The sequence below is a fragment of the Xenorhabdus lircayensis genome, from assembly GCF_016306625.1.
Classification (GTDB): domain Bacteria; phylum Pseudomonadota; class Gammaproteobacteria; order Enterobacterales; family Enterobacteriaceae; genus Xenorhabdus; species Xenorhabdus lircayensis.
On the sequence record NZ_JACOII010000011.1, the window covers coordinates 57,672 to 115,342 of the forward strand.

Genomic DNA, 57,671 nt, shown 5'->3' on the forward strand with positions numbered 1-57,671 from the left:
CGCTGTTGTTGAGATATCCATCCGCCAGTACAGGCCCGCCAATCCAAATCTCCCCCCTAAATCCACGGGGCATACGTTGTCCCCAACTATCTCTTATCGATATTTCCGCTTGACCCAGCGCCGCGCCGATAGGCGTGGTCGAGGCGATGGAGGTAACTGCATCGCTTATCGAATAAATGCAGCATCCGACTGTTGCTTCTGTCGGCCCATACTCATTAATGATTTTGCTGCCCAAAGGAAAGAAACCCAGTGCTTTGTTCACTAACACCGTGGGCAAGTTTTCGCCTCCTATGACAAAGGTCAGCGGCTCCCGTCTCTTGGGGGCGGGTTCAATCACCCCTTGCTCAATCAGCAAAGAAAGATGGGATGGCGTACATTTAATCCCCGTCAGTGATTCATCAGCGAGAAGGTTTCGCAGCAGTTCAGGATTATCACGGATGTCCTGTTCGTGAATTTGGATAAATCCACCCGACAAAACGGGAACCAAAATGGCGGTCTGCGTCAGGTCAAATCCAAAGGAGGTGAATAGCGGTGCGTTAAATGGTGCTTCAGCCGCATACGCCGCTTTTGCTGCCAACGCATAGTTTGCCAACGCAAAAGGAGAAATGGCGACGCCCTTTGGTTCTCCAGTCGAGCCGGAGGTATAGAGAATATAAGCAGGGTTGCAGGATACTTGTTTTGCCTGAACCGCAGGGTGAAAAACAACGCCAAGCTCGCCCTGAGTAATCTTTTCTTTCCCCTTTTCTTTCACCGATGAAACCCGCAACAGAGGTAAATTCAGTGCTTCAGCCAAATTCTGATCGGCCTCCGTGTAAATGCACAGAGAAGCCTGCGAATTACGGATGATAGTTAATAACCTCGCCATTGGCGTTGTGGTGGGGCAAACAGGAACGACGGTCACATTTTCAATAAGGCAGGTCAGATAAGCCAGCGTCGTTTCCGGGGAGCGTCGCCCCAGAATCAACACTGGGTTATGCTCAGAGCGCAGATTTTTCATATCACGCAACTGTGCACTGAATTGGCGGATCCACTGTAAGCCTTGACGGTAGGTGAAATTGCTGGCCTCTGCGTTTGACGTAAATAACCGGTTATCGGGATAACGCTCAAACGCCTCAAGTAAATGAACACCTATCGGCGCTGTAAGGCTGTCGTTCGGGGCATTAATGTCCCCGGCCGGCCCTATCACCTTGTGTTCTATCCACTCTTCTTTTACGGCGCTTTGATTCATCACTTCAGCGGCGGCGTCTATTGCATAATCAAGTACGCTTTGCAGAAATACGTGACACTGTTCGGGCGACCAAATCTTGCGAAAATCCGCTTCAAGCTCGAAACAGCCACTTTCAAAGCGGTCATGAATATGAATGGTGGCGAACAGCGATTCGACGGCCTGAATGTGATCAACCGCTATTTCGACATCGGAGACAACCTTCTGAAACTCACCTGTTTGATAGGAAACACCGAAAGCCGGAATAATCCGTTTCCAGTCTGGCGATGCTAATTCTCCCCAACGGGTAGCTGGCGCATAACGTGAATGCACTATCGCTTTTTGCAGATGGTTTTTCAGGATACGATAGCAATCCGCTACCGTCTGCCCTGCTTCACGGAACACGGGCACTAAGACAGGTGCTATCGCCATCGATATGGAGCGTTTCTCAATCTCGCTCCAGCGGTTTATGATCGGTGCCTGCAATAAAACACCATTGCCGTCTTCAATCACCATTTGCGTGTACGCAACCGCGGTGAAAAATAATCTAAAAATAGAGCCGCCGCTGTTTTTGAATTGGCATAACATGTCGTTTTGCGCTTCCGTCACAACGGCCTTTACCCGCAAGGATTGCGGTTCTAATCCGCGATAATCACCAATCGGATAACGGCTGGATATTTTACGGGCATTTGCTGATGCGGTGTCGCCAAAAAGATTCTGCCAATAGGCCGCATCCTTTTCGATGCGCTGAGAACGCTCGTAATTCTGTTCTTCCTCGGCATGCAAAGAGAATAAAAAGGACTCCACCTGTCCTGTATCTGCACCTTCCTGTTCCAATGCTTTGACCACATATCCCAGCAATATCGCCAATCCCATGCCATCCACCACGGCATGGTGCGCTTTCACAAACCATCCTGACTGCCCCTGCCGGAAACGCACCGCAAAAACCCGTATCGGTGTGAGTGATAAATCCTCCTTTACCAGCAATTGACGCTTCGCCCAGAGTTCAAAAGCCTGATGGGGATCGGGGTATCCGCTGAAATCTACTTTCACCACTTCTGTTTGGGGGATATCGTGCCGGACGCCATGCCACCTGATTTCCAGTGGATCGATGTTCAACGATTCAGTTTCCAACTGATCCGTATTCAAGTCCTTGTTAACAAATCCTATGCGGAAAACATCTTGCGTATCGTGGATAATTTCAGCAGCACGAACAAGCCGTTCCTGAGAAATTTCACCATTCAAACGTGCCACGCCCCCCAAATAAAACTGATAGCCAGACAGATAAAACGTGTCCATTTTTAAAACGGCCTGTTGTGACCGGTTCAATCCAAAAGTCGGTTTATTCATGGCTTGAGCTACCACTTTGATTGAAAAACAGATCCCGCATATTTTTAGCGATCACTTTCCGGTCAAGCTTTCCAGAGCTGGATCTTGGCAGCCGTTGAGCCTGCCAATAGCGCATGGGCAACATGTAGGCTGGCACTTGTACAGAGAGAAATTGCCGGATGTCCTGCTGATTAAGTTCTTCTTCTCCCGCCACAATTGCCGCAACCAGCCACTGCTCCTGTTCATCATCTTCAACGACACAAACAACAGCCTCGGTAATGACCGGATAATTGAGCAGGTGATGCTCTATCTCGCCCAATTCGAGCCGCAATCCACGTAGTTTGATTTGCGTATCCTTCCGGCCCTGACAGAAAAAACCCCTTTCTTTTTCATACCAGCCAAGATCGCCGGTCAGATAGACCCGCTCCTGAAGTTCTGGGTGGAACACAAACACCTGATCGGTCAAGTCCTGTCGGTTGTAATAGCCTTCTGCCAGACAATGCCCGCCAATGGCAATTTCGCCTTTTTCCGAATCCGCTTTTAATGCCAGATTCTCCGGATCCACTATGTATAACTGGCATCCGGTAAGAGCCTGTCCGATGGGAACGAGGCTCGACGAAGTTTCCATACGATCATAAAAACTGACACAATCATAAAAACTGACATCAATGGCCGCTTCTGTCGGGCCATATAAATTGGTCAACAGGCAACGAGAAGCGAATAGGTTCTGGAATTGAGCAACCAGACTGGCAAGCAGCGACTCTCCACTCACATATAGCCGACGCAGAGCCGGCAACAGCGGATTCGGCGCTATATGGCTGTCCTGAAGCTCTTGCAGTACCGGCTTTAACAAACTGGGGACAAAATGGACAACTGTAATGTTTTCGTTTACCAATGCCGCCACGATGCCTCTGGGAAAGGATTCCAATCCCGGTTGCAGTAGATAGTGACTCGCACCGTTCAAGGCAGGTAAAAAAAGCTCCCATAAAGACACATCAAAAGTCAGCGCCGTTCTCTGTAGGATAATGTCTGAATCCGTCATCTCACTGTGCGCCTGATGCCATTCCAGTCGGTTGATGAACGCGCCATGATTGACCAGCACCCCTTTGGGTGTGCCAGTGGTGCCGGAAGTGAAGATTAAGTACGCAGGATCGGTAGCCCGCAACTGAGGCACATTTAGCTGAGGCGCACTTAGCTGAGGCATATTGTGGCAGGCATTTTCTAAATGCGACGATGTGGATATTTCTTCCAGACGTTCACGGCAGATCAATTCCAGTTCGTCATGTGCCTGAGTAAACAAATTTACCTGCACCGCATTGCAAAAAGCGATACGACATTGCGCCGTCGTAAACATGGATGCCAAGCGGGCAACCGGGGTTTTCGTATCCACAGGAAAATAAACGCCGCCGGCCAGTAGCACCGCATAAGCTGCCACCAAAAATTCAGGACTGCGTTCAAACCCGATGGCAACGCAATCCCCCTGACGTACATTGCGATCATTAATCAGATAATGAGCCAGCCGTTGTGCTCTTGCGTATAATACACCCCAAGATAAAGTGCTGCCTTTTCCCCAGCGTATCGCTGGATGCTGGTTATCTCTCGCCGTGCTTTCGAAGTAGTCAGTAATAAATCGACTCGTTTTCATGACGCCGAAGTCCTCTGATTGCTGCTTTATTGTTCCAAAATTTCATGGCAGCCCGACGTCATAGGCGAGCGTCGGGCAATCGAATTCCGTCAGCCAGATAAAACATCTGGCTTTTAGATAGTGGGTATTGAATTAGTAGGTATTGGAATCTGTTTATGAGTGAGTTTGTGAAGGCGCTTATGAATGAGTCAGTGCGGCGTTGTAGCTGTACCGATTACAGACTTCCTTGCCGATCAGCATTTTTTGCAGTTCATTACTGCCTTCGACAACTTGCAGGATTTTTGCATCCCGATAGAGTCGGCTGATGCCATTGATTTCATCACAGCCGTGACCACCGTGGATTTGAACCGCTTTCGCTGCGGCGGCACCCGCTTCCTGTGATGCAAAAAACTTGGCTTGAAGGATCTGTTCAAGAGCATCTTCATCCTTGGCTTCTTTGGCTTTTGTCGCTGATAAGCAAATAAGTTGAGAGGCAAGCAGGCTACTGGACATTTCAGCCAAATAACCACGAATGATGCCTTGATCTGCAAGCAATGTACCGAAGGTGGCGCGAGAGTTGGCCCTCCGGGCTGATGCCACTAACGCCGCCTGCTGTATTCCCACCGCAGCCCAGGCCACACTGATGCGGCCGTAATCCAATGCGCTGTTAGAAATGAGGTTTTGTCCAAATCCGGGCTTCCCGACGATATTCGTCTTAGGGATCCAACAATCGTTGAAATCCAATACCGCCAGATAGGCACTCTTGAATCCCAGCATATTTTTCTTGGCAGTGATTTTTAATCCGGCCGTGTTTTTAGGAACCAACACAGCAGTATCCAATCCTTGGTATTTACCAAATACCAGAAAGAGATCCGCAATCTGAGCAAAAGTAATCCAGCTTTTTTGCCCATTCACGCTCAGATCATCCCCGCATTCTTCAAACCGGGTTGATAGATTTTTAGAATCACCACCAGCGGAAACTTCCGTTTGCGCGAACGCACCGATGATTTCGCCCTTCACCAACGGTGTCAGAAAACGTTGTTTTTGGTCTTGAGATCCCCACACTTCAATGGTTTTCAACGCCATTGAGTGTACATTCAGCAAACCGGTGAGCGAACCGCTTCCGGCACCAATAGCCATGTTCAGCAATCCGAATGTGGTAGCATCAAACCCCAGACCACCGTTTTCAGTTTTTGCTAATCCGCCCAACCAACCGTTATGCGCAAGCTTCTGTACAACGCTGGCAGGTGTTGCTTCGGACAAATCCCATTCATCCGCATAAGGCGCGACTTCTGTTGCTGAAAACCGCTCAAATTCCTGTAACCACTTTTGCTGCACAGGTGATAAAAAGCGATTAAACATTTGCCGCCACCTTTTTGTCTAAAAAGTTGCAGACAGCCTGAATACTAGAAAAATTAGCATTATCAAGATCGTCAATTTCAACCTTAATTTTAAAGTTTTTTTCCAGAAAGGAGATTAACTGAATAGCAGCCAGAGAATTAACCAAGCCTGTTTCGAATATATTGACTGAATAGTCTAAATTCTGCTTACCAGAAAGTTTACACAGATATTCAGATACTAATTTTTTACGCTCAGATACGTTCATTGAGACTTTCCTTTGAAGCTTAATTTCATTGGTCTTTTCTTTGCAAAATTCATCTGGGCGATTTAGCAATATTATGTTATTTCCATTTTTCAGGAATCTTTTTAACACAAAGACATAGCTACCGCATGGGAGTGTAATTGCCCAAAAACAAGAAAAAACAGAATATATAGCTGGGGTTAGTAATAATTAAATTCAGATTAATGATAATTAATATATTTTTCTATAATATTAAATATTACTTAAATTATTATTAGTAAGAAGACGACTATTGAAGCTTAAGAAAACGTTTCGAGGAATGATGTATCTTCACTGCAAGTTTTTACATTTTTAGTGGAAGCTATAAATAAAATTAAACTAATATATAAAATAATTTTTTAAGCTATAGTGAAAACTATAAATCATATTCCAAAATAATTCTTATTTAAGATGCTTTACTCTTTAATTTTTATTAAAAAAATTAATGTAACGCTTCTGTTCTATTGCTCTAAATTTAAACGCATGCACATTTATTTATAAAATGTACATTAGTTTATAATCAGACCATTAAAAAATAATATGATAGAAACCTCGCCTAACAGCGAGGATTTTTGATCGGAATTTTAATCGGTAGTGTAATGACTTCTGCCCAGCAGATAAAAGAGGAAAGGATTGCTAATTAAATACACCGGTAGACAAATACCTATCACCGCGATCGCAAATAATCGCCACAATGACCGCGCCAGGGTTTTCAGCTGCAATGCGCAATGCGCCAGAAACAGCCCCGCCAGAACTCACCCCACAAAAAATACCTTCCTTCTGCGCCAACAAACGCATTGTGGTTTCAGCTTCCTCCTGTGTGATATCTAAGATCTGATCCACCAGCTCTTTCTGATAAATACCGGGCATATAGGCCGGAGACCAGCGACGAATACCGGGAATTTGGCTATTTTCTGTGGGTTGCAACCCCGTGATTTGCACTTTATCTGACTGGGATTTCAGATAGCGACTCACGCCCGTAATCGTGCCTGTCGTTCCCATACTGGAAACAAAATGCGTAACCCGCCCCTGTGTTTGCTGCCAGATTTCTGGGCCAGTGGTATTAAAGTGCGTCAGCGAGTTATCCGTGTTATTAAATTGGTCGAGAACCTTTCCTTCTCCATTCTTCTCCATTTCTTGCGCCAAATCCCGTGCGCCTTCCATTCCCCGTTCTTTGCTGACCAAAATTAACTCAGCACCATAAGCCCGCATGGATGCCTGTCGCTCAAGACTCATATTTTCAGGCATCAATAATTTCAGCCGATACCCCTTTACCGCTGCGATCATGGCCAGTGCAATGCCGGTATTACCACTCGTTGCTTCGATCAGAGTGTCGCCCGGTGTGATTTCTCCACGCAATTCCGCTTGCTGGATCATCGAAAGCGCAGCTCTGTCTTTTACGGAACCCGCAGGGTTATTGCCTTCCAACTTTACCCAAATCTCCGCATCAACACTTTCTGTAATTCGTTGTAATTTTACCAGAGGTGTATTACCTATAAAGTCTTCCAAGCTTGCCACAGCATTACCTAATTCATATGAGAATGGGCAACCAAATAATCATATTCAGAAAACGGTAGCAAGATCTTAAGCAAAAAATCCCTCTTTCCCGTCATAACGGGAAAGAGGGATCAATAATAAAAGGGTGTTAAATCAGGCGGATTCAGCCAATCTCAATATTTTTAACGGCAAGTCTCCCGCATACAGGCGAGCGCCTGTACCGCCAATAAAATAATGATTTCCCCGGGTAGGAATCGATGAGTTATCCGGCCAAATAACGGACAGATATTCGTCTCCCCACCCTATCGGCTGAACAGACAACAGAGAAAAATGCCCGCGCGGGCTAACTTCCACGATTTGAACTGGCAAAGGACTGGAGGCTGTTTGCTGTGTACTGAGTGTCATATCCCATGGTCGAAAAAAGACATCAACATTCCCTTGATGCAGGGGCGTAATATCTAATGGGAAAATTTTCCCGCCAATCCAGAGCTGGGAACCTTTAATGTCACCATGCAGTTTATTAATTTCGCCCATGAACTCAAGCACAAAACGGCTCTCCGGCTCACTCCAGACCTGCTGCGGTGTGCCGACCTGTTCAATGCAACCTTGATTCATAAGTACCACCCTGTCAGCCACTTCCATTGCCTCTTCCTGATCATGAGTGACAAATACGCTGGTAAATTTTAATTCTTCATGAAGCTGGCGCAACCAACGACGCAATTCCATCCGTACCTGTGCATCCAGTGCGCCAAAAGGTTCATCCAACAAGAGGATCTGTGGCTCAACTGCCAATGCCCTTGCCAGTGCCACACGCTGTTTTTGCCCACCAGAAAGCTGAGATGGATAACGTTCTGCCAAATGGGATAACTGCACCATATCGAGCAATGCCATGACCTTACGACGCAATGCTTCACCATTGGGGCGCTGACGACGGGGAAGTACGGTCAGACCAAAAGCCACGTTATCAAATACTGTCATATGGCGAAACAAGGCATAGTGTTGGAATACAAACCCAACACGCCGATCTTTCGCATGTACCCGACTGACATTCTGGCCGTGAAATCTCAATTGACCTGCGCTCTGCTGCTCAAGCCCAGCAATGATCCTCAATAATGTCGTCTTGCCAGAACCCGACGGGCCAAGCAGAGCGATCATTTCACCGGATTCAATATTCAGTGAAATTTCATTCAGTATCTGAGATCGACCAAAAGATTTGCTGATTTTACTGATTTCAATACTCATATTCTGCTCCTGCCCTAGCCTTGCTGACGGCTTAAACGCCATTGCAACGCACTTTTGACAATCAGAGTAATAATCGCCATCACTGCTAATAAAGCCGCTGCCGTAAATGCGCCAACGGTGTTGTAATCTTGATACAACAACTCAACCTGCAAAGGCAGCGTATAGGTTTCCCCCCGAATCGCCCCCGATACCACAGACACGGCGCCAAACTCCCCAATCGCCCGTGCGTTGGTCAAAACAACACCATACAGCAGTGCCCAGCGAATATTGGGCAGTGTCACGTGCCAGAACATCTTCCAGCCAGAAGCGCCCAACAATATAGCGGCTTCATCTTCCTGACTGCCTTGGCTCAACATCACCGGCACCAATTCACGCACAACAAACGGACACGTCACGAATACCGTCACCAGCACCATGCCCGGCCATGAAAACATCAATTGAATGTCATAAGTTCCCAACCAGCTACCCAGCCAACCATTGGCACCGTAAAACAGCAGATAAAGCAGCCCCGCCACAACAGGCGAAACCGCAAACGGAATATCAATTAATGTCAGCAATAATTGCCGGCCGGGGAATTGGAAACGTGTCACCAACCATGCCGTCATCACGCCAAAAACCAGATTGATGGGTACGGTGATAAGTGCAATCATCACCGTCAACCAGATGGCATGCAGCATATCGGGGTCGAAGAGGTTCTGGGTAACGATGTCTAGCCCTTTGGAAAAGGCGGTCAAAAAAATCCACGCTATCGGGATCACTAATAACAGAACCGAAAAAAATATGCCTGTGCCAATCAGTAACCACTTTCCCCAGTTTATTGCGGGGCGTTGTACCACTGTGTATTCGGAAAATTCAGTCATCAATGTCCTCCTATCCGTTTACCAAAGCGGCTTTGCAATATATTGACGCTAAACAACAGTAATAACGATGCAGCAAGGATGACCGAAGCAATTGCGCTGGCAGCCGGATAATCAAACTCTTGCAGGCGAACAAAAATCATCAGGGAGACCACCTCAGTTTGCCAAGCCATATTGCCCGCAATGAAAATCACCGCACCAAATTCGCCCAAGCTGCGGGTGAAAGAGAGTACCGTTCCAGCAATCAATGCGGGTGAAACCTCAGGCAAAATAACCCGCTGGAAGGTTTGCCAACGGCTCGCTCCCAATGTCTGTGCTGCTTCCTCATATTCGGGGCCAAGTTCTTCAAGAACAGGCTGCACGGTGCGAACAACAAAAGGCAAACTGGTAAATGCCATTGCCACTGCAATGCCCAGCCAAGTATTAGCGACTTTGAGGTCAAAATTGCCGAGCCAGGCACCATACCATCCGGTGGCAGAAAACAGGGTCGCCAGCGTTAAACCCGCCACCGCCGTCGGTAAGGCAAATGGCAAATCCATCAAACCATCGAGTAAACTGCGCCCTGGAAACCGATAGCGCGTTAATATCCATGCCATCAACATGCCAAACACCATATTGAACAAACTGGCAACCGCCGCCGCCAATAATGTCACCTTATAAGCGGCGACAACTTGCGGGTTGACGATGACCTGCCAATATTGCGTCCATGTCATGCTGGAAAGCTGAACCACCAAAGCACTTAATGGTAATAACAGGATAAGGCAGGTATAAAATAGGCTACTGCCCAAACTCAGCCCAAATCCGGGCAAGACGCGTTTGCTGGATCCCCACATTATTTATGTCCTTCCATCAATAACTGATCAAGCATACCGCCAGTGTTGAAATGGGTTTTCATCACTTGAGGCCAGCTATCGAATTGTTCTTCGAAACGAAACAGTTTGGTTGCAGGAAAACGGGCTTGCTGTGATTTCATAACATCGCGATCAATCACACGATAATTGAAACTGACGATGATCTTCTGGCCAGCCGGACTATACAGGTAATCTAAATACGCTTTAGCCACAGCTTCAGTCCCATTTTTCTGGACATTTTTATCCACCCAAGTCACGGGGAACTCAGCCAGAATATCCACCGGAGGCACGATCACTTGGTAGTTATCTTCACCATACTGTTTACGAATGTTATTGATCTCAGATTCAAAACTAATCAAAACATCCCCTAACCCTCGTTCAATAAAGGAAGTCGTTGCTCCACGACCTCCGGTATCAAACACCTCTACATTCTGTAAGAAGCGTTGCATTAACTGGCGAATCTTCTCTGGGTCATACGGATTTTGCTGTTGAAAAGCCCCCCATGCCGCCAGATAGGTATAACGTCCATTACCTGAAGTTTTGGGGTTTGGGAAAATCAACTTCACGTCATTGCGCACCAAATCATCCCAATCATGGATACGTTTGGGATTATCTTTGCGTACCAGAAAGGCCATGGTCGAATAGTATGGGGAACTGTTATTCGGCAAACGCTGCTGCCAGTTGGCGGGAATTAGGTTGCCACTATCGTGTAGGATCTGAATATCCGTGACTTGGTTATAGGTGACTACATCCGCCCGCAGTCCATGTAAAATAGCCAGCGCCTGTTTAGATGAACCCGCATGAGATTGTTTGATGGTCAATTTATCCTGTGGATGCTGCCCATTCCACTGTTTCTCAAATTCGGCATTCAAGCTCGAAAATAGTTCTCGTCCAATGTCGTAAGAGCTATTCAGCAACTCGACAGCCAAGGCGTTGGTGCTATAAGCGTTGAGACTGACCAAAAGCGATATGGCAGCCAACCCGCTCAATAATTTATTTTTTATTGCCACTATTTTCATCCAACACCTTACTCATCACGCTATTTGACAACAATTTCTTCTATACCCAATAGATTTCAAGTTGCAGCACGGCGGCTAGGGAGCAAATCCCCAAGAGCATAGATAACTATGTGACTGAGGTGAGCGAACGTAGCCAGCAAAGCAGTAACTTGAAAGATGGAGGGTATACTGTATCCAGAATCTTTATAACAGGGTAGTTTACTATTCCCTGTTTTATATACCGAATTTTTATGAGAAATGATGAAACGCGATAAGATACGGGAAATATAAGAATATCAAGGCACGGGAGAAACGGGATGAACGCAATTCAAAAACGGCTATGCCCCAGTAAAATACCACTCTGTGCATGAGTCATGTTTCTTTCCTTTTATGGAAGGGATTAAAAATGAACGCTGCTCTCTGCAACAAAATATTCTTCTATTATATAAGGGGATAGAAAGAGAGTTTTTCCTTAGATAGAAACTCTCTTTGATATTTTATCAGGACTTCCAAATAATACGCGAAACTTTCCAATATTTCAGGGCATCATCAGAAGGCATTAATCCTTCAGGGCCGTCCCATATCCCGGTAAAGACATAGCTGACATGCTGACTTTGCGGAGCAGTACAGGTGACTGTGGGTTGCATGGTGAAATCATTGGATCGCTGGCATGCCCCAAATGCCTTATCATACAGATCGGCAAAACCTGTTCCTATTTTCGCCCCCCAAACCGTTTTAATTCCTTCATCCGATACTTCAATGCGACTAACTTTACCATTGACCAGACCATAAAATTCGATTTTCACCTGATCATTTTCCATTCCCTGAATTACGCTGGCTAACTTACCATTTTGCGTTTCCATGCCACTACGCAGACGATATTTTCCATCCAAACCTTGCTCAATCGCGGATTGCGTCATATCTGTCTGTTTATTGATTGCCCCTACCCCCTGTTCAGAGACACTCAAGGAACTGCCAAACCAGTTGAAAGGTGATAGGGAAGACCATGAAACCCCTGATGTTCCGGCACAGGCAGTTAACAACAATGAGCATCCCACCAAACTACTGACTGTAGCAACCCGCTGTTTAGCCAACAAATTGAATACAAAAAATTTATCCATCACTGTTTTTTTACCTTAGTCTCTATGGGCTGTAACTTGACATCTATCAGACCACACTCCCCAAAAAACATTCATTTGTGAATACAAAAACCGTTCATCAACAGAAATATTAAAAGCATATTAAGAACATATTAATAATGTAGCATTGTACATCTGTTTACAAAATAAACAGTATTATGAATTTCCTTTACAAAAGACATGAAATTATGGTGTTTAATGAACAATCTAATGATTATTTCGTCATGTATTACTCATTTTAGCCTTTCTCCCATAGAGAAAACACCACACCAAAAACTGATTTTGTCTGCCAATTTTCATGGCATACTGACTCACATTATTCCTCAGGAGAAAATGATAACTTTCCCTCGAAAATATCAGATTAATTATCAGCTGTCTTCTAGCTGGTGTTTATTAAAAGGAAAATCCGAATCCGCCACGCCTGAAATATATTATCTATTTAAAGATAATAATGAGGACATTCAAGTTAAGGTTATGTTTAACATTGATAATAAGCAACCTGTCATGCCAAAAGATTTTATTGTTATAAAAAATAAATTTATGAAGCAATGGATTTACTTCATAAAGAAATTAAAGGAAAAATAATGGCTGAATAGCATAGTACTGTTCAGCCTTTTTATATTTAATTATCGATTAATCTCTTGCTAAAAATAGCATTTTCCTGCCCCAAATAATCATATTCCATCTTTTCACACATACAAATCGTTGCATCATTTTCTTCTGGAACCAGAATCAAAATACTTGGACAGCCTCTTGCCAATAATTTCTTTTCCAGACGGGAAACCAAAGCATTGGCGATTCCCCTGCCCCTGAATTCAGGGTGAACGCCCAGATAATAAGCATGACCACGATGTCCATCATAGCCACCCATCACTGTACCAACCACTTCCCCAGCAACTTCAGCAACCAAAAATAAATCAGCATCATGGGTTAGCTTACGCTCAATATCTATTTCTGGATCATCAACAGAATTAATTAAATCACAGCGTTCCCAAAGTGTGATGACGGCTTCAAAGTCGTCTTGCCGAAATACCCGAATTTCCATAGTTAGTAAGCCTATTTCATAAGCAATTGAATCAATGTTAATTATCACTGCTTTTATTTTGGAATCAATATGAAAATGCGTTTACTGATACTAACAGGTATACTGCTAATATTCATAAACTAATCAAAATGTAAGCAGAAATGAATATACCTAATATATCTCAAGTTAAGGATTTTTTCCTCTCATTACAGGAGCAAATCTGCAAGCAACTTGAACAAATTGATGGCCACTCAACATTCATGGAAGACTGCTGGCAGCGGGAGGAAGGTGGCGGTGGGCGCAGTCGCGTGTTAACAGAAGGCAAGGTTTTTGAAAAAGCCGGCGTGAATTTCTCCCATATAGCGGGAACGTCGATGCCTGCATCTGCCACTGCCCACCGCCCAGAATTAGCTGGTTGCAGTTATCAAGCCATGGGGGTTTCTCTCGTCATTCATCCACTGAATCCCTATGTCCCAACGAGTCATGCGAATGTGCGTTTCTTTGTTGCCGAAAAAGAAGGAATTCCCCCTGTCTGGTGGTTTGGCGGTGGTTTTGATCTCACGCCTTATTATGGTTTCAAAGATGATGCCATTCACTGGCATACCGTTGCCAAAACTTTATGCCAACCGTTTGGCGATGACATTTATCCCAAATATAAAAAATGGTGTGATGATTACTTTTTTATAAAGCATCGGAATGAGCCGCGCGGTATTGGCGGGTTATTTTTCGACGATTTAAATACCCCTGATTTTGATACCTGTTTTAATTTCACACAGGCTGTCGGCAATGGTTTCTTATCTGCTTATTTACCGATTGTAGAACGAAGAAAAAATATCGCTTGGGGTGAGCGTGAAAGACAATTCCAATTATATCGTCGAAGCCGCTATGTTGAATTCAATCTAGTCTGGGATAGGGGAACTCTCTTTGGTCTGCAAAGCGGTGGCAGAACTGAATCAATATTAATGTCTATGCCACCATTGGTGCGCTGGGAATATGGTCATTCTCCAGAGCCTGATTCTCCAGAATCTGAGTTATATACCTCATTCCTGATAAAAAAAGATTGGGTGTGACAATTCAGCACAGGAATATAAGATAACTTTTGTATTCCTGTTTTATCTCCCCCTCCCTCACACATTTCAAACTACATTTTTAAATCTATTGAGTATTTATCAGAGCACTGATAAAAAACTCCGTTACTTTTCATTAACAAAACTCTGCCATAAATAGTCAGTACTTACCCTAATGACTCACTCAATAATTACAGTTAGTATTCAATCCGGGCCCGAAAAAACAAATACAACATCTAACAACAAAATAGGGTATTATCATGATCAATAATCAAACTAACAAATACAGCCTAATACCTCCATTTATCTTGGAGCATATTTCTGATGATTGTGATGAATGTACTAATCAATATGTATTAAAAACATTAGATCATGTTTATCACTTAATGAACGCGCCTATTGGGGACGATATTTCTCAACAGGAGGATGCAACAGAATCAGATGATAAATTAAATCGCACTATCTATGATGCCAAAAATAGAGAAGAATTCCCGGGAGAAAAGCTCTCTCGAAGTGAAGGCATGTCTGAGGATACAGATATTTTTGTTAATGAAGCTTATGATTATCTTGGAAAGACTCATGAGTTCTATAAAAAAGTTTTTGACCGTAATTCACTTGATAACGAAGGGATCAAGTTAGTTGCTACCGTACATTATGGTAAAAACTACCTGAATGCGTTTTGGTCTAGAAAACAAATGGTCTTCGGTGATGGAGATGGGAAATACTTCAATCGTTTTACCTCTGCTATCGATATTATCGCACATGAGTTAACTCATGGCGTCATTGAAAGCGAGGCAAGTCTTGATTATGTTTATCAATCTGGTGCACTCAATGAATCCATCGCAGATGTATTTGGCATTATGGTAAAACAGTATGTCAATAATCAAAAAGCAAATGAATCAAATTGGTTATTAGGGCAAGGTTTATTAGGACCTAAATTTAATCCAGATAACAAACCTGATGTCGCTTTACGTAGCTTTATTAATCCAGGGAAGGCTTTTTCCGGAGATAAACAAGTTGGTCATATGGATCAATATGAGGAACTTCCTTTTACCGTAGATAATGGAGGAGTTCATATATTTTCAGGTATTCCTAACAGAGCCTTTTATTTAGTGGCAACTGAGTTAGGGGGCTATACCTGGGAGAGAGCAGGAAAAATATGGTACGAAACTTTGCTAGATGATCGTTTAGAGTCAGATGCAGATTTTGATGATTTTGCCAAACTAACGATTCAGAATGCTGAAAAATTATTTGGTAAACAAATTTCAGAAATTGTTAGTAACTGCTGGGAAAAAGTTGGTGTTCTACCTCCAACAAGTAATTAAATTAACATTAATACAATATCAATCAATGTTCAAAACAGTAACCTCAAGATAAACCTAAAAATAAATAATAAAGGGTCATGGATAACCCTTTATTATATTTATACATTAATGTTATTAAGGCCAACAAAAAGTACTTTCCATTAGTAGCAAATACCACCATTTAGATTAATAATTAATTAAGGGCCCTAGAAATAAAAAATATACACAACATCTAAAAAGCGGGGTATTATTATGCGCAACTATCAAGCTAAATTAAATAAATCTGGTATCATTCCGCCTTCTCTATTGGAATATGTCGTTAAAATTTGTGGTCAAAGTGATAAAGCGTATATACTAAAAACATTAGATCATGTTTACAATCTAATGAATAGCCCTACTGAAATGGATAATTTAACGAATGAATACCAGCCAGGGTTTGATAATCAATTAAATCGAACTGTTTATGATGCTAAATATAAGGACCAATATCCAGGTAAAAAACTAATTTTAAGTGAAGAGATAACGACAAGCGATGATATAGCAGCCCATGAAGCCTATGATTATCTTGGAAAAACATATGAATTTTATAAGAAAATTTTTGGGCGTAACTCCATTGATAACCAAGGCCTTAAGTTAGTTGCTACCGTGCATTATCAGAATAACTATATGAATGCATTTTGGGATAATAATCAAATGGTTTTTGGTGATGGTTATGCTCCCTACTTTAACAGCTTCACCTCCTGCATTGATATTACCGCACACGAGCTAACCCATGGAGTCACTGAAAGTGAAGCAAAACTTGACTATGCCTACCAATCTGGTGCGCTGAATGAATCCGTCTCAGATGTATTCGGCATTATGGTAAAACAGTACGTGAATAACCAAAGGGCCAACGAATCTGATTGGTTGATAGGTCAAGGAATATTTGGCCCCGCACTTAACCCAGACAATGATCCTAATATTGCTTTACGCTCATTCAAAAACCCAGGATACGCGAATTTGAAAGATAACCAAGTCGGCCATATGAAACAGTATCAAGACTTGTCCGTTAGAGATGATCAAGGTGGAGTTCACAAATACTCAGGCATTCCCAATAAGGCATTCTATTTATTGGCAATAGAGTTGGGCGGTTATTCATGGGAGCAAGCGGGTAAAATCTGGTATGACACGTTATTGGACAAACGTTTATCTCATAAAGCCAGCTTTAATGATTTTGCAGCGTTATCCATTGACAATGCAGAGAAATTATTTGGTAAGAAAATTTCAGATATTGTGACTCATTCATGGAATCAAGTAGGAGTTTTACTTTAAGGATAGCAATACTTCTCTGATAATCAAAGGCTAAGGAAGGCCTTGATTATATTTATATATTTTCATGCTGCCACTATTATCAGAACTAAAGCTTTAACTTTTCCAAGTTTACCCTTCGTCAATACCCTCCCACCTCTCCCATCAATCTAGTTATTTTGATTATTAATATCACATCATAAAAAATTTACATTTTTAGTAGTGACTAACATGGTTAGTTTGACTAATATTTGGGTGAGGTAAAATATCCGTAAATACGACAACACATAAACAGGGCATTATTATGAGTGACAATAGAGCAAGCAAGCAAAATATAATCCCGCCTCACTTACTGGAATGCATTGCAAAAAATTGTGATGAAAGTGACAAAAAATACATATTGAAAACATTAGATCACGTTAATAAACTAATGAAAAAATCAGTAAAAAAAGACGCATTAGATTCCGAAGATAAGTCCATGAATTATGATAATAAAAAACTTACTGAACCAGAAAATAGCTAACCATTATCAGTAAAGTTAATTATTAGCGCTAGAGCTGTTACAAAAAATCAATCTAAGCAGCTGCTCTGGCGTTAATTACATGCTCTCTCAAAAAACCACTAATGATTTTTAAGATATTTCAACTAATTAAATCGACTATATTACTTAAACTTTTAAAATGAAATTTTCATATAATTTTTTATGATAGCCAAAATACTATCACCCATAAAAATTTAATATGGTGATTTTTTAAAAATAGAAATAAACACACTTCATTAATAAAGGGCTAAAAATAGCCCTTTATTTCATCGTTTTTAAATACTTAACGTTTTTTCAAATGCGCCATTAAACGTTTACGCTTACGAAGCTGGGTTGCCGTTAACGTATTTTTCTTGTCTGCATAAGGGTTAGCCCCTTCTTTAAATTGGATGCGAATAGGTGTTCCCATCACTTTTAAAGAACGACGGAAATAATTCATCAAATAACGCTTATAGGTATCAGGTAAGTTTGTCACCTGATTACCATGGATCACCACGATAGGCGGGTTATAGCCCCCGGCATGGGCGTATTTCATTTTAACCCTGCGGCCACGAATCATCGGCGGCTGGTGATCATCTTCAGCCATACGCATGATACGGGTCAGTAAGGAAGTGCTAACGCGGCGGGTCGCGCTGTCATAGGCTTCCAGAATTGACTCAAATAAATTGCCAACGCCGCTACCATGCAGTGCGGAAATAAAGTGAACACGGGCAAAATCAACAAAACCCAGGCGCAAATCCAGCATATCCTTAACATGATCCCTATCTTCCTGACTCATGCCATCCCATTTATTGACTGCGATGACCAACGAACGACCACTGTTAAGAATAAAACCAAGCAGAGAGAGGTCTTGATCAGAAATACCTTCGCGAGCATCTACCACCAACAACACAACATTGGCATCTTCAATTGCCTGAAGCGTTTTGATAACGGAGAATTTTTCAACGGTTTCAGTTACTTTACCGCGTTTACGGACACCCGCGGTATCAATCAAGATATATTCACGGCTATCACGTTCCATGGGAATATAAATGCTGTCACGAGTTGTGCCCGGCATATCATAAACCACAACACGTTCTTCACCCAGAATACGGTTGGTTAATGTGGATTTCCCTACATTTGGGCGGCCAACAATCGCAAGTTTCAGAGGCAAGGTAGTAAGATCAAACGCTTCCCCCTCTTCTTCCTGTTCAGCAGCAGCATCCAGCTCGGCCTGCTCCATCTCTGCCCAATAAGCCGCATTCGCCTCTTCGTCTGTTAATTCAACTTCTTCCTTCTCTTCTTTGTCGGAAAAAGGCAGTAACGCACGTTCAATCAGTTGTGTCACTCCACGACCGTGAGAAGCAGCAATGGAATAAATATCTCCTAACCCCAGCGAGTAGAATTCGGCAACGGAGGTTTCAATATCGATACCATCCGTCTTGTTTGCCACCAAAAAGGTCGCTTTTTCACGGCTGCGCAGATGTTTGGCAATCGCATGATCAGCCGGCATCAGCCCAGATCGGGCATCAACCATAAATAGAACAATATCAGCCTCTTCAATAGCCATCAGAGATTGCGTAGCCATATGCATTTCTACGCCATCCTCCGCACCATCAATACCTCCCGTATCAATGATGATGAACTCCTGCCCTTCTACCTCAGCCCGTCCATATTTACGATCACGGGTTAAGCCAGGGAAGTCCGCTACCAGCGCATCTCTGGTTCGGGTTAATCGGTTAAATAAGGTGGATTTTCCAACATTGGGACGCCCAACCAGCGCAACGACAGGTATCATTTGTTTGATGCCTCATAACTAAATTTAAATCGATATCCTGCTGAAAGTGATCCATTCAATGTTGTTCATCACAGCAATGTTGTTCACCACAACAAGATACTAAAAAGACGAAACGGCCCCTGTTACTGTCAGCACAGGAGCCGTATAGTTTTGTGTTATTCCGTATAGCATTACATATAACGTTAAAACACGTTCTGGAATTAGCGGGTATACAGGTAAACCGTCCCGTCCTTCGCTTGTACCATCAGTTTATCGCTGGCAACAACTGGGCGACTCAATAGGCCAGAACCATCAACCTTATGTTGAGCCACAAATTTGCCATCAGCCATATTCAACCAATGCAGATAACCTTCACCATCACCAACAACCAGATAACCGTTATACATCTCCGGTGCAGTCAGGTTACGGTGCAAGAGATCACTTTGTGCCCACAATGTGATCCCATCGCTCTTGCGCAAGGATAGAATACGGTCATCTTGATCAACAATAAAAATATTGTCGTCAGTCACAACCATATCATTCACCGAACCCAGATCACGTTTCCAGATGATCTGCCCCGAACGCATATCCATTGCCACTAAATTACCGTTATAAGCAATGGCGTAAATAACATTGTCAGAAATAACCGGAGTCATATCAATGTCATTCAAGCGATCAATTTCGGTAGAACCCGTCACCTGAGAAATGCGTTGTTGCCAAATTAACTGGCCTTGAGAAAGCAGGACAGCACTGATACGGCCGTTATCACCACCTACAACTGCTGCCCCATAAGCCACAGCAGGAGCGGATTCGCCACGAACTGACAATGGCGGTGTGTCCATATTGACTGACCAAGCGACATTACCATCAGTTTCGTTCAATGCCTGTAGCATACCATTGCCAGTATGAATCAAAACAAGGCCATCACTCACCACAGGGCGTGACAACGCTTCGCCAGCAACTGTTGATTCCCATTCAACTTTACCGTTCGATGTATCCAGTGCGAGGACTTTTGCCTTTTCTGTACCAACATAGAGACGATCACCAGATACGGTCAGACCACCAGAAAGCAGTGCCGGCAGACGAGATGACAGAAGACCTGCTTTTTCCGACAAATCCGTTGCCCACAACTCCTTACCGCTGTCTATATCAAACGCTTTGACAACACCATTACGATCAGCAACATAAGCCGTTGACCCTTGCCAAGCTGGTGACAAGTGAGAGTAATAGTGTCCAACGCCGCTCCCAACGGATTTATCCCAAACAACACGCGGGTTGAATTGATTTTCAACCTCCGGCAACGGTGACATTGTTACCGTATCCTGTTCGCTGGAACAGCCAGCCAGCAGAACAGAAGCAACCAGCCCAACCAAGAGTGTTTTTCGCAGTTGCATTAGAAGTTGGCTCCCTTAGTTGGAGATATTATTAAGTTTAATTTTAATGAAATCTTTCATTACCTGAGGGCCATCAGACTCAAGCCCCTTGGAATATGCTGCACGAGCACCGGCAATATCGCCTTTTTTCACCAGAATATCCCCACGGATGTCTTCAGCAGCAACCAGCCAACCTTTGCCTTTGACCAGCTCCAACGTTTTCAATGCAGCGTCCGTTTTATCTTCCGCTAATTGAACCCGAGCCAGACGAAGGTTAGTTAGAGATTGCATATCTTCATCTTTGGCTTTGCCCGTAGCCACTAGCAAATTTTTCTCTGCCTGAGCCAGATCATTCTGCCCGATAGTATGTTTTGCTAGTTCCAGTTCGGCCATAACACCGTAGATGTTATTCGTTTCATTAGCGAACTTTTCTACGGCAACAACGCTTTCTTTCGACCCCGACGCCAGCGATTTGTTCAATTCCTCAAATGCGGCTGCTGTCTCATGCAATTGGTTTGTCTGATGAGTCTGCCAGTAACGCCAGCCAATCAGTGCGCCAATGCCCAATACTAAACCAACGGCAAGGTATTTACCGTTGGTGATGAAAAAACGCTTTATAGCGTCAACTTGTTCAGTTTCAGTGGTATAGACTTGCACAGAGTCTCTCTCCTTAGCCTAACAGTTCGCTCAAACGCGCTGCGACCGTTTGTTGTTGCAACGTTTCTTGTTCGCCGTTACGTAAATCTTTCACTGTGATATTGCCAGCTTGAATTTCATCTTCTCCAAGGATCAGGGCAATTTTGGCACCATGCTTACCCGCACGAGCCAATTGTTTCTTAAAGTTACCGCCGCCATGATTGGTCATCAGACGCAGTTCCGGCAGTTGATCACGGATTTTCTCTGCCAGTATTAATGCTGCCTGCTGGCTACCTTCACCAAAGGAGGAAAGATAAACATCGGCTACTGTCAGATCGGCAACAAAGTCAGGATTGACTTCCTGCACTAACAAAACCATACGTTCCATGCCCATGGCAAAACCAACTGCTGGTGTTGCTTTTCCGCCTAATTGCTCAACCAGACCGTCGTAACGACCGCCCGCACAGATCGTTCCCTGCGCGCCCAATGCAGATGTTACCCATTCAAAGACAGTACGGTTGTAGTAATCAAGACCGCGAACCAGACGCTGGTTGATACGGTATTTGATACCCGCGCTATCAAGTAGCTGACACAATCCATCAAAGTGTTCTTTTGATTCGGCATCAAGATAATCAAACAGTGCCGGGGCATCATTAAGAAGTTGCTGAATTTCAGGATTTTTGGAATCCAATACACGCAGCGGGTTGGTGTACATGCGGCGCAGGCAGTCTTCATCCAGCGTCTCTTTATGCTGTTCAAGGAACTCGACCAGTGCTTCACGGTAATTTGCACGGGCTTCCAGTGAACCAATCGAGTTTAATTCAAGCGTAACGTGGTCAGCAATGCCCAATTCACGCCACCAACGTGCAGTCATTAAAATGACTTCAGCATCAATATCCGGCCCTTGCAGACCAAACACTTCTGCTCCCAACTGATGGAATTGACGGTAACGGCCTTTTTGTGGGCGTTCATAACGGAACATAGGCCCGATGTACCATAAACGCTGTTCCTGATTGTACAGCAGACCATGCTGAATACCGGCACGGACACATCCTGCGGTATTTTCTGGGCGCAGGGTCAAGCTTTCCCCATTGCGGTCGTCAAAAGTGTACATTTCTTTTTCGACAACATCGGTCACTTCCCCAATTGCACGTTTGAATAACGGGGTCTGCTCTACAATCGGTGTCCGAATTTCGCTGAAACCATAACCTGATAGCACACGCTTCACCGTAGATTCAACTCGTTGCCAGATGGCCGTTTCAGCAGGAAGGCAATCATTCATGCCACGAATAGCTGGGATATTTTTTGTCACGTTTTATCTCTTATTAATATTTCTACAATGACGTCGATTATAAAAGCGAATACTTGCAAGGTTCAATCAGCAAACAAAACTATAGCTATATACACATATCTACCCAATAAATACCAAGATAAAAAGCATAGCAGGCTCATGATAACATGAGCCTGCATCAGACATATTACTCATCAAGCTGATTGACGCTAATCCGGTTATTAGCATCGAGGATCGCCGCCTTGGCTCGGATCTTCGCTTCAAGCTGATCAATCATATCTTTATTGTCAAGGCGTTCTTTCTGACGAATACCATCTTCATAAAAGCCGCTTTTCGTTTTCGCACCCGTTATGCCGAGCGTTGAGGCTTCTGCTTCTCCTGGGCCATTTACGACGCAACCTATGATAGAAACATCCATCGGAGTGATTAAGTCTTCAAGACGCTGTTCAAGTGCATTGACCGTACCGATGACGTCAAATTCCTGGCGCGAACACGTCGGACAAGCAATGAAGTTAATGCCCCTCGAACGAATACGCAATGCTTTCAGGATATCAAAGCCGACTTTAACCTCTTCCACCGGATCCGCAGCCAAAGAGATGCGCAACGTATCGCCAATCCCTTCTGACAACAAAATACCAAGACCAATTGAAGATTTCACTGCCCCAGCGCGGGCACCACCTGCTTCGGTAATTCCCAGATGCAGTGGTTGATCAATTTTTTGCGCTAATAAACGGTAAGCGCCAACAGCCAAGAAAACGTCAGATGCCTTGACGCTTACCTTGAACTGGTCAAAGTTTAGACGATCAAGAATATCCACATGACGCATCGCTGATTCAACTAACGCTTCTGGTGTTGGTTCACCATATTTTTCCTGTAGATCTTTTTCCAGTGATCCACCATTGACCCCGATGCGAATTGGAATGTTATTGTGGCGAGCACAATCCACTACCAGGCGGATACGTTCCTCGTTACCAATATTACCGGGATTAATGCGCAGACAATCAACACCGTATTCCGCTACCTTCAATGCGATGCGGTAATCGAAATGAATATCGGCAATAAGAGGAACATTGACTTGCTGTTTGATGGATTTAAACGCTTCTGCCGCATCCATGGTTGGAACAGAAACACGAACGATATCAACACCTACTCGCTCTAATGCCCTGATTTGATTGACCGTCGCCTCAACATCAGTTGTTCGTGTGTTAGTCATTGATTGCACCGCGATGGGTGCGCCATCCCCTATCGGCACATTACCGACATAAATACGTGTTGATTTACGTCTTTTTATCGGTGATTCATTATGCATTTTTACATTACTCCCCTACATCCCTGTATTTTATTTATAAAAATTCGCTAAAAATCGTTAAGGAGTTTATTTCAGTGTCAGTTTGGCAGCAGTGCCTTTCTTAATAAAGGTACTCAGATCCACGGGTTTTCCTTGGAACTGAACCTGAACCCGAGAAGGCGCACCAATATTCAGTGAGTAAGACAATGCACCAGAAAGATTCAGGTTATCACCTTTATTTTTCGTGCCACTGAACAGTATCTTACCTTTGACATCTTTGATTTCTAACCAACATCTCCCGTTGAAATTCATCACCAGCTCATTGCTACTCACGGCACTGATATTATTCACATCAGCTGATGATGCGCTCACGACAGCATTCTCCGTGCCTGTACTGGTGGCAGCAGTCGTGTTTTCTGGGGTCGCATTTGTTGCCGTAGCCGCTGGCGCACTGGAAGAGCCTGGAGCATTGCTATTTACCCCCGTTCTATTCGCTTGTGCCGCCTGTGCTGAAGATGTATGGTCTTGAGAAATTTGGTCTTGAGAAATTTGGCCTTGAGCAGCCGCTACGGATTGATTTTCGTTAAGGGGTGTGGATGAATTATCCATCACTGTTGTTGAGGCACCCAAATCATTTTCAGCACCTTGTACCTGAGCACTCTGGACGCTAGATTGTGCTGCCATTGAGGACAATTCTGTTTGTTGGGCTTTGTAGTTCTGCCACCACCATAACCCCGTCATTCCCAATAGAGCAATGATAACAGCCCATGTTATTTTCATTAACCAGCCATCACGCTTCTTGTGTATTTTTCCCGCTGAAAAGCTTTGCATTGGGGAAACTATTATGGTTTTGGCAGGCATTTGTTTGTCTAAAACGCTTAAGATTTCAGATTCAGGCACTTGAACCAGTTTTGCATAAGCACGAATATATCCACGAAAGAATGTCGGGGTGATATTTGACGGGATATTATCTTCTTCAATATCACGAACAGTGGACAGTTTAAGACACAAGCGGTCTGCCACAATTTGCTGAGAAAGCTCAAGTTTTTCACGAGCTTGACGCAGAATCTGACCTGCTGTCAGATTGGCTTCTTCTGGGTAAGTTTCAGTCTTCATTAGCTAGGGACACTGGTACTGTTCTGGGTTAAAGAATTTACGCAAATTAATTTAATAGAGCATATAACTTAATTTGTGTAGCGAAATCATCTCATCTGCGTCGAGCGCAGGAAATCATCTATCACAAGTGTAGCGGCTTATATTGCTTTCCATACTTCCTGTGACCAATTTTTCAACTTCTTCATACTGCTTTTGTTCACAGAGAAAAGCATGGTAATGACGTACTACATTATCATTTCCTGCCGCATACTGCATGGCCATTCTATAATGCTGGCTGGCGGTTTCCGGCCGACCCGCATATTGTTCATGCAGGGCCATACCTAAATGAGCCTCTGGATGACGAGGTTCTGCCAGCAAAACCCTCTCAAAATGATACTTGGCAGCCGGTAAATTCCGCTCAACCAAATAGGCCTTCCCTAGCTGCAATCGTGTACCTATGGCAACGACCTGATGAGTGCGATGCGTTGAACGTTCCACGCAACCCGTTAACAGACCAAAACAAACTATAGACCAAATTATTGATTTCCGTATCATACCATTTTCATTTATAAGGATTTATCAAACTTCGCCAGATTTTTAGCCATTAATCAATATTAAACAAAAAATTAGACTGTTTTTACCTGAATAGGTTCACCTACCAGACGTTTTTTCAGTGTCCGTTTTGTTCTATCAATCACATCGCCAGCAAGCTGTCCACATGCAGCATCAATGTCATCCCCTCTCGTTTTACGCACGATGGTTGTGAAGCCATATTCCATCAGAACTTTGGAAAAACGATCGATTCGGCTGTTGGAGCTACGCCCATAAGGTGCTCCCGGGAACGGATTCCACGGAATTAGGTTGATCTTGCTCGGGGTATCTTTCAGGCATTCCGCCAATTGATGAGCCTGTTCAACGCTATCATTAACGTGATCAAGCATCACATATTCCACCGTGACACGCCCCTGATTAGCATTGGATTTTGCCAGGTAACGACGTACTCCCGCCAAGAACTCTTCAATGTTGTATTTGCGGTTAATTGGCACGATGTCGTCACGGACATCATCGGTAGGGGCATGCAGGGAAATTGCCAGTGCAACGTCAATCATATCACCCAGTTTATCCAGTGCAGGAACGACACCAGACGTTGACAATGTCACACGACGTTTTGACAGACCAAAACCGAAATCATCCATCATGATTTCCATTGCCGGCACAACATTGTTCAAATTGAGTAATGGTTCTCCCATTCCCATCATCACCACGTTAGTGATGGGACGACGCCCACTGGATTTCAGCGAGCCTATAATCTTAGCGGCACGCCAGACCTGACCAATAATTTCAGATACCCGCAGGTTACGGTTAAAGCCCTGTTGAGCAGTAGAACAGAATTTACACTCTAAAGCACATCCCACCTGAGATGAAACACACAGTGTCGCGCGCTCATCTTCTGGGATATAAACCGTTTCAACCTGTTGGTCACCAACCGTAATCGCCCATTTGATAGTGCCATCAGAGGAACGTTGCTCTTCTGCAACTTCCGGTGCTTTGATTTCAGCAACTTGTTGCAATTTCGCCCTGAGCACTTTGTTGATATCTGTCATCTGCTCAAAGTCGTCGTAGCAATAATGGTAAATCCATTTCATGACCTGATCGGCACGAAAAGGTTTTTCTCCCATATCGACAAAAAATTGACGCATTTGTTTACGACTAAGATCGAGCAGATTGATTTTACCGTTTTTCTTTTCAGGCGTGACAGATACGGCGGAGGTTGAAGGTGGTACGGTTTCGTTAAGTTGGGACATTATTACATCGCCTCGTTGTTACACTTTCGGCTCTGCGCTGATTTCATTTCAGCACTAAGTTTTCATGCGGTGACTGCCAGTTCAATGCTCATTGCAGCAATATCGAGTTCCGGCAATATAAAATGCCAGCGATATATTGAATGAACATTGAAATAAAATAATAAACGCCCCACTAAATCAAATTAGTGGGGCGTGCCATTGTACAAACTTTACTGTTTAGATGCTACGAGTAACTGAAGGATCAGTAGCGAGGGAAAACCTCATCATCACTGAAAAAGTAAGCGATTTCACGGTTTGCAGATTCAATGGAGTCTGAACCGTGGACAGCATTTTCAGTAAAGCTGTCTGCATAGTCTGCACGCAGAGTACCGGCCAGCGCGTTATCAGGGTTGGTTGCGCCCATCAGATCACGGTGACGCTGAACGGCATTTTCACCTTCCAGAACCTGCACCATAATTGGGCCAGAGGTCATGAACTCCACCAGACCATCAAAGAAAGGACGGCCTTTGTGTTCAGCATAAAAACCTTCCGCTTGTTCGCGAGTCAAATGCAGCATTTTGGCCGCGATGATTTTAAACTCTGCGCTTTCAAAACGGGCATAGATAGAACCGATAACATCTTTCTTCACTGCGTTGGGCTTAATAATGGAAAAAGTACGTTCAATTGTCATTCGATAACCTCTTTGGCACTTTCAGAGATGATTCATTTTAATTTTTATGCTCCTAAGCAAAACTGAGGAGCAAATCTATCCTGTACCTGACAGGAATAAAAATAGGCGTTGATTATAGGAGGAGACTTTCTGCTTGCCTACAAAAAACATAACATTTTATTAAAACTTTCTTAGCGAAAATCATCATTTTTTAGCATAAATCACATTTTCGCTCCGTTACACACGGCAAGATAATCTAAATTAAACTGATTTACTGATATCCAGCCTGAATACTGGAGTAAATATCTTCACTGTCAGTTCATTCTCTCTTGCCCCGTTAATTTTATAAAATAATGCCCGCTCAGGCGATTAAATCCCAAACAGGCATTCTGACCAAGATCATTGAATTGACGTTTTTAACCTATTATCAATTATAAAACCGTCTCTGTTACGCATTGAATAAAAGGTTTAACCTCTTCAGTTCTTTTCTTGTTTAGTGGCTGCTTAGTTTCATCAGACACTTCAAACTTCCCTGTGAATTGCTTCTTGGCATTTTGAGTCGTTTTATCAGATGAACCAATAATGCTGATGGTATATTTGTGTCCTGCGGGTAATAAATCGGTACACTTTCTCAATGTTCCCTGATGAGAAGATTTTTGATTGGCTATTTTATGATTAACGCCTGTCGCTGATGTTGCAGCAAGCGCAGCAGGAATATAAAATGCGCCCAGCAGCAAAGCATATAAAACATTTTTCATCGCTTTTCCTCACTGATTACGTTGAATTAACAACCTACACAATTTACTAACACTATTTATTAATACTATTTGCCAATATAATTAATGATTGAATGACTGACTGACTGACTAATCATCTTTGAATTCCAATATATCTCCAGGCTGGCAATCCAAATATTGGCAGATAGCATTCAGAGTAGAAAATCTAATTCCCTTAATTTTTCCTGTTTTCAGCAGAGAAAGATTCTGTTCTGTAATACCAATGGCCTGTGCTAAATATTTGGATTTAACCTTCCGTTTCGCCATAATCACATCCAGATTCATAAGAATTGCCACGGTATCTCCCTATATAATGCTCTGATTTTCGTCGTACATATCACATGCTTGGTAGAGAATACGCGAAATGATAGCCAGGCAAACTGAAATAAAAATAGCGACAAAATGACCGGTGGTTAAACTCAATGTGATAAAACGTTCACCGGCTGGTGCGGACATTGTTAACCATACTGTTAATAGAGGTTCGCAGAGAATATCTAAAACACTCCATAAAATTACACCCCAGCCTGCATACTCCAAATATTTAACGGTGTGCTTGGAAAAGTAATCACCTTTTCTATAATTGCCAAACAATCGGTGAAAAGCCCAGAAACTACCAATCAACGATAATAGCGGGATCGTCGATATCAATATCCCTCCGGTTAATGTCCACGCACAAAGCGTATTCTTATCAATGTGAGATAATATTCTTTCAGTTAGCGAAAAACCCAGCCCATATTTTTCTAAAATTAATTTTGGTTCCAGCCAACTAAGAATATTAATAGCCACCATGATGACGATAATTAACAACGATAATTTAGACATCACCAAACTGAGTGTCGTCATTCTTGTGAGTTTTGCAGAGTGCATCATGCTTATGGCCCATGATTAAACATGAACGAATTATAGACAAAAATTACTGTAAAACAATAATTTTTATTCGCAAAACATTAATTTAACTGCATGCGGAAACAAAAAACATGGATAATACCCTGTTTTTTTAATGAAATACCCTACATTCCTTATCTTTTAAGTTGCAGTGAATGAATCACTTCAACACAAAATTGATTGAGCTGATTTGCCCACTCAAATCCAAAACACTGAGCTGATATTTTCCCGGTTGTGATAACGTTTTGACCCACGATTGGTTATTTTCTGTGACGGCAATTTGTTCACCATCCAAAAACCACCATTGCTTACCACTGCCTCCTTGTGTTGTTATCCGTAAGTCCAAAGCCCTTTTACCCAGGATCCGCTTCAACACTTCCCCTTCACGAACTCCAACAATCAACAGTGGTGCCTCATCCATTTTCATAGGTGGACATTGGTGATTAATGGGAGGAAGTCGATTTGCCCGCCGTTCTTTGGCGGGTAACCATGCTTCTAACGTAATTGGCCACAAACTCACCGTTTCAGGCTGGGCATCGGGACAATCAGGGGCAACACGCAGGCCATTTTTATCCAGCCATATCCGTTCGTTGATCCCTGAAATACCTTCCTGCCCCACAGCAGATAATGTCGGAGGAATAGTATTATCCAGAATCCAGCTCAAGTGACGCTGGCGGCAATTATTGATTTCTTGAGGAAGGCTTTCTTGGGGAAGAACAGTCCCACTTGGCCAGCAAATGGTTGCCTGACTGACACTGGCTGGTCGCGGATCAACAGGAATACGCATTGAGCTATAACGTAAGTTTTCCATCAACAATCCGTTGATTTGATTCATGATCGGGATCGCAGTGGCATAACCAAATTGCCCGACAACAGGGGTTCCATCTGGTCGGCCAACCCAAACGCCTATGGTATAACGGGCGTTCAAACCAATCGCCCACGCATCACGATAACCGTAACTTGTGCCTGTTTTCCACGCCAAGGGGACTCCAGCAGGTAAAATATTATCGGGTTGAGGACGCCCTTCTCCGGCCATGATCCTTCTGACTATCCAAGCTGATCCAGCAGAAAACAATTGCCTGTCTCGCACTTTCTGCTGGGGTGTAAAACGCAATGGAGATGCTTTTCCCTGACGGGCAAAAGCGCTATAAGCCGCAACCAGCTCATCCATACGTGCGGCAGTTCCTCCCAAGATAAGGGATAAATTGGGTTCACTGCCTAACGGAAAACGTAGCCCCGTTCCCACATTGCGTAAATTGGCGGTAAATCTCTTGGCACCATAGGCTTCAAGAAGCTGTACTGCCGGCAGATTCAACGATCTTACCAACGCTTCACTAGTACTCACTGGCCCATTAAAGCCGCTGTCAAAATTACCCGGACGATAATCATTAAAACGACGGGGAACATCCTGCAATAAGGATTCACCATGAATTAACCCATCATCTAACGCCATCGCATACAGGAAAGGTTTAAGTGTGGAGCCGGGCGAACGCCATGCGCTTATCATATCCACGTGCCCAAAACGGCTGTCATCCTGAAAATCTACAGAACCAATGTAAGCTTTGACGGACATGTCAGTGTGATCACCAACCAACACCCCAATCGATGTTTTGGCCGCCAATTGGTACTTCCAATTGAGAACCATATCTTCCAGTTGACGCTGTAAACCAGTATCAATAGTTGTCTGGATCACTTCCTGCTGATTTTCATTCGCCATTCGCCTTGCCAATAATGGCGCAAGATGAGGAACCTGACGTGGAGCAAACCATAAACTTTCTTCTTTGATATCAGCGACTTTTTTCTCCGACCAAACGTTATACCGCACCAATCGCTGCAATACTTTGTCACGAGCCGCCTGTGCCCGCTCTGGATAACGATCTGGCCGTAATCGGCTGGGAGCTTGTGGCAATACAGCCAATAATGCTGCTTCACCGGACGAAAGTTCGGACGGCGATTTCCCCAGATAAGCCCAACTTGCTGCTCCAATACCTTGTAATGTGCCACCAAATGGCGCACGGTTCAGATACATCTCCAAAATTTCATCTTTTGAATAATGCCATTCCAGTTGTAGCGTGCGCCAAATTTGTTTGAATTTTCCCGAGAAAGTACGTGGATGTGGATCAATCAATCGGGCGACTTGCATGGAAATAGTACTGCCCCCTGACACTATTTTTCCTGCACGAATATCCTGCCATGCTGCTCTTAGCAGGGAGACAGGGTTAATGCCGGGATGCCTGTAAAACCAACGATCTTCATAGGTCAGTAATGCCTGAAGGTATTCAGGGGAAACGTGATCTAAAGTGACGGGATAACGCCAGATCCCCTCGCTGTCAGCAAAACGCCACAATGGTGAACCATCAGCCCCCACCACCACACGCGCCATTTTGACGTTATGCATTGGCAACGGCCAGATTTTATCTGCCAACCACATTGCGGCGGGGAGCGCCAACAAAATAGCCAAAGTCATCGTCAAAATAAGCAGATAAATGCGGGAGGACAATCTTCTCATTAAAAACAGTACCCGAAAGGAATAGCCCCCATCTTCAATGATGGGGGCTGATGATGATTAACGGACAACTTCCAGTTCTGCGTTGGTTTCACCCACTGCACGCCAATCAGGGACATACATGGATTCAACCTGTGGTGCAGGCACTTGATAAACTCCTGGTGCAACCGCACGAGCCAAATATAGCAATGTCACTGATTTATAAGGCGGAACAGCAACAGCGGCAACAAAGCGATCATCACGGTATTCAATGTGACGTATATCTGCCTGTTGCATTTCCGCAATAAAATCTTGCAAACCCGTCGCACTTTCACTCAGGCTGGCACTGCTAGCTGCCAGATTCTGGTTCTCAATTTCCAATCCGGCTGGCAGTAAATCGACTACCAGTGCATCTGGCACTGAATGGGTCGCTCTGACCTCCAACTTCACAACGACCATCTCACCGCTTTTCATGCGCTCGATGTAGGCTAAGTTCCCTTCCAAATCAAGGTAAGTGCGCTTAATTTTCAGAACGTTTGAGTAAGGATCAGGTGTATTCAGTGGATAACCCACCACATTCAAGCGTGAATACAGGGTACTGTTACCACGATTACTGATATCTACACCTTTCGAAAGCTGATTTGCCGTTAATGTCTCGGTCAATGCACGGTCATGGTTAAGTGGTGGCATTTGCTCATTAATCGCAGCTTTCCACGATTGTTCGGCCGCACTGATAAAGTAACGTCCTGCCAAATAAAGCGAATTGCTTTCTTGTGTTGAGAAATAACTGCGAGTTGTCAGTTCATTGGATAAATCAAACAATTTGTCGTCACGATCTTTCTGCAACATGTTGTGCTCTGTCAGCAGGGAAACTATCAATGCGTTATCACGGATAGTACTGCCATAGTCACCCAATCCATAGCCAGGTTCGCGTGATTTATTCACCCCCAAATGAACGGCTTCGTTGCCACGGGTATTATCCCCCATCATTTTCAGTGCAATGCCCAACTGAACCAGAGACAAGCCACTTTCAGCCTGCGCCCGGCGTTCGTAGAGTTGTCTCAATCCACTCAACGGTGCTTTTTGCTGATTGGCCAAGGCCAACCCTGCATAAGCTTGCACAGAAAATTGTGTTGCAGAACGTGAACCACTGTAGCGATCGCTAATGATGGTTTTATCCTGCAAGTAACGCAATAAACGGTTATTGGCTGCTTTCAGGGCATCAACGGAAACGCTGTAACCTTGCTGAGTCGCACGGAACAGGAAATCTGTCGCATAAGCAGTCAACCAAAACTCTTCATCGCCATTGCGGTTCCACAGTGAAAAGCCACCATCATGACGCTGCATACTCAACAGATGTGTAATCCCTGCATCAATTGCCGTTCGACGTTTTTCATCGTTTTGCGTATTGATGCCCAGTTTTTTCAATTCAGCTTCATTGGAATAGAGTGATGGATAAAGCCCGCTCACCGTTTGCTCCAGACAACCATAGGGATAAGCATACAATTCACGGATATAACGTGCGATTTGCAATGGCGGCCTACTGGTCAGCAATAACTGACCTTCCAGTGTTTCTGGTGCCAATCCGGAAATGGCTGTCGGCGGTAACTGCCAATTTTGCCCTTGGTGGATCACATCAGCAAATTGAATGGTTTTAGCTGGATGTGCAGGACGAACGCCAATTTTCCAGCTATTTTTGTACTGTTTCAGATTTTCGTCAGGCAAGTTAAAACCATTAACAGTCAGGAATACTTCGCCCTGTCCAAATCCGTAATCCGCTTTGACAGGAATTTGAATCGTTGTCCGTTTTCCTTTTTCCAGTGTAAGTTTTTTGCTTTCCGCACCTTGTAATTTAATCAACCCCTCCGCCGCAAAATTCAGCGTCAGCACTTGCGGTTGTTCAGTCAAATTGGTGAGATCCAGCGACAGTTGGGATTGATCACCTCCCGCCATAAAGCGAGGTAATGACATTTGCGTAATGATTGGCGCTGCAACAATGATTTTGCGCTCGCTGTGACCAAATTCATCACCACTCCATGCCTGCGCCATCAGCCTGAGTTCTCCGTTGAAATCCGGAATCGGCAGGGTAATCTCACCTTCGCCATTGGCGTTCAAGGTAATCGGCTTAGCTTGTTCTGCGATGATTTTGACTTCCGTCAGTGGTTTTTTACCACCCCGCTCAAGTGAGTTATCATTACCATCTCCCCCAAAGCGCAGATTCGCCTGACGCCCTTCAGCTTCGATCAGATGACCATAAACATCATATTGGTCAATGCTGTAACGTTTACGACCAAAGAAAGCGTCATAAGGATCAGGAGTTTTAAAGTTAGTAATACTCAATACCCCTGTATCCACTGCTGAAAGCAGGACATAAACTTGTTTAGGAAGCTCTTGTCCCTGTTGAGGGGTGGCCTTGATTTTGACTGTCAGATCCTGATTCGGACGCATCTTATCAGGTGCATTTAAGGCCAAGTTCAGCTTACGCCCTTCATCCATCAGTGGCAGATGTAATACACCAATCGCCCGTTTAGGCGTTGCCTGACGAGATTTATCTCCCGGACGCACGACAACGGCAGTGAGGTATAAATCATGGCGAGCCCATGCCTGATTTATTGGAACTTCGATATCCAGACTTTTTTCTGGTACGTCAATTTCCTGCCACCACAATGGACCATCACTGGATTCCACCAGCAAATAACCTTTACCTTCTTGCGGTGCAACCATGTGCAATTTCACTTTCTCTCCCGGTTTATAGGCAGGTTTATCCAGTGATAATTTAACCTGATCTGGACGCACTGCACCCGTGCCTCCAGTATTGTCCTGCCATGAATAACCGGCCCAAAAATTCAGGCTAGTGACGAGCTGATTTTGTGGATTCACGACTTCAATGCGGTAAGAACCCCAATCAACGGGGAAACTGACTTTGGCTGTACCGTTTTCCGCAATCTGGACACGTTCATCGGCCATTACCAAATCTTTCTGGTCATAACCTGAATCCCAACCAGTACTGTCTGACCAACGCCAATAATAATCACGACGCTCATATATCAAACGCGCTCTTAATTCTGATGTCGCATGTTTCTTGCCGCGAGCATCCGCATAAACTATTTCAAAGTCTGCCAGTGAATTTTCATCTACGTTATAGCGGTTTTCATCACGACCAATGCGGTAATTATAAATCGTTTTCTGATTGAAAAGTGGGCGTACGCCAACTAGCTGTTCAGCTGGCCAGACTGCCTGCTCAGTTCGGCGTGTCACCGGACGTCCACCAGATTCAAGCAGACTGGCCTGTACGATAACTTTCACGGGTGATGTGACGGATTTCCAATTATCATCACTGACAGAGAGATTCGCTTTCCCTTCGCTATCCAGGGTAATGTCAAACTCATCTAATGTTCGTCTCAAGTCAGTTTCTTTTGCAGACCCAAATTCGTATCCCGGTAATTTCTCCACAGCATTACGGGCAGGACGTAGGAACAATTGCCCTTGTAAACGGTTATCCGCAGCAGGTGCACCATACAGGTAACGGCCCGTTATGGAGAATTCAACTTCTTCGCCTTTCAATATGGGCTGATTATTGACGTTTCCTTTGATTTCCAATGCCATACGTTCAGGCATGAAATCTTCGACATTAAATTTGTAATAACGTGAGGTGTTATCACCTAAATCAAATCGCAGTGACCACATCCCCGTTTCAGCCTCGCGGGGAATCGGATAACGATATTGGTACAGCTCGTTTTCAGCTTGCCAGACAAAACTACGAACAACCTGATTATCCGCTTTCAATACATCCACTTTAACCGGTTGGGGTTTCAGCGGCCGGCCATCAGCATCACGCAATAAGCCATTAACGATTAACGTTTCTCCCGGTCGATAAAGATCCCTTGGGCCAAATACAAAAAACTGTTTGCTATATCCTTGCGGGCCTCCGATATCAAATTCAGAGAGATCCAGCGCTGGGGAGTGTAAGTCGATCATGCTGGTGTGCCCATCCTGAATGGCCAGCAATAATCTCGCTTTGTCATTTTTTTCAAGCGATGCATGTCCATCTTTATCTGTCGTAGCTTTTGACAGGAGTTGCCCTTTTGCATCCAGCAGGCGAATCCCAACACCTTTCAGACTAGAGCCTTGTTCCAGCGACTGAGTAAATACATCGATCCTGTTCAGGTAACTGTGCATGGAGACGCCAATATCGCTCAATGTGAACAGGGTTATAGGATTACTGTAGGTATATTTTCCCGCTTGCTGCATGACTGCCAGATAAACGCCGTCTCTTTGTAGTTCTTTGATGTTACTTAGTGGCAGCAATAATTTTTCACGGGTATTGGCGGTAGGGCTAAGATCAAAACGGCCAGTGTAGACTAATTCTGTTTCTTGCAGTAATTCTTTGGATTCCCAATAATTTATGTTACTGCTGTATTGCCAGTTGGCGATGAATGAGGGTAACGCTTCATCTTTGATCCGGAAAAAATTGACATCTACACGATCAACATTGAGCGCCAGAACAGGTAGCCCTTCCGCCGCCTTGCTGGGCAGCAATAATCCTTTGCTGGCAAAACCAACCGTTGGAGTAATAGGCACTGTATTGAATTTTTTCTCATAGGCGGTTGCCAGCCGACGCTCGTTTATGCCCTGTACACCTTCGTCAACCGTCAATTTTAATTCACGGGCAGGCGGTAAATGACGTAACCTGAGTTCCATCTGGTTATTGGAAAGCTCCCATGCACCATCCAATTTTCCCGATTTAACATCAACGAGATGCACTTTTTGTGAAAAATCTTGGTTGGGGTCTAAAGGAACGGAGAATGTCACCACCATTGCGCTAGCGCCATCCAGTTGCAGTTCGGAAGCATCCAAGATAGTGACGTCTTTACCCGCATAGCGTTGTACCAGAGTTCGGGTTTCCTTTAGTTTTTCACTGTTTTTTATTTCACCAGTTTGATTTCCACTGGTTTGTTCATCAGTAGAAGTCGTGCCCACTGCCGGTTGCGGGAGTTTATTTTGAGACAGTGATGTATGTAATTTATCTTTCTCAGGACTTTCGGATTGATCGCATCCAGATAATGCGAATAGCGCAAATAGTGTGGCAAGCATCACCGCAAGATATCGCATTCCCCTTGCCATCCTTTGCCAACATTGACGTTGAGACATAGCCATAACCCTTATTGTTTGCCGGATAATCCGGAATATTATTTTTTATGGATATTCATATGATTTAGGAAACAAAATATAACGAAAGGAAAGAAAACGATTTTTGCCCTTCCTCTGCCATATCGCCATGCAAATCCATTACTGGTACTTATAGTACTTGTTATTTTGCATAACCAAAGCGCAGAAAAAATAACGAAATTTTTGCCCAGAATAAAATTACCTCTGCACTTTTGCCCTATGTTCTTTCAAATTTTCGATACCTTTCGCAATATTAGTTTAGTCATTACAATCAGATTACAATTGACCATTACTGATTGATAACAGGAATAGTCTCCCGCAGCCAACTACCTAATTTCCGCTGATAGAAAGGTTGAGTATGCTGAATCAGATAATGGCTGATGCCTCTTTCTTTTTCATCAAGCAGGCAAAAATCAACCGATTCATCTTCGTCAAGATATTTGCAAGCCAGTTCACCTGCTTGTTGAATAAACAAGTTAATCTCATTATCTGCTGGCTCCCCACTGAACTCCAGTCCAATGAGTAAATTAGGTTTTTCATCCACATTTTTATCATGGGCTATGACCAGAAAAGCTCGCCTAATAGGTTTATGTTGCTTGAATAAATCAATCAAAGCCTCAATAAGCCGGGCTGGTTGTTCCTCTGGCAGACTAAGAGTAATTTGGCTTCCGCCGGGAACATCTATTTCGGTAGCGACAGATCCATTTGACAAACTCATGAAAATCTCCGAACAGTGCTTGAACTGAAGTTAAAACCGCTGAAAAGTTCAATCATAGCCCCTCATCAGAGAGGCTATCAAGAAAGATGATTTGAAGGCTTTATTATTTATTTCGTCTTTTATTTCGTTTTAGCCAGCAATAAGTTGGCAATAGTACGCACACCATATCCCGTCGCACCCGCTGCCCACAGTTCAACAGATGATTTACGGTAAGTTGCTGAACAGTCGATATGTACCCAGCCTTTTTTGTAGTTTTCTACAAAGTGAGATAGGAATGCTGCCGCAGTACTTGCTCCTGCTGAATGCGAAGGTGATGCTATGTTGTTCAGATCAGCAAAATTGGATGGCAGTTGGCTACGATGGAATTCAGCCAGCGGTAAGCGCCAGAATAATTCATTCTCAGTATCAGCCGCAGCCAGTAAATCAGATGCCAGTTGATCATCAAAGCTGAATACTGAGTGGTAATCGTTTCCTACCGCCATTTTCGCTGCGCCAGTTAAGGTTGCAGCATCAATAATCAGTGGCGCTTTTTCTGCACTAGCATCAATCAAGCCATCAGCCAGTACCAAACGCCCTTCCGCATCAGTGTTCATCACTTCAACAGTTTTGCCATTGCGATAGCGAATGATGTCACCCAATTTGAAAGCATTTCCACTCACCATATTGTCTGCGATGCTCAGGAACAGTTTTACGCGATGTTTCAAGCCGCGGCTGATCGCCAAAGCCAGTGCTCCCGTTAATGTCGCAGCCCCCCCCATATCCGCTTTCATGGAATCCATGGAATTAGAAGGTTTGATGCTGTATCCACCGGAATCGAAGGTAATACCTTTACCGACCAGGCAGGCAAAGACGGGAGCTTTTGTATCTTTTGTCGGGTTGAAATCCAATGCCAGAAAAATAGGATCACGAGAAGAACCACGACCAACAGTATGTACCCCTGCATAACCCTGTTCACGCAGATCATTCCCTTTGATGATTCGATAACTAACGGCATCACCCGCGACACCACTCAGTAAATCAATGGCTCGCTGGGCAAGCTGTTCTGGCCCTAAATCTTCTGCTGGAAGGTTGATGGTATCACGTACCCAATCAATGAATTTTATCCTTCTTTCCAGCTCTTGTTTTTCCGTCGCAGGTAGTTGTGGCCATTCAATAGTGCGCAGCCCCTTAGGTGAACGGAAGCCCAACCAGAATGCCCAACTTTTATCCAGATCCCAGCCATCACCCACTAAGGCAACATTGCGAATTCCTTGTCCGTCAATTTTACGCCCAGCACGTTGGATTGCGCCCAACTTTCCATTACCTTCCAAGTGGACGGAGAACCCCTGCTCACTTGAACTAATGAGTGCTTTTTCACCCCAGCAAACGTTAGCTGGTTCATAAGACAGTGTTATGGGCATGATTTGTTTTGTCATTTTTTCTCACTTCTTATCTTATTTGTTCACTGTGTCACATCGCTCACTGTTTCACAGTAAGGGTTTATTAATGCAAAAAAACTGGCAATCGCCAGTTTTCCATTAAATGCAGACTATGCCAAGCTATTGAGCAAGAATCGGTAAGTTTGCGCTATTTTTTGTCTTGAACAAATTTCACGCTACTCATATTCATCCAACCATACTAGCAAAATAGCTTCCAATATTTTTTCGTTGGATTTCTGTGGATCATCATCAAAACCATCCAGTTCACAAACCCATCCATGCATGTCGGTGAAACGCACTGTTTTTGGGTCTAGATCTGGAAATTTATCATACAGTGCTTCGCCAATATCACGACTGTCAGACCACTTCATTTTATTTTCCGTTCTCCTGTCAGTGCTCACGTGCATGGTTAATGGTGTATTTAGGAATTTCAACGACTAAATCCTCATCGGTAACTTTGGCCTGACAGCTCAACCGACTTTCAGGTTCCAATCCCCACGCCTTGTCCAGCATATCATCTTCCAGTTCAGCGCTTTCTTCCAGTGAGTCAAAACCTTCCCTGACGATACAGTGACAAGTGGTACACGCACAGGACTTTTCACAAGCATGTTCAATTTCAATGCCATGACGTAGAGCAACATCCAGAATTGATTCGCCTTCCTGAGCATCCAATACTGCACCTTCAGGGCAAAGTTCTTTATGAGGTAAAAATACAATTTTAGGCATAATTAAATCTCATCCACAGAATGACCCGCCAAAGCCCGGCGGATTGATGTGTCCATACGGCGCGCGGCAAATTCCTGCGTTTGCTTGTCCAATTGTTTAATTGCACTTTCAATCGCATCAGAGGAAGTTCCCTGAGCACTTTCAATTAATATTTGGGCGGCAGCATCAATAGCAGCCTGTTCTTCCTGACTCAGTAAGTCGGCATCTTTTTCCAGCGCACCTGTTAAACTTTCCAAAACTCGAGCCGCTTCTACTTTTTGTTCAGCCAATTTACGTGCCTGAATGTCTTCCTGCGCATTAGTCATGGAATCTTTGAGCATGCGAGCAATTTCTTCATCCGATAAACCATAGGAAGGTTTCACCTGAATGGAAGCTTCAATACCCGTGGATTTTTCCAGCGCGCTGACGCTCAACAAACCATCCGCATCGACCTGAAAAGTCACGCGGATGTGTGCGCCACCAGCCGGTAATGGAGGAATACCGCGCAGTGTGAAACGCGCCAGTGAACGGCAATCACTGACCAGTTCCCTTTCGCCTTGCACCACATGGATACTCATCGCGCTTTGACCGTCTTTGAAAGTAGTAAATTCTTGCGCTCTTGCAACAGGAATGGTGGTATTACGTGGAATGACTTTTTCAACCAGCCCCCCCATCGTTTCCAAACCGAGTGACAGTGGGATAACATCCAGTAACAGCATTTCGCTATCAGGTTTGTTGCCCACCAGAATATCTGCCTGAATCGCAGCGCCAACCGCCACCACTTTGTCTGGGTCAATAGAGGTCAATGTCTCGCGGTCAAAGAATTCCCCTACCATGCTGCGTACCAGTGGCACACGCGTTGAACCGCCAACCATGACTACCTGCAAAACTTCGTCAGCCGTCACGCCCGCGTCTTTCAGTGCCCGACGGCAGGAGAGTAATGTGCGTTTGACCAAGGAGGCGATTAATTCGTTGAATTCAGTGCGAGTAATGCTGCCTTGCCAGTCAGCAATGCAGATTTCCGCGCTATCGGCTTCACTCAAAACTATTTTGGCTTGAGTTGCAATATCCAGCAACTGACGTTGCAATCCGTGGCCCTTATCGCTAATTCCAGCCTGTTCACGGATCCAATTCACCAACAGCAAGTCAAAATCATCACCACCCAATGCGGTATCGCCTCCCGTCGCCAATACTTCAAACACGCCCCGGCTAAGACGGAGAATGGAGACGTCGAATGTTCCACCACCAAGATCGTAAACGGCTATCACACCTTCCTGACCGGAATCAAGACCATAAGCAATGGCAGCGGCTGTCGGCTCATTCAAAAGGCGAAGAACATGCAGACCCGCTAAACGCGCGGCATCTTTGGTTCCCTGACGTTGAGCATCATCAAAATAGGCTGGAACCGTGATTACTACCCCATCGAGTTTGCCATCCAAAGTTTCTTCTGCTCGTTGTGATAACGATTTCAATATTTCAGAAGAAACCTGAATAGGATCCACCAATCCTGCTACGGTATTGATCAACGGCAGGCCGTTTTCACTCGCTTGAAGTTGGTATGGCAGGTTGGGATAACGCTGTTGTATGTCAGCCAAAGAGCGTCCCATCATACGCTTGACGGAACTCACAGTATTAACAGGATCAGATACAGCCTGCTGACGTGCCTGCCAACCAACTTGAATGTCTTCTTTACGATATTGTACAACGGAAGGAAGCAAGTGACGGTTTTCACTGTCTGCCAATGTTTCCGCCTGACCACTTCGGACAGTCGCAACCAGAGAGTGGGTTGTACCAAGATCAATCCCCACAGCCAGGCGACGCTGATGCGGTACGGCAGATAAACCCGGTTCGCTGATTTGTAATAAAGCCATGTGTGCCCCTTTAAATCTATTCAGCCGAAATTTATTCAGCCAAAAACTATTCTATCAATGCCATTTAGCTTAAAAATCATCCAGCAACCGCTCTTCCAGCTGTTCAACCTGCTGTTGTAATTTATCCAGAAAGCGTAATTTACGAACCGTATCAGCTGCAATTGGCCAATCGGCAACATTCAGCTGTTGTTCCATCTGCTCACTGCGAGTTTTAATCATTTTATTGAGGCGAGATGAAAAACCAACCAGGGCTGTTTCCGGATCGGAACTATGCTCAATAGCATCAAGCTCTTCACGCAATTCCAACTGCTCCATCAGGAAAGACGTATCCTGCATCGTGTGCTGTTCGTTGGATAGGTCGAATCCTTGCTGGGATAGCATATATTCTGCACGTTTCAGGGGATCTTTCAGCTTATGATAACCATCATTGATGGTAGCGGCTTGTTGAAGTGCCAGTGTTTTTTCACGTTCTGGCTGATTGGCAAAACGATCAGGATGAAACTGACGCTGCAATTCTTGATAACGGGTCGCCAACAGCTCACGGTCAATCGCATAACGCGCAGGCAGCCCGAATAAAGTAAAATAGTCCATAAGTTACTCTTAGTTTCGCAAAGTGCGGAGTCAAAAAATGGGGTTAAACGTGAAAACTTTCCCCACAACCGCATTCGCTGGAAACATTGGGGTTGTTGAATTTAAAGCCTTCGTTCAGACCATCTTTAACAAAATCCAACTCAGTACCATCAAGGTAAAGGATGCTTTTACCGTCAATGATAACTTTCACGCCCTTGTCTTCAAAAACCTGATCTTCTTCATTAAGTGCATCAGCAAATTCAAGCACATATGCCATACCAGAGCAGCCGGATGTTCTCACTCCCAAACGCAACCCGACACCTTTTCCTCGATTGTCAAGAAAGGCCAAAATACGCTGGGCTGCACTTTCTGTCAGGGAAATTGACATACAACACCTCACTTTTAAAACTAGTAAAGGTGGATATTGGTTCAATATCCACCAGAATTATTTTCTTTTTGCAAAACGTTCTTTTTACAAAAATCGTTACTTGGCTTGGCGCTTGCTCTTGTAATCAGCAATAGCAGCTTTGATTGCATCTTCTGCCAAAATAGAACAGTGGATTTTCACTGGTGGCAATTCCAACTCGTCAGCAATCTGAGTGTTTTTGATCGCCTCAGCCTGTTCCAGAGATTTTCCTTTCATCCACTCTGTCACCAGTGAACTGGATGCAATCGCAGAGCCGCAGCCATAGGTTTTGAACCGTGCATCTTCAATGATGCCTTCATCGTTGACCTTAATTTGCAGCCGCATGACGTCACCACAAGCGGGTGCCCCTACCATGCCACTACCAATTGAAGGATCTTCACTGTCGAATGAACCAACATTACGTGGGTTTTCGTAGTGATCAATTACTTTGTCGCTGTAAGCCATATCGTTACTCCTGAAACCGTCTGATTAATGATGAGACCATTCGATGGCGCTAATATCCACACCCTGCTTGAACATTTCCCATAATGGAGAAAGATCGCGCAAGTGGCCAATCGCGTTGTGAATCAACTTGATTGCATAGTCTATTTCTTCTTCTGTGGAAAAACGCCCCATAGAGAAACGAATAGAACTGTGTGCCAGTTCATCATTCATGCCCAGTGCTCGCAGGACATAAGAAGGCTCTAAACTCGCTGAAGTACATGCCGAGCCAGAAGAAACCGCCAGATCTTTCAGTGACATCATCAATGACTCACCTTCAACATAGTTGAAGCTGACATTCAGAATGTGTGGTGCACCCAGTTCCAAATCACCGTTCAGATAAACTTCTTCAATATCTTTGATACCGTTCCACAAACGCAGGCGCAAACCACGCAGGCGTTCTGCCTCTGATTCCAGCTCTTCTTTCGCAATACGGTAGGCTTCACCCATACCAACGATCTGGTGAACAGGCAATGTACCTGAACGCATGCCGCGCTCATGACCACCACCGTGCTGCTGTGCTTCAATGCGCACGCGAGGTTTGCGGCGAACATACAGCGCACCAATCCCCATCGGGCCATATACTTTATGGGCAGAACAAGACATCAGGTCAACTTTCAGTTTACTCAGGTCAATAGGCAAGCGACCAACGCTTTGAGTTGCATCAACATGGAAAATAATGCCACGGCTGCGGCACATTTCACCGATGGTCATGATGTCCTGAACAATACCGATTTCGTTATTGACGTGCATGATGGAAACCAGAATGGTGTCTTCACGCATGGTGGCTTCCAGCACTTTCAGATCAATCATGCCGTTGCTCATTGGCGCAAGGTAAGTGATTTCAAAACCTTCGCGCTCCAGCTGACGACAAGTATCCAAAACCGCTTTATGTTCGGTTTTGCTGGTAATAATGTGCTTGCCTTTTTTCTGATAAAATTTTGCAGCACCTTTAATTGCGAGGTTATCTGATTCTGTTGCACCTGAGGTAAACACGATTTCACGCGGGTCTGCTCCGACCAAATCAGCAATTTGATTACGCGCAATATCAACCGCCTCTTCAGCCTGCCAGCCAAAACGGTGTGAACGGGAAGCTGGGTTACCAAAAACCCCGTCCATAGTCAGATAGTTCATCATCTTTTCAGCAACACGTGGATCGGCCGGTGTTGTTGCTGAATAGTCCAAATAAATGGGTAATTTCATTGCTCACATGCTCCGTAAGACACTTTCAATACTTTTGTTTGCCACAGATTACGCACGAAGGTTAACGTTAATCGTCTCTTGAGGTCTGCCGTTAGGTGTACGGCGTTTATCGCTGTCTTGACGATCAGCAACGTTTAACACTTCTTGGTTGTTTACTAATTCTTCTAAGCTGATGCTGCTCAGGAAACTCGTGATACGATCGCTGAGGTCACGCCACAATGCATGAGTCAAACAACGATCACCGCCTTGACAGCCTTCTCTGCCCTGACAGCGAGTTGCATCAACAGATTCATCAACAGCAGAAATCACTTCGGCAACGAAAATTTTACCGGCATCTCTGCCCATTAAATAACCGCCACCTGGACCACGGACGCTAGAAACTAAACCATTTTTACGCAGGCGGGAAAACAACTGCTCAAGATAGGAAAGGGAAATTCCCTGACGTTCAGAAATGTCGGCTAATGGCACCGGCCCTTCTTGTGAATGCAACGCCACATCTAGCATGGCTGTTACCGCATAACGTCCTTTTGATGTCAGTCTCATAACAAAAACTCCATGGTGAAATATGGATGAAATTGTGGCATTCCTGAGTATTTTAGTCAACTATTTAACCTAGTAATTTACTCAACTATTATTTGACTGCCTTTCACTTTTTTCACTTGCCCATCTTCAGTTTTCTGGCTGTTTCCTGCTGAATTTCCCTACTGCATTACGGTTATTTTCTAGTCCATTTTTCCATAGAAGTCAGTATGCCACGCAGAATATTCAGCTCCTGCGTTTCTGGTCGTGCACGGGTATAAAGGCGTCTTAGCTTGTTCATTATCTGACCTGGATGCGCTTTGCGGATGAAGCCAGAGTCGTTCAATACTTGTTCAAGATGCTGATAAAAACGCTCCATATCCTCGACAGGCGGATACTCTATCTCATGATCTGGAGAAGCTACATTTTCTGGCTGTTCCTGAGCTGCAAGGTGCGCCATGCGAATTTCATAGCTAACCAATTGAACTGCCATAGCCAAATTCAACGAACCGTATTCCGGGTTGGTTGGAATATAAAGGTGGTAATTACACTTCTGTAGTTCTTCGTTAGTCAAGCCCACACGTTCACGACCAAAGACAATGGCAACCGGAGAGTGGCTGGCAATTTCGACACAACGTTCACCACATTCACGTGGTTCAACCATTGGCCAAGAAAGGGTTCGGGAACGGGCACTGGTTCCGATAACCAATTCACACCCTGCCAATGCCTCGTCCAACGTATTTACAATCCTTGCATTGCCAATAACGTCGCTTGCACCGGCTGAAAGTGCGATTGAGTGAGAATCAGGTTGAACGAGCGGATTCACCAGATACAAATTGGTCAATCCCATTGTTTTCATAGCTCTGGCGGTTGAACCCATATTACCCGTGTGGGAGGTTTCTACCAGAATAACGCGGATATTCTCTAGCATGACGGCTTTTAAGTTCGGTATAAGAGCCGAATATCTTAACACAGCATTAGTCATTTTGACGAACTACTGCTATACTGCGCGCCGATTTGTTTCTCGTTCTTTAAAATCCTGGTGGAAGATACCCCATGCATCCGATGCTAACTATCGCTATACGCGCTGCGCGTAAAGCCGGCAACTACATTGCCAAGAGCTACGAAACCCCTGATGCCATCGAAGCAAGCCAAAAAGGCAGTAACGATTTCGTCACCAATGTTGATCGTGAAGCTGAACAGCTGATCATTGACATTATCCGCAAGTCTTATCCTAAACACACGATTATCACTGAAGAAAGCGGTGAGCACTTAGGTGAAGAAGACGATTTCCAATGGGTGATCGATCCACTGGATGGCACCACCAACTTTATTAAACGTCTCCCCCATTTTGCTGTTTCCATTGCCGTGCGTATTAAAGGCCGCACTGAAGCGGCTGTGGTTTATGATCCAATGCGCAATGAGCTATTCAGTTCGACTCGCGGCCAAGGCGCTCAATTGAATGGCTATCGTCTGCGCGGTACCAATGCCCGTGATCTGGATGGCACTATCCTTGCCACTGGTTTCCCATTCAAGGCCAAACAGCATTCCATCCCTTACATGAATGTACTGGGTAAATTATTTGGGCGCTGTGCGGACTTCCGTCGCACGGGTTCTGCGGCACTGGATCTGGCATATGTCGCGGCTGGACGCGTAGATGGTTACTTCGAGATTGGCCTGAAACCATGGGATTTCATGGGCGGTGAATTATTGGTACGTGAATCAGGTTGTATCGTGACCGATTTCGTCGGCGGCCATAACTATATCAATACCGGCAATATCGTTGCTGGTAGCCCACGTATCGTTAAAGACATTCTGTCTGAAATGCGTGAAGAATTGACTGAAGCACTAAAACGCTAATACGTTGATTATTGAATAAATATAATATGAGCAATGTTGTTTTCAGGGCACCCAATAATAGGTGCCCTTTTTATCGCCTTCGCTTTTAATCAATGCGCATGAGCTTCTACTTTGGGCCGCAGAAACAGTGCAGGTAATGCAACTAACGCCATAACCCAAAATATGCCACTGCCCATATGCTCATACATGAAACCGGCAATGATACTCATGACCGCAATACCCCCCCCCATCGCTAAAGCAGAGTAAGTCGCTTGCAATCGGATGATTTCATTTTCCTTTCTAGCGCCAATAAAGCGCATTGCTGCCAGATGACAAACGGTAAAAGTGCCACAATGCAGGATTTGAATAATAATCAGCGCAGGTAATTCGGTAGATGTTCCCATTAATCCCCAGCGAATCACACCACAAATACCGGATAGCAATAACAGATTACGCGCGCTCCAACGACGGAATAACTGTTTGCTGAAGGTAAAGATGACAACTTCTGCCACGACTCCCAATGACCAGAGATAACCAATAGTTGATGATGAATAGCCCGCATTCTCCCAATAAATGGAACCGAAGCTGTAGTAACCCGCATGTGCCGCCTGCAATAAAGTCACGCACACTAAAAATTGCCAGACCGATTTTTCAGACAGAAGTTCTTTGAAGGATACCGCATTGGTATTCGCGGCTTTGATCTTGCCTGCTGGCATAATGGAGGGTTTCAGCATCATTCCCAGCAACATGGCCGTGATACTGAAAACCAAAAAGGCAAGAATAATACGGTGTGTTCCAAACAAGTCACTACCAATCCAGCCATTCAGGCTGTCAAATGACATATTCCACCCAAAATCGAGGCTACTGGTTGAGAAATTTATCCCATTGGCAGACATTAATATGCCAGTCAGCGAAGAACTAATAATAAATGCAATCGAGCCCCAAACTCTTACTTTGCCATAATCAAAAGTAAATTGTTTTTGCCATGTTCCTGCCAAAGCATCCGATAAAGGGACTAATGGTGAAAAAAACAAGTTAAAACCTATCATGACAAAGAAAAGCCATACCCAATGGCTACCAAATATAAAGCCAACGGCGAAAAGCAATGTCAATAATGAGAGTAATCGCAATGCCTTAATTAATTTCGAGGGATCTTTTACTGTAGGAGAAATAATTAAGCTACCGATAAAGCGGGCAATCAAGCCAACGCCGAGCAATATTCCTATCATTGAAGCTTCAATACCTTCACCTTTTAACCAAATAGCCCAAAAAGGTAAAAATATGCCAAAAGAGAAAAAATAGGTGAAATAACTTAACCCTAGCCAAAATGTCGACAGAACAACCATCCAAATGCCCCCATTTTTCAAATGCAAAAAACCCGCTCAAAACTGACGTTATGAGTCGGGCTTATTATTAAACTACATTTTATTATAAATTATGCGTAAACCGGATATTTTGCGCAGATATTCAATACTTTTTGCTTAACAATTTCAATGGTCACTTCATCATTGATATTTTCTAGCACATCACACATCCAGCCAGCCAATTCACGCGTTTCTGCTTCCTTAAAACCACGGCGGGTAATAGCGGGTGTCCCGATACGAATACCTGAAGTAACAAACGGACTGCGTGGATCATTAGGTACGCTGTTTTTGTTAACAGTGATATTCGCGCGCCCTAATGCTGCATCAGCATCTTTACCAGTAATATCTTTATCCACCAGATCCAGCAGGAACAAATGGTTTTCAGTCTCCCCAGAAACAACTTTATAACCACGTTGCAGGAATACTTCTACCATCGCTTTAGCATTTTTGGCGACTTGCTGTTGATAAACCTTAAATTCAGGCGCCATAGCTTCTTTCAGAGCGACAGCTTTACCTGCAATCACATGCATCAGCGGACCACCCTGAGAGCCAGGGAAAACAGAAGAATTTAGTTTCTTGTAAAATTCCTCATCGCCACCTTTCGCCAAAATCAGGCCACCACGTGGGCCAGCCAGTGTTTTATGCGTTGTGGTTGTAACAACGTGCGCATGAGGAACTGGGTTCGGATAAACACCCGCAGCAATCAAACCGGCTACGTGAGCCATGTCAACGAACAGGTAAGCACCAATTTCATCAGCAATTTCACGCATCTTCGCCCAATCAACAACACCGGAATAGGCAGAGAAGCCACCGATGATCATTTTTGGCTGATGTTTTTGCGCCTGAGTACGGATATCGTCGTAATCGATTTTACCGCTTTCATCGATGCCATAAGGAACGATGTTATAAAGTTTACCGGAGAAGTTAACAGGAGAACCGTGAGTCAGATGACCACCGTGCGCCAGATTCATCCCTAAAACTGTATCGCCAGGTTTCAGCAATGTCATATACACCGCAGCATTTGCCTGAGAACCAGAGTGTGGCTGGACGTTAGCATAGTCTGCTCCAAACAACTCTTTTGCACGGTCAATCGCAAGTTGTTCAACCACATCGACATACTCACAGCCACCGTAGTAACGTTTACCCGGATAACCTTCCGCATACTTGTTAGTGAGCTGAGATCCTTGAGCCTGCATGACTCTCGGGCTGGTGTAGTTTTCAGAAGCAATCAATTCAATATGTTCTTCTTGACGACAAACTTCCTGTTCCATCGCTTGCCACAGTTCGGGATCGTAATTCGCAATATTCATTTCACGCTTTAACATTTGGTTCTCCTGACTCAGCTACATCACTAAAAAATACCCCTGAGGGCCAGAATGTCACACAGTGTAAACTCTTTTTATCGAATGAGATAGTCTTGACAAGAGAATTTACGCAAACGTTTGCATTGCGCATAGGCAACGCATTGAGAGCGAAATTGCTGACTATAGAATCAACGATTTCATATTTATCAATAATATTTGTGATCTTGGCCAAGATTTGTGGTGATACAAATTCCGAATTTTTGACTTAAATCAAGATGATCCTCTTTTTTCAATTTATTGCATTCCCAAAGAACATAAGTTGCATTTATAATACAACTTATAGATTTCAGCATCATTTAAGAAAAATTCAGGAGATCCCCATGTTAGATAGCCAGGTTATCGCAACCATAAAATCCACCATTCCATTAATTGTTTCTACAGGCCCCAAGCTAACTGCGCACTTTTACGAACGTATGTTCAATCATAACCCTGAATTAAAAGATATTTTTAATATGAGTCATCAGATCAACGGTGATCAACGTGAAGCTCTTTTTAATGCCCTGTGCGCTTATGCTTCTAATATCGATAATCTGTCTGCTCTATTACCAGCCGTAGAAAAAATCGCCCATAAACACACGAGCCTGAATATTCAACCTGAACATTATCAAATTGTAGGTACACACCTGCTGGCTACAATTGATGAACTGTTTCATCCAGGTGATGAAGTTCTCAATGCTTGGGGAAAAGCCTACAACGTGTTGGCCAATGTGTTTATCAATCGAGAAGAAGAAATTTATCAAGGTGGTGAATCTCAGGAAGGCGGTTGGCGTGGGCTACGTCAATTCCATGTCAGCCGGAAACAGCCGCAAAGTGACGTCATTACTAGCTTTGAGTTTGTGCCCGTTGATGGCGGTAAGGTCATGGATTATAAACCGGGGCAATATTTGGGGGTCTATTTAGAAGATCCAGCATTTGAAAACCGCGAAATCCGCCAATATTCGCTGACCGCAGCACCAAACGGCACCAGTTATCAGATTGCCATTAAACGTGAATCTCAGGGTAAGGTTTCAAACCACATGCACGATAAAATACAGGAAGGAGATATCGTAATGTTGGCCGCTCCACGTGGTGATTTTTTCCTTGATGCCCAGCATGATACCCCCATTACACTGATTTCTGCTGGCGTGGGTTTGACTCCGGTGATGAGTATGCTGCAATACCTGTATAATCAGCACCATAAGAGTGCGATCAATTGGTTCCACGCAGCAGAACATAGCGGTTACCATGCTTTCGCAGGCAAGGTAAATGAAATGTCCAAATCCATGCCTAATTTGTATTCACAGGTCTGGTATCGCGAACCAAGAAAAATGGATCAAAAAGGCATACATTACCAACATACCGGACTGATGGATCTATCTCTTGTAGAAGACTCGATAACGGTAGAAGGAATGCAATTCTATTTCTGTGGGCCAGTGGCTTTCATGCAACATATCGCCAAACAGCTTCTGGCGATGGGTATTAATGAACAGCAAATCCATTATGAATGTTTTGGCCCAAATAAAGTGATCTAACACAGCTACATGTACCAATTAAGTGATAACGGTTACAAAGTCGGAAATTCCCGCATTCCATCTCCCATTCGAGTGTGGACTGACTGCCAATGTTTCCGTTATCACCTTTCAAATGCTTTGGTTAAATAGCCTCTTCGTCCTGCTCACCCGTACGAATACGCACAACGCGGGCAACATCAAAGACAAAAATTTTACCATCTCCGATTTTGCCAGTTTGAGCAATCTGCATGATCGTTTCGACGCAGGTATCAACAATATCATCCGGTACGACAATTTCTATTTTGACCTTTGGCAGAAAATCCACCATATATTCTGCACCGCGATACAGTTCAGTGTGCCCTTTCTGGCGACCAAATCCTTTTACTTCTGTCACAGTCATACCAGTGATACCCACTTCAGCTAGAGCTTCACGCACATCATCCAGCTTGAAAGGTTTGATAATTGCATCAATCTTTTTCATGAAGTTTTCCTGTTATTACCAGTTATTACGCCCGAAACCAGAAGTAATCGGGTAGCGTCTGTCTTTACCAAAATCACGCTGTGTAATACGTGGGCCGATAGGTGCCTGGCGGCGTTTGTATTCATTGATATCAACCAACCGAATCACCTTGCGAACAATGGCTTCGTCAAAACCTTCAGCAACCAAGTCAGTCACTGATTTATCTTTTTCAACATATCCCTCAAGAATAGCATCCAGCATGTCATACGGAGGCAGGCTATCCTGATCCAGTTGATCTGGTGCCAATTCGGCAGAGGGTGGACGATCAATCACACGTTGAGGAATAGCCGGAGATACTGTATTACGGTATTTAGACAATGCGAATACCATAGTTTTAGGTACATCTTTCAAAGCATTAAAGCCCCCCGCCATATCACCATACAGGGTCGAATACCCTACCGCCGATTCACTCTTGTTACTGGTCGTCAACACCAAGCGGCGGCGCTTGTTTGACATCGCCATCAAAATAACCGCGCGGCAACGGGCCTGCAAATTCTCTTCTGTTGTATCTTTTTCCGTCCCCGCGAACATCGGTTCAAGCTGCGCTATAAACGCATCAAACATCGGCTCGATCGATACCACGTCAAACTCAACACCCAGTAATTCTGCCTGTTCTCTGGCATCGTGGATGCTCATTTCTGAGGTATAACGGAATGGCATCATGACTGCCTGCACGTGATCTTTACCCAAAGCATCCACAGCAATCGCTAATGTCAAACCAGAGTCAATCCCACCGGATAAACCCAGCAAAGCACCTTTAAAACCATTTTTCTGCACATAGTCACGAACAGAAAGCACCAATGCCTTGTAGATTTGTGCAAGCGGTGGCAATTGAGGAATGGGATTCGCCATCAGTTCAATGTTTATGTCATTGAAGCGGCACTGCTCAACCTGCTCTTCAAAAGCAGACATGCGATGGGTAATTTGACCATTTGCATCAAAGACTTTTGAACAACCATCAAAGATGAGCTGATCTTGCCCGCCAACCTGATTGAGATAGAGAATTGGCAGTTGGGTACGCTGACAATGGGATTTTATTAATGTACTGCGAATATTGGGTTTTTCACGATTATAAGGAGAAGCGTTAATCGACAGGATAATCTCCGCACCAGCTTGTTTAAGCGCGTCAATCGGTGCATCAAACCACAAGTCTTCACAAATCAATAAACCGAGGTTATAACCCTTGAATGGTATAACGCAGCTTTGATCACCAGCCTTGAAATAACGCTCTTCATCAAAGACGCCATAATTGGGCAGTAATTGTTTGAAATAACGAGCAACAATCTCCCCTTTCCAAAACAGGGAAAGGGCGTTGTAGAGCGTCCCGCCCTGTTGCCACGGATGCCCTACCAGAATGCCAACTTGAGAACTTGCCTCTTGCAAACGGACTAACTGTTCACGGCAACGCTGGTGTAAATCAGGACGGAATAGTAAATCTTCAGGAAAATAGCCCGACAGCGCCAGCTCAGAAAACATCACCAGATCAGCACCTTTTGCTTGCTGTTCCTGTACTGTCTGCAACATACGCTCGCTGTTGCCTTCGATGTCTCCCACCAGCCAATTTAACTGGGCAAGACCGATATTAAGAGTACGACTCATAGAATGCGGCTCTCCTAGGCCATAATTCATTTATCTGTCTTACTTAGCCTCAGCAAGACAATTCATCTATACCCGTCATCTTTCAAGTTGCTGCTTTGTTGGCTACACTCACCCCAGTCACATAGTTATCTATGCTCCCGGGGAGATTCGCTCCCTTGCCGTCGCGCTGCAACTTGAAATCTATTGGGTATATACAATTTCTATTCAGTGTCAGAATTTCTGGAATAGCAGAAAATTTATTCTTTAAAATCGTTAGCATCCAACTCGTGACGTGCCAACAATTTATAAAATTCAGTCCGGTTACGCCCTGCCATACGAGCCGCATGTGTCACATTACCTTTAGTCATTTGCAGCAATTTACGCAGGTAATTTAGTTCAAACTGCCCACGTGCTTCCACAAATGTCGGCAATGCCGTATTTTCGCCTTCCAACGCCTGACTAACTAAAGCATCACTAATTACCGGAGCCGTCGTCAGTGCCACACATTGCTCGATAACGTTAACCAATTGACGAACATTGCCCGGCCAACTTGCCGCCATCAGGCATTTCATGGCATTGGTGGAAAAACTGCGAACGAAAGGCTTATGACGCTTGGCTGATTCACGCAACAGGTGATTAGCCAATAGAGGAATATCTTCCGCACGTTCATTCAGTGCAGGAATTTTCAGATTAACAACGTTGAGCCGATAGTAGAGATCTTCACGAAATTCATTACGCTGCATGGCTTTTGGTAAGTCGCGATGGGTAGCAGAAATAATTCTGACATCAATGTCTATATCACGATTACTCCCCAGTGGCCGAATTTTTCGCTCCTGCAAAACTCGCAATAATTTAACTTGCAGCGCCATCGGCATATCACCGATTTCATCAAGGAATAATGTTCCCCCTTGAGCCGCCAAAAATAGCCCTTCTCGGCTGCTGACCGCGCCAGTAAATGCGCCTTTGGCATGACCAAATAGTTCAGACTCAAGCAGCTGCTCAGGTAAGGCACCGCAGTTTATCGCAATAAAAGGCTTCTTCACTCGGGGACTTGCCCGATGGATGGCTTGAGCCAGCACTTCTTTGCCAGTTCCGCTCTGCCCATTAATCAGAACACTGACATCGGATTGAGCCACCATCTTTGCCTGTTCCAATAGGCGCAACATCAAAGGGCTGCGAGTGACAATCTTCTCGCTCCATTGGCCATCTATGGCTGGTGTTGACAATTCCAGAGCATCATCAATAGCCTTATAAAGTGCATCACGGTCAACGGGTTTGGTCAGGAAACTAAATACGCCTTGCTGAGTTGCGGCCACAGCATCAGGAATAGAACCGTGCGCAGTTAGGATAATCACGGGCATACCGGGATGCTGTTTCTGAATCTCCACAAACAGTGCCATTCCATCCATTTCATCCATGCGTAAATCACTGATCACTAAATCCACTTTTTCTTTCATCAGTATGCGTAACGCGTCATGACCACTCTCTGCGGTCGTGACACGAAACCCTTCGCTGGTCAGACGCATTCCCAATAATTTTAGCAAGCCAGGATCATCATCAACTAAAAGAAGATGGGCGGGATTGCGCACTGTCATTGTTATTCAGCTCCTTTCTCTTTTGAGGGATTAGCTTCTGCTTTGGTTTCCGCTTTGGTTTCCGTGTTTGTTGCCGATTTATCTTCCGGCTCTAATTTACTGGATGAAGTGTTCGTGTCATTCACGTGCCCTGTTTCACTGGGAGTGACAACACTACTTTGATCTTGCTTGCGGGAGGAAAGTTGGCGTTCAATATCTGTCAGATTTTCTAGTTTGCGAGATATTGAACGGAGTTCATATTCTAAACGGACACGTGTTTCTTTCAAGCGATCAATTTTGTTATCACTGTCAAACTGGAATCGCTGGAATTTAGCCCTTTCTTCAGCGAGAGTAATTTTCAGATATTGCTGCTCACGCCACAATTGGAGTAATGGCCGTAAAGCCACAGGAAATTGTGCACTATACCGATTAAGATTTTCTACAATTTTCCGGCGTTCAATCAATGAAGAAGTCGCTCTGTTAATCAGGATGCTCTGTTTGAACATTTGATGCCAATCAGTTGGAGTGAAACGTTTTTCCGTCTCGCGAGCTTCCGTCGAGGACAATCGATCCGTACAATCGATAAATCTCAACCAATAAAGCCCGTTTTCCATTGCCGTTGGTTTCGTTATATCCCAGATTAAATCACAATCCTTAAAACGATAATCCGTGACACGTTGTTCTGGAAGGATAGACTGCGCAATCGTTGCCAAATTGTCTGATCCGCTAGTTTGAGCACACCCTGTCAGCAAATAGGGAATAAACAATAACAACATAGCACGGAAACGTAGGGTTAAAGCCCGTGCCAGAATGGGCTGCATAACAGCAGGTTTTTTCATTGGTTTAGTCACAATATCTTGCTGTTCCGTCTTCGTCATAAAGAGGTAAGTAAACCTGTTATACATATTATTTAGTCATTCTCTGCGGTTAATGGCAGTTCAATTCGAAAACATACGTCAGCAAATTCGGGTTCTATCAGATGAAGCTCTCCCCCCATCTGTTTAATACAATCTTGGGCGATGCTCAAGCCAAGACCACTTCCTTTAACTGCGCCTTTTCTTTGAAGTTTTCCTTGATAAAATGGCTCGAAAATCATGCTCTTTTCTAATTCAGGGATAGGCGTTCCTGTATTGGCAATGTCAATCTGAAAATTTTTCCCCACTTGCCGACTGGAAATCCAAATGTTACCGGATTCAGCGCCATAGTGCACTGCATTGGAGTAGAGATTATCGATCACCCGCTTCAATAAGTTAGGCTCCGCCCAACAATAATCCATATCCAATTGAATTTCCGTATAAATATTTTTCGTGCGCGCTGGCAATTGATGTGACAATACGACACCATCCACAATTTCTCTTAAAAACACAATCTGATGTTCGGCAGCACCATCCGCCAATTTGCGGTTATATTCGAGCAATTGTTCGATAAGCTGCTGTAAATGCCTACTGCTACTGTCCAAAATACTCACGACTTCTTTTTGATCTGCTGTCAGCGGCCCTGCAATTTCATCAGCCAGTAATTCCGTTCCTTCACGCATACTTGCCAAAGGTGTTTTCAGTTCGTGGGAAATATGGCGTAAAAATTCATGGCGTTGAGATTCAAGCCAAGACAAACGTTCACTCAGCCAAATAATGCGCTGTGCCAACGATCGCAATTCCCGTGGCCCTTTAAAGGATTCAATTTGATTTTCCAATGATTGCCCTTGTCCCAGCCGATTGATCATCCTTTCAATGCCTTTCACTGGCCCGATGATCATGCGCGTAAACAGGGTGACCAAGAACGCACTTAATAAGAACAAGATGAGGCTTTGCCAGCCAAAAAACTGCCCTTTGTCTGCAATATCTTTTTGCAACTGCTCCCCACGGCTGAAAATGATATTACGCGTTTCCTGTACCAAAAGATTATTAGCAGTGGAGAATTCTTCAAGTAATTTAGATGTGGCTGGTTCCGGAATACCGTTACTACAGGCAATATTGGTAAGACCTGACAGTAATTCATTAAACTTTTTCGTATATTCCGCATTAGCCAGCATCGCCATCTGATTACCAAGCATACTCATGTATCGCCGATATTGACGTTGATAGAGCTTTTCCAGCCGCACATCCCCTAATACACAATATTGGCGGTAACTCCGTTCCATCTCAAGGGCGACACCAATCATCGCTTCACTACGACGGGCATCCGCCAGAGTCGAACGATTAATCTCAGCCGCTTGGGTACTGAGCTGATCAAGGCTTTGATAAGCCTGATAAGCCAGCACTAATAGTGGCAATAACACCAGCCAGAACGCCATCACAACCAATTGGCGCAATGAACGTGGAAATAAACGCCATTTTTTCAAAGAAATCATCTCATAACCTGCAATTACATTGATGCTAACCAACATAAGATGGAAGAGAAAGTCTGCCAGATAATGAATTCCAAAGTTACTTTTTCTCTTCTTTTTTGAAAACGGTTCGAAATAATAGTTGAAAATAGTGAACGAATGAAAGCTATGCGGATGCATACATAAACACGATGGACAGGAATCACCTGTAATAATGACGGCGGGATAGTAACTTTTTACTATCCCGCCAGTGAGGGTCCCTCATACTACTTGATGAGCATGTAGGCGGTGCCTCACTCCACGTGTCGCCCTATGTTTGATAAGGCCCGAAGGCGAGTATCATTAAGTTGGACGGTAGGCACCTTACTTCGGCGTCATTCTGGGCTTATGTGGCATGTTTCCACCTAATTGTGGGCCGACATAAAAAATTGAATGAGCAACTGCCCATTATTAAGCACATTACGTGCCAACTTGAAAAATATCACTCAACCAATTGATTTTATTGTTAATATATAAAGATCCAAAATTCATTGGAATTTTTTATCAACATTTCTTAATACTCAATATGTATTATTGTCGCCTATTTATGACACCTAACCACAAGATAAAATTTTTATAATAATATCAAATAATTAAATGTCTCTTATTTGAGACATCGAGAAAGGCCATTGTCGCGATATAGAGACACTTCCATTGAGACTCATCAATAACATCAAAATAGTAGCAAAATAAGGTTAGATCTTTTCGAGGCAGCAAATAAAAAGATAAAGGCCCTGAAAATTCATCAGAGCCTTTTTAGAGGAAGAATGGAATGACGAGATAAATTAACCTAACTGTTTACGCGCATTGCGGAAAATACGCATCCACGGACTATCTTCTCCCCATTCTTTAGGATGCCAAGAATGGCTGACA

The 57,671-nt window shown here is 44.2% G+C and carries 51 protein-coding genes (2 of these 51 cut by a window edge); 7 read left to right on the plus strand and 44 right to left on the minus strand.

Going from position 1 to position 57,671, the window contains the following annotated elements; all coding sequences use genetic code 11:
- From H8A87_RS01570 to H8A87_RS01615, 10 genes are all read right to left on the minus strand, one after another.
- Positions 1-2,554, minus strand: partial view of an AMP-binding protein gene (locus H8A87_RS01570; RefSeq protein WP_198688264.1) — the 5' portion only. It extends 2,156 nt beyond the left edge of the window; 2,554 of the gene's 4,710 nt are visible here — the first part of the coding sequence; it begins with the start codon at positions 2,552-2,554; its stop codon lies off the left edge, out of view.
- On the minus strand, positions 2,547-4,178 hold the full coding sequence (locus H8A87_RS01575; RefSeq protein WP_198688265.1) for an amino acid adenylation domain-containing protein: 1,632 nt from the start codon (positions 4,176-4,178) through the stop codon (positions 2,547-2,549). Before H8A87_RS01575 ends, H8A87_RS01570 begins: the two co-directional genes overlap by 8 nt.
- Positions 4,179-4,355: 177 nt before the next feature.
- Positions 4,356-5,519 carry an acyl-CoA dehydrogenase family protein gene (locus tag H8A87_RS01580; protein WP_198688266.1) on the minus strand — a complete coding sequence of 388 codons (1,164 nt, stop codon included), beginning with the start codon at positions 5,517-5,519 and terminating at the stop codon, positions 4,356-4,358.
- A complete protein-coding gene (locus H8A87_RS01585; protein ID WP_198688267.1) occupies positions 5,512-5,763 on the minus strand; it encodes an acyl carrier protein in 252 nt (83 codons plus the stop codon). Before H8A87_RS01585 ends, H8A87_RS01580 begins: the two co-directional genes overlap by 8 nt.
- Positions 5,764-6,414: 651 nt before the next feature.
- Positions 6,415-7,296 carry a cysteine synthase CysM gene (gene cysM / locus H8A87_RS01590; RefSeq protein WP_198688268.1) on the minus strand — a complete coding sequence of 294 codons (882 nt, stop codon included), beginning with the start codon at positions 7,294-7,296 and terminating at the stop codon, positions 6,415-6,417.
- Positions 7,297-7,428: 132 nt separating this feature from the next.
- Positions 7,429-8,517, minus strand: coding sequence for a sulfate/thiosulfate ABC transporter ATP-binding protein CysA (cysA, locus tag H8A87_RS01595; RefSeq protein ID WP_198688269.1), 1,089 nt, complete (start codon positions 8,515-8,517; stop codon positions 7,429-7,431).
- Positions 8,518-8,531: 14 nt separating this feature from the next.
- Positions 8,532-9,377: a sulfate/thiosulfate ABC transporter permease CysW gene (gene cysW / locus H8A87_RS01600; protein ID WP_198688270.1), complete on the minus strand. Its 846-nt coding sequence runs from the start codon at positions 9,375-9,377 to the stop codon at positions 8,532-8,534.
- Positions 9,377-10,207, minus strand: a complete 831-nt coding sequence (cysT, locus tag H8A87_RS01605) for a sulfate/thiosulfate ABC transporter permease CysT (protein ID WP_232370018.1) — start codon at positions 10,205-10,207, stop codon at positions 9,377-9,379. Before cysT ends, cysW begins: the two co-directional genes overlap by 1 nt.
- Positions 10,207-11,244, minus strand: a complete 1,038-nt coding sequence (locus H8A87_RS01610; protein WP_198688271.1) for a sulfate ABC transporter substrate-binding protein — start codon at positions 11,242-11,244, stop codon at positions 10,207-10,209. Before H8A87_RS01610 ends, cysT begins: the two co-directional genes overlap by 1 nt.
- A gap of 479 nt (positions 11,245-11,723) precedes the next feature.
- Positions 11,724-12,344, minus strand: coding sequence for an RpoE-regulated lipoprotein (locus H8A87_RS01615; protein WP_198688331.1), 621 nt, complete (start codon positions 12,342-12,344; stop codon positions 11,724-11,726).
- Between the two features lie 216 nt (positions 12,345-12,560).
- On the opposite strand from H8A87_RS01615, the gene H8A87_RS01620 reads away from it, so the two are divergent.
- Positions 12,561-12,947, plus strand: coding sequence for a hypothetical protein (locus tag H8A87_RS01620; RefSeq protein ID WP_198688272.1), 387 nt, complete (start codon positions 12,561-12,563; stop codon positions 12,945-12,947).
- A 37-nt stretch (positions 12,948-12,984) separates the two neighbouring features.
- On the opposite strand, the gene H8A87_RS01625 is transcribed toward H8A87_RS01620, so the two are convergent.
- Positions 12,985-13,407, minus strand: coding sequence for a GNAT family acetyltransferase (locus tag H8A87_RS01625; RefSeq protein ID WP_198688273.1), 423 nt, complete (start codon positions 13,405-13,407; stop codon positions 12,985-12,987).
- A gap of 140 nt (positions 13,408-13,547) precedes the next feature.
- Between H8A87_RS01625 and hemF the strand changes: the two genes are divergently transcribed.
- The 4 genes from hemF (at position 13,548) to H8A87_RS01645 (ending at position 17,567) form a co-directional block, all read left to right on the plus strand.
- Positions 13,548-14,456 carry an oxygen-dependent coproporphyrinogen oxidase gene (gene hemF, locus H8A87_RS01630; RefSeq protein ID WP_198688274.1) on the plus strand — a complete coding sequence of 303 codons (909 nt, stop codon included), beginning with the start codon at positions 13,548-13,550 and terminating at the stop codon, positions 14,454-14,456.
- A gap of 257 nt (positions 14,457-14,713) precedes the next feature.
- Positions 14,714-15,778, plus strand: coding sequence for a M4 family metallopeptidase (locus tag H8A87_RS01635; protein WP_198688275.1), 1,065 nt, complete (start codon positions 14,714-14,716; stop codon positions 15,776-15,778).
- Between the two features lie 231 nt (positions 15,779-16,009).
- Positions 16,010-17,068: a M4 family metallopeptidase gene (locus H8A87_RS01640; protein WP_198688276.1), complete on the plus strand. Its 1,059-nt coding sequence runs from the start codon at positions 16,010-16,012 to the stop codon at positions 17,066-17,068.
- A gap of 280 nt (positions 17,069-17,348) precedes the next feature.
- Positions 17,349-17,567, plus strand: a complete 219-nt coding sequence (locus H8A87_RS01645; RefSeq protein WP_198688277.1) for a protealysin propeptide domain-containing protein — start codon at positions 17,349-17,351, stop codon at positions 17,565-17,567.
- Positions 17,568-17,868: 301 nt separating this feature from the next.
- Here H8A87_RS01645 and der read toward each other — a convergent pair whose 3' ends face one another.
- The 25 genes from der to trmJ all read right to left on the minus strand — a co-directional run bounded on the left by der (position 17,869) and on the right by trmJ (position 45,635).
- Entirely contained in the window at positions 17,869-19,362 is a 1,494-nt protein-coding gene (gene der, locus H8A87_RS01650; RefSeq protein ID WP_198688278.1) for a ribosome biogenesis GTPase Der, read from the minus strand.
- 200 nt (positions 19,363-19,562) lie between these two features.
- Positions 19,563-20,735, minus strand: a complete 1,173-nt coding sequence (bamB, locus tag H8A87_RS01655; RefSeq protein WP_198688279.1) for an outer membrane protein assembly factor BamB — start codon at positions 20,733-20,735, stop codon at positions 19,563-19,565.
- A 15-nt stretch (positions 20,736-20,750) separates the two neighbouring features.
- Positions 20,751-21,371 carry a YfgM family protein gene (locus H8A87_RS01660; protein WP_198688280.1) on the minus strand — a complete coding sequence of 207 codons (621 nt, stop codon included), beginning with the start codon at positions 21,369-21,371 and terminating at the stop codon, positions 20,751-20,753.
- A gap of 13 nt (positions 21,372-21,384) precedes the next feature.
- Positions 21,385-22,662: a histidine--tRNA ligase gene (gene hisS / locus H8A87_RS01665; protein WP_198688281.1), complete on the minus strand. Its 1,278-nt coding sequence runs from the start codon at positions 22,660-22,662 to the stop codon at positions 21,385-21,387.
- Positions 22,663-22,828: 166 nt separating this feature from the next.
- Positions 22,829-23,950: a flavodoxin-dependent (E)-4-hydroxy-3-methylbut-2-enyl-diphosphate synthase gene (ispG, locus tag H8A87_RS01670; protein ID WP_198688282.1), complete on the minus strand. Its 1,122-nt coding sequence runs from the start codon at positions 23,948-23,950 to the stop codon at positions 22,829-22,831.
- Between the two features lie 66 nt (positions 23,951-24,016).
- Positions 24,017-25,045: a cytoskeleton protein RodZ gene (rodZ, locus tag H8A87_RS01675; protein ID WP_198688283.1), complete on the minus strand. Its 1,029-nt coding sequence runs from the start codon at positions 25,043-25,045 to the stop codon at positions 24,017-24,019.
- 114 nt (positions 25,046-25,159) lie between these two features.
- Entirely contained in the window at positions 25,160-25,522 is a 363-nt protein-coding gene (locus tag H8A87_RS01680; protein ID WP_332460317.1) for a fimbrial assembly protein, read from the minus strand.
- Between the two features lie 128 nt (positions 25,523-25,650).
- Positions 25,651-26,829, minus strand: a complete 1,179-nt coding sequence (locus H8A87_RS01685) for a bifunctional tRNA (adenosine(37)-C2)-methyltransferase TrmG/ribosomal RNA large subunit methyltransferase RlmN (RefSeq protein WP_198688285.1) — start codon at positions 26,827-26,829, stop codon at positions 25,651-25,653.
- Between the two features lie 241 nt (positions 26,830-27,070).
- The gene (gene ndk / locus H8A87_RS01690) at positions 27,071-27,499 is read right to left on the minus strand and encodes a nucleoside-diphosphate kinase (protein ID WP_198688286.1); all 429 of its coding nucleotides are present in this window, start codon (positions 27,497-27,499) and stop codon (positions 27,071-27,073) included.
- Between the two features lie 410 nt (positions 27,500-27,909).
- A complete protein-coding gene (locus tag H8A87_RS19725; protein WP_232370019.1) occupies positions 27,910-28,236 on the minus strand; it encodes a hypothetical protein in 327 nt (108 codons plus the stop codon).
- Between the two features lie 108 nt (positions 28,237-28,344).
- The gene (locus H8A87_RS01700) at positions 28,345-28,539 is read right to left on the minus strand and encodes a helix-turn-helix domain-containing protein (protein WP_198688333.1); all 195 of its coding nucleotides are present in this window, start codon (positions 28,537-28,539) and stop codon (positions 28,345-28,347) included.
- A gap of 21 nt (positions 28,540-28,560) precedes the next feature.
- On the minus strand, positions 28,561-29,124 hold the full coding sequence (locus tag H8A87_RS01705; protein ID WP_198688287.1) for a DUF2975 domain-containing protein: 564 nt from the start codon (positions 29,122-29,124) through the stop codon (positions 28,561-28,563).
- A 175-nt stretch (positions 29,125-29,299) separates the two neighbouring features.
- Positions 29,300-31,648, minus strand: coding sequence for a peptidoglycan glycosyltransferase PbpC (pbpC, locus tag H8A87_RS01710; RefSeq protein WP_198688288.1), 2,349 nt, complete (start codon positions 31,646-31,648; stop codon positions 29,300-29,302).
- 57 nt (positions 31,649-31,705) lie between these two features.
- A complete protein-coding gene (locus H8A87_RS01715; RefSeq protein ID WP_198688289.1) occupies positions 31,706-36,775 on the minus strand; it encodes an alpha-2-macroglobulin family protein in 5,070 nt (1,689 codons plus the stop codon).
- 307 nt (positions 36,776-37,082) lie between these two features.
- A complete protein-coding gene (locus H8A87_RS01720; protein ID WP_198688290.1) occupies positions 37,083-37,511 on the minus strand; it encodes an enhanced serine sensitivity protein SseB C-terminal domain-containing protein in 429 nt (142 codons plus the stop codon).
- A 119-nt stretch (positions 37,512-37,630) separates the two neighbouring features.
- Entirely contained in the window at positions 37,631-38,926 is a 1,296-nt protein-coding gene (gene pepB / locus H8A87_RS01725; protein WP_198688291.1) for an aminopeptidase PepB, read from the minus strand.
- A gap of 179 nt (positions 38,927-39,105) precedes the next feature.
- Positions 39,106-39,300 carry a Fe-S cluster assembly protein IscX gene (iscX, locus tag H8A87_RS01730; protein ID WP_198688292.1) on the minus strand — a complete coding sequence of 65 codons (195 nt, stop codon included), beginning with the start codon at positions 39,298-39,300 and terminating at the stop codon, positions 39,106-39,108.
- Positions 39,301-39,319: 19 nt separating this feature from the next.
- Positions 39,320-39,655: an ISC system 2Fe-2S type ferredoxin gene (gene fdx, locus H8A87_RS01735; protein WP_198688293.1), complete on the minus strand. Its 336-nt coding sequence runs from the start codon at positions 39,653-39,655 to the stop codon at positions 39,320-39,322.
- Between the two features lie 2 nt (positions 39,656-39,657).
- Entirely contained in the window at positions 39,658-41,505 is a 1,848-nt protein-coding gene (hscA, locus tag H8A87_RS01740; RefSeq protein ID WP_198688294.1) for a Fe-S protein assembly chaperone HscA, read from the minus strand.
- A gap of 69 nt (positions 41,506-41,574) precedes the next feature.
- Positions 41,575-42,096: a co-chaperone HscB gene (gene hscB / locus H8A87_RS01745; protein ID WP_198688295.1), complete on the minus strand. Its 522-nt coding sequence runs from the start codon at positions 42,094-42,096 to the stop codon at positions 41,575-41,577.
- Positions 42,097-42,139: 43 nt separating this feature from the next.
- Entirely contained in the window at positions 42,140-42,463 is a 324-nt protein-coding gene (gene iscA / locus H8A87_RS01750) for an iron-sulfur cluster assembly protein IscA (RefSeq protein WP_198688296.1), read from the minus strand.
- A 96-nt stretch (positions 42,464-42,559) separates the two neighbouring features.
- Positions 42,560-42,946: a Fe-S cluster assembly scaffold IscU gene (gene iscU, locus H8A87_RS01755; RefSeq protein ID WP_198688297.1), complete on the minus strand. Its 387-nt coding sequence runs from the start codon at positions 42,944-42,946 to the stop codon at positions 42,560-42,562.
- Between the two features lie 24 nt (positions 42,947-42,970).
- The gene (locus tag H8A87_RS01760; RefSeq protein WP_198688298.1) at positions 42,971-44,185 is read right to left on the minus strand and encodes an IscS subfamily cysteine desulfurase; all 1,215 of its coding nucleotides are present in this window, start codon (positions 44,183-44,185) and stop codon (positions 42,971-42,973) included.
- A gap of 48 nt (positions 44,186-44,233) precedes the next feature.
- Positions 44,234-44,728: a Fe-S cluster assembly transcriptional regulator IscR gene (gene iscR, locus H8A87_RS01765; protein ID WP_198688299.1), complete on the minus strand. Its 495-nt coding sequence runs from the start codon at positions 44,726-44,728 to the stop codon at positions 44,234-44,236.
- 172 nt (positions 44,729-44,900) lie between these two features.
- On the minus strand, positions 44,901-45,635 hold the full coding sequence (gene trmJ, locus H8A87_RS01770; RefSeq protein WP_198688300.1) for a tRNA (cytosine(32)/uridine(32)-2'-O)-methyltransferase TrmJ: 735 nt from the start codon (positions 45,633-45,635) through the stop codon (positions 44,901-44,903).
- Between the two features lie 125 nt (positions 45,636-45,760).
- On the opposite strand from trmJ, the gene suhB reads away from it, so the two are divergent.
- On the plus strand, positions 45,761-46,564 hold the full coding sequence (gene suhB / locus H8A87_RS01775; RefSeq protein WP_198688301.1) for an inositol-1-monophosphatase: 804 nt from the start codon (positions 45,761-45,763) through the stop codon (positions 46,562-46,564).
- 89 nt (positions 46,565-46,653) lie between these two features.
- Here suhB and H8A87_RS01780 read toward each other — a convergent pair whose 3' ends face one another.
- A complete protein-coding gene (locus H8A87_RS01780; protein WP_198688302.1) occupies positions 46,654-47,889 on the minus strand; it encodes a 3-phenylpropionate MFS transporter in 1,236 nt (411 codons plus the stop codon).
- An 89-nt stretch (positions 47,890-47,978) separates the two neighbouring features.
- The gene (gene glyA / locus H8A87_RS01785) at positions 47,979-49,232 is read right to left on the minus strand and encodes a serine hydroxymethyltransferase (RefSeq protein WP_198688303.1); all 1,254 of its coding nucleotides are present in this window, start codon (positions 49,230-49,232) and stop codon (positions 47,979-47,981) included.
- Between the two features lie 254 nt (positions 49,233-49,486).
- Here glyA and hmpA point away from each other — a divergent pair, with 254 nt between their 5' ends.
- The gene (gene hmpA / locus H8A87_RS01790) at positions 49,487-50,782 is read left to right on the plus strand and encodes an NO-inducible flavohemoprotein (RefSeq protein ID WP_198688304.1); all 1,296 of its coding nucleotides are present in this window, start codon (positions 49,487-49,489) and stop codon (positions 50,780-50,782) included.
- Positions 50,783-50,903: 121 nt separating this feature from the next.
- On the opposite strand, the gene glnB is transcribed toward hmpA, so the two are convergent.
- The 6 genes from glnB to purL form a co-directional block, all read right to left on the minus strand.
- Positions 50,904-51,242: a nitrogen regulatory protein P-II gene (gene glnB / locus H8A87_RS01795; protein ID WP_045958055.1), complete on the minus strand. Its 339-nt coding sequence runs from the start codon at positions 51,240-51,242 to the stop codon at positions 50,904-50,906.
- Between the two features lie 15 nt (positions 51,243-51,257).
- Positions 51,258-52,880 carry an NAD+ synthase gene (locus H8A87_RS01800; RefSeq protein ID WP_198688305.1) on the minus strand — a complete coding sequence of 541 codons (1,623 nt, stop codon included), beginning with the start codon at positions 52,878-52,880 and terminating at the stop codon, positions 51,258-51,260.
- Positions 52,881-53,116: 236 nt separating this feature from the next.
- Positions 53,117-54,454: a two-component system response regulator GlrR gene (gene glrR, locus H8A87_RS01805; RefSeq protein WP_198688306.1), complete on the minus strand. Its 1,338-nt coding sequence runs from the start codon at positions 54,452-54,454 to the stop codon at positions 53,117-53,119.
- 2 nt (positions 54,455-54,456) lie between these two features.
- Positions 54,457-55,311 (minus strand): two-component system QseEF-associated lipoprotein QseG, encoded by an 855-nt coding sequence (qseG, locus tag H8A87_RS01810; protein ID WP_198688307.1) that lies wholly within the window; start codon positions 55,309-55,311, stop codon positions 54,457-54,459.
- A gap of 32 nt (positions 55,312-55,343) precedes the next feature.
- Complete coding sequence (locus H8A87_RS01815; RefSeq protein ID WP_198688308.1) at positions 55,344-56,783, minus strand: sensor histidine kinase; 1,440 nt, start codon at positions 56,781-56,783, stop codon at positions 55,344-55,346.
- Between the two features lie 800 nt (positions 56,784-57,583).
- Positions 57,584-57,671 carry the end of a phosphoribosylformylglycinamidine synthase gene (gene purL / locus H8A87_RS01820; RefSeq protein WP_198688334.1) on the minus strand. The gene runs 3,800 nt beyond the window's last position, so 88 of the gene's 3,888 nt are visible here — the last part of the coding sequence; its start codon lies beyond the right edge, outside the window; its stop codon occupies positions 57,584-57,586.

Excerpts from the sequence above, each read along its gene's own strand:
- H8A87_RS01575 (WP_198688265.1), bottom strand. The coding sequence starts at position 4,178 with ATGAAAACGAGTCGATTTATTACTGACTACTTCGAAAGCACGGCGAGA.
- H8A87_RS01580 (WP_198688266.1), bottom strand. The coding sequence starts at position 5,519 with ATGTTTAATCGCTTTTTATCACCTGTGCAGCAAAAGTGGTTACAGGAA.
- H8A87_RS01585 (WP_198688267.1), bottom strand. The coding sequence starts at position 5,763 with ATGAACGTATCTGAGCGTAAAAAATTAGTATCTGAATATCTGTGTAAA.
- cysA (WP_198688269.1), bottom strand. The coding sequence starts at position 8,517 with ATGAGTATTGAAATCAGTAAAATCAGCAAATCTTTTGGTCGATCTCAG.
- cysW (WP_198688270.1), bottom strand. The coding sequence starts at position 9,377 with ATGACTGAATTTTCCGAATACACAGTGGTACAACGCCCCGCAATAAAC.
- cysT (WP_232370018.1), bottom strand. The coding sequence starts at position 10,207 with ATGTGGGGATCCAGCAAACGCGTCTTGCCCGGATTTGGGCTGAGTTTG.
- H8A87_RS01610 (WP_198688271.1), bottom strand. The coding sequence starts at position 11,244 with ATGAAAATAGTGGCAATAAAAAATAAATTATTGAGCGGGTTGGCTGCC.
- H8A87_RS01615 (WP_198688331.1), bottom strand. The coding sequence starts at position 12,344 with ATGGATAAATTTTTTGTATTCAATTTGTTGGCTAAACAGCGGGTTGCT.
- H8A87_RS01620 (WP_198688272.1), top strand. The coding sequence starts at position 12,561 with ATGAACAATCTAATGATTATTTCGTCATGTATTACTCATTTTAGCCTT.
- H8A87_RS01625 (WP_198688273.1), bottom strand. The coding sequence starts at position 13,407 with ATGGAAATTCGGGTATTTCGGCAAGACGACTTTGAAGCCGTCATCACA.
- hemF (WP_198688274.1), top strand. The coding sequence starts at position 13,548 with ATGAATATACCTAATATATCTCAAGTTAAGGATTTTTTCCTCTCATTA.
- H8A87_RS01635 (WP_198688275.1), top strand. The coding sequence starts at position 14,714 with ATGATCAATAATCAAACTAACAAATACAGCCTAATACCTCCATTTATC.
- H8A87_RS01640 (WP_198688276.1), top strand. The coding sequence starts at position 16,010 with ATGCGCAACTATCAAGCTAAATTAAATAAATCTGGTATCATTCCGCCT.
- H8A87_RS01645 (WP_198688277.1), top strand. The coding sequence starts at position 17,349 with ATGAGTGACAATAGAGCAAGCAAGCAAAATATAATCCCGCCTCACTTA.
- der (WP_198688278.1), bottom strand. The coding sequence starts at position 19,362 with ATGATACCTGTCGTTGCGCTGGTTGGGCGTCCCAATGTTGGAAAATCC.
- bamB (WP_198688279.1), bottom strand. The coding sequence starts at position 20,735 with ATGCAACTGCGAAAAACACTCTTGGTTGGGCTGGTTGCTTCTGTTCTG.
- ispG (WP_198688282.1), bottom strand. The coding sequence starts at position 23,950 with ATGCATAATGAATCACCGATAAAAAGACGTAAATCAACACGTATTTAT.
- rodZ (WP_198688283.1), bottom strand. The coding sequence starts at position 25,045 with ATGAAGACTGAAACTTACCCAGAAGAAGCCAATCTGACAGCAGGTCAG.
- H8A87_RS01685 (WP_198688285.1), bottom strand. The coding sequence starts at position 26,829 with ATGTCCCAACTTAACGAAACCGTACCACCTTCAACCTCCGCCGTATCT.
- ndk (WP_198688286.1), bottom strand. The coding sequence starts at position 27,499 with ATGACAATTGAACGTACTTTTTCCATTATTAAGCCCAACGCAGTGAAG.
- H8A87_RS19725 (WP_232370019.1), bottom strand. The coding sequence starts at position 28,236 with ATGAAAAATGTTTTATATGCTTTGCTGCTGGGCGCATTTTATATTCCT.
- H8A87_RS01700 (WP_198688333.1), bottom strand. The coding sequence starts at position 28,539 with ATGAATCTGGATGTGATTATGGCGAAACGGAAGGTTAAATCCAAATAT.
- H8A87_RS01705 (WP_198688287.1), bottom strand. The coding sequence starts at position 29,124 with ATGATGCACTCTGCAAAACTCACAAGAATGACGACACTCAGTTTGGTG.
- pbpC (WP_198688288.1), bottom strand. The coding sequence starts at position 31,648 with ATGAGAAGATTGTCCTCCCGCATTTATCTGCTTATTTTGACGATGACT.
- H8A87_RS01715 (WP_198688289.1), bottom strand. The coding sequence starts at position 36,775 with ATGTCTCAACGTCAATGTTGGCAAAGGATGGCAAGGGGAATGCGATAT.
- H8A87_RS01720 (WP_198688290.1), bottom strand. The coding sequence starts at position 37,511 with ATGAGTTTGTCAAATGGATCTGTCGCTACCGAAATAGATGTTCCCGGC.
- pepB (WP_198688291.1), bottom strand. The coding sequence starts at position 38,926 with ATGACAAAACAAATCATGCCCATAACACTGTCTTATGAACCAGCTAAC.
- iscX (WP_198688292.1), bottom strand. The coding sequence starts at position 39,300 with ATGAAGTGGTCTGACAGTCGTGATATTGGCGAAGCACTGTATGATAAA.
- fdx (WP_198688293.1), bottom strand. The coding sequence starts at position 39,655 with ATGCCTAAAATTGTATTTTTACCTCATAAAGAACTTTGCCCTGAAGGT.
- hscA (WP_198688294.1), bottom strand. The coding sequence starts at position 41,505 with ATGGCTTTATTACAAATCAGCGAACCGGGTTTATCTGCCGTACCGCAT.
- hscB (WP_198688295.1), bottom strand. The coding sequence starts at position 42,096 with ATGGACTATTTTACTTTATTCGGGCTGCCTGCGCGTTATGCGATTGAC.
- iscA (WP_198688296.1), bottom strand. The coding sequence starts at position 42,463 with ATGTCAATTTCCCTGACAGAAAGTGCAGCCCAGCGTATTTTGGCCTTT.
- iscU (WP_198688297.1), bottom strand. The coding sequence starts at position 42,946 with ATGGCTTACAGCGACAAAGTAATTGATCACTACGAAAACCCACGTAAT.
- H8A87_RS01760 (WP_198688298.1), bottom strand. The coding sequence starts at position 44,185 with ATGAAATTACCCATTTATTTGGACTATTCAGCAACAACACCGGCCGAT.
- iscR (WP_198688299.1), bottom strand. The coding sequence starts at position 44,728 with ATGAGACTGACATCAAAAGGACGTTATGCGGTAACAGCCATGCTAGAT.
- trmJ (WP_198688300.1), bottom strand. The coding sequence starts at position 45,635 with ATGCTAGAGAATATCCGCGTTATTCTGGTAGAAACCTCCCACACGGGT.
- suhB (WP_198688301.1), top strand. The coding sequence starts at position 45,761 with ATGCATCCGATGCTAACTATCGCTATACGCGCTGCGCGTAAAGCCGGC.
- H8A87_RS01780 (WP_198688302.1), bottom strand. The coding sequence starts at position 47,889 with ATGGTTGTTCTGTCGACATTTTGGCTAGGGTTAAGTTATTTCACCTAT.
- glyA (WP_198688303.1), bottom strand. The coding sequence starts at position 49,232 with ATGTTAAAGCGTGAAATGAATATTGCGAATTACGATCCCGAACTGTGG.
- hmpA (WP_198688304.1), top strand. The coding sequence starts at position 49,487 with ATGATCCTCTTTTTTCAATTTATTGCATTCCCAAAGAACATAAGTTGC.
- glnB (WP_045958055.1), bottom strand. The coding sequence starts at position 51,242 with ATGAAAAAGATTGATGCAATTATCAAACCTTTCAAGCTGGATGATGTG.
- H8A87_RS01800 (WP_198688305.1), bottom strand. The coding sequence starts at position 52,880 with ATGAGTCGTACTCTTAATATCGGTCTTGCCCAGTTAAATTGGCTGGTG.
- glrR (WP_198688306.1), bottom strand. The coding sequence starts at position 54,454 with ATGACAGTGCGCAATCCCGCCCATCTTCTTTTAGTTGATGATGATCCT.
- qseG (WP_198688307.1), bottom strand. The coding sequence starts at position 55,311 with ATGACGAAGACGGAACAGCAAGATATTGTGACTAAACCAATGAAAAAA.
- H8A87_RS01815 (WP_198688308.1), bottom strand. The coding sequence starts at position 56,783 with ATGATTTCTTTGAAAAAATGGCGTTTATTTCCACGTTCATTGCGCCAA.